The 56872-nt window shown below is 71.6% G+C and carries 50 protein-coding genes and 1 pseudogene (1 of these 51 running past the window's edge); 23 read left to right on the top strand and 28 right to left on the bottom strand.

Annotation, left to right across the window (positions count from 1 at the left end; all coding sequences use genetic code 11):
* The 3 genes from MKW14_RS20090 to MKW14_RS20080 form a co-directional block, all read right to left on the bottom strand.
* On the bottom strand, positions 1–1081 hold the 5' end (the start) of the coding sequence (locus MKW14_RS20090; protein WP_240864158.1) for a molybdopterin oxidoreductase family protein. 1157 nt of this gene lie to the left of the window's left edge; the window shows 1081 of its 2238 coding nt (coding positions 1–1081); its start codon is at positions 1079–1081; the stop codon falls past the left edge of the window.
* Positions 1082–1184: 103 nt separating this feature from the next.
* A complete protein-coding gene (locus tag MKW14_RS20085; RefSeq protein ID WP_240864156.1) occupies positions 1185–1802 on the bottom strand; it encodes a TetR/AcrR family transcriptional regulator in 618 nt (205 codons plus the stop codon).
* Positions 1799–2515, bottom strand: coding sequence for a hypothetical protein (locus tag MKW14_RS20080; RefSeq protein WP_240864155.1), 717 nt, complete (start codon positions 2513–2515; stop codon positions 1799–1801). The genes MKW14_RS20085 and MKW14_RS20080 overlap by 4 nt, the downstream gene beginning before the upstream one ends.
* Before the next feature lie 150 nt (positions 2516–2665).
* Between MKW14_RS20080 and hmgA the strand changes: the two genes are divergently transcribed.
* From hmgA to MKW14_RS20065, 3 genes are read left to right on the top strand one after another with little or no spacing between them, the layout of a single operon-like run.
* Positions 2666–3991, top strand: a complete 1326-nt coding sequence (gene hmgA / locus MKW14_RS20075) for a homogentisate 1,2-dioxygenase (protein WP_240864154.1) — start codon at positions 2666–2668, stop codon at positions 3989–3991.
* A 26-nt stretch (positions 3992–4017) separates the two neighbouring features.
* The gene (locus tag MKW14_RS20070) at positions 4018–4767 is read left to right on the top strand and encodes a GntR family transcriptional regulator (RefSeq protein WP_240864152.1); all 750 of its coding nucleotides are present in this window, start codon (positions 4018–4020) and stop codon (positions 4765–4767) included.
* 40 nt (positions 4768–4807) lie between these two features.
* The gene (locus MKW14_RS20065; RefSeq protein WP_240864151.1) at positions 4808–5968 is read left to right on the top strand and encodes a type ISP restriction/modification enzyme; all 1161 of its coding nucleotides are present in this window, start codon (positions 4808–4810) and stop codon (positions 5966–5968) included.
* Here MKW14_RS20065 and MKW14_RS20060 read toward each other — a convergent pair.
* A complete protein-coding gene (locus MKW14_RS20060) occupies positions 5965–6684 on the bottom strand; it encodes a TetR/AcrR family transcriptional regulator (RefSeq protein ID WP_240864149.1) in 720 nt (239 codons plus the stop codon). The two genes, MKW14_RS20065 and MKW14_RS20060, sit on opposite strands and share 4 nt — an antisense overlap.
* Before the next feature lie 63 nt (positions 6685–6747).
* Between MKW14_RS20060 and MKW14_RS20055 the strand changes: the two genes are divergently transcribed.
* Together MKW14_RS20055 and MKW14_RS20050 are read left to right on the top strand one after the other, a co-directional pair.
* The gene (locus tag MKW14_RS20055) at positions 6748–7716 is read left to right on the top strand and encodes an ATP-binding cassette domain-containing protein (RefSeq protein WP_240864147.1); all 969 of its coding nucleotides are present in this window, start codon (positions 6748–6750) and stop codon (positions 7714–7716) included.
* The gene (locus tag MKW14_RS20050; protein WP_240864146.1) at positions 7713–8495 is read left to right on the top strand and encodes an ABC transporter permease; all 783 of its coding nucleotides are present in this window, start codon (positions 7713–7715) and stop codon (positions 8493–8495) included. The genes MKW14_RS20055 and MKW14_RS20050 overlap by 4 nt, the downstream gene beginning before the upstream one ends.
* Before the next feature lie 210 nt (positions 8496–8705).
* Here MKW14_RS20050 and MKW14_RS20045 read toward each other — a convergent pair whose 3' ends face one another.
* The 3 genes from MKW14_RS20045 to MKW14_RS20035 all read right to left on the bottom strand — a co-directional run bounded on the left by MKW14_RS20045 (position 8706) and on the right by MKW14_RS20035 (position 10459).
* Positions 8706–8975, bottom strand: coding sequence for a hypothetical protein (locus tag MKW14_RS20045; protein ID WP_208780505.1), 270 nt, complete (start codon positions 8973–8975; stop codon positions 8706–8708).
* 126 nt (positions 8976–9101) lie between these two features.
* Complete coding sequence (locus MKW14_RS20040) at positions 9102–9920, bottom strand: anti-sigma factor (RefSeq protein WP_240864143.1); 819 nt, start codon at positions 9918–9920, stop codon at positions 9102–9104.
* Positions 9917–10459: a sigma-70 family RNA polymerase sigma factor gene (locus tag MKW14_RS20035; RefSeq protein ID WP_240864141.1), complete on the bottom strand. Its 543-nt coding sequence runs from the start codon at positions 10457–10459 to the stop codon at positions 9917–9919. The genes MKW14_RS20040 and MKW14_RS20035 overlap by 4 nt, the downstream gene beginning before the upstream one ends.
* 229 nt (positions 10460–10688) lie before the next feature.
* Here MKW14_RS20035 and MKW14_RS20030 point away from each other — a divergent pair, with 229 nt between their 5' ends.
* From MKW14_RS20030 to MKW14_RS20015, 4 genes are all read left to right on the top strand, one after another.
* Positions 10689–12221 (top strand): DUF4331 domain-containing protein, encoded by a 1533-nt coding sequence (locus MKW14_RS20030; protein WP_240864139.1) that lies wholly within the window; start codon positions 10689–10691, stop codon positions 12219–12221.
* 199 nt (positions 12222–12420) lie between these two features.
* Complete coding sequence (locus MKW14_RS20025) at positions 12421–14520, top strand: tetratricopeptide repeat protein (RefSeq protein ID WP_240864137.1); 2100 nt, start codon at positions 12421–12423, stop codon at positions 14518–14520.
* Positions 14517–16181, top strand: a complete 1665-nt coding sequence (locus tag MKW14_RS20020; protein WP_240864135.1) for a HoxN/HupN/NixA family nickel/cobalt transporter — start codon at positions 14517–14519, stop codon at positions 16179–16181. The genes MKW14_RS20025 and MKW14_RS20020 overlap by 4 nt, the downstream gene beginning before the upstream one ends.
* A gap of 44 nt (positions 16182–16225) precedes the next feature.
* Entirely contained in the window at positions 16226–17824 is a 1599-nt protein-coding gene (locus tag MKW14_RS20015; protein WP_240864133.1) for a serine/threonine-protein kinase, read from the top strand.
* Positions 17825–17827: 3 nt separating this feature from the next.
* Here the strand turns inward: MKW14_RS20015 and MKW14_RS20010 are convergent, their stop codons facing one another.
* Positions 17828–18634 carry an SGNH/GDSL hydrolase family protein gene (locus MKW14_RS20010; RefSeq protein ID WP_240864131.1) on the bottom strand — a complete coding sequence of 269 codons (807 nt, stop codon included), beginning with the start codon at positions 18632–18634 and terminating at the stop codon, positions 17828–17830.
* 343 nt (positions 18635–18977) lie between these two features.
* Here MKW14_RS20010 and MKW14_RS20005 point away from each other — a divergent pair, with 343 nt between their 5' ends.
* From MKW14_RS20005 to MKW14_RS19985, 5 genes are all read left to right on the top strand, one after another.
* Positions 18978–19274, top strand: a complete 297-nt coding sequence (locus MKW14_RS20005; RefSeq protein WP_308314611.1) for a hypothetical protein — start codon at positions 18978–18980, stop codon at positions 19272–19274.
* Positions 19275–19618: 344 nt separating this feature from the next.
* Positions 19619–20440 (top strand): glycosyltransferase family 2 protein, encoded by an 822-nt coding sequence (locus tag MKW14_RS20000; RefSeq protein WP_240864130.1) that lies wholly within the window; start codon positions 19619–19621, stop codon positions 20438–20440.
* Positions 20437–21426 carry a glycosyltransferase family 2 protein gene (locus tag MKW14_RS19995; protein WP_240864128.1) on the top strand — a complete coding sequence of 330 codons (990 nt, stop codon included), beginning with the start codon at positions 20437–20439 and terminating at the stop codon, positions 21424–21426. Before MKW14_RS20000 ends, MKW14_RS19995 begins: the two co-directional genes overlap by 4 nt.
* A complete protein-coding gene (locus MKW14_RS19990) occupies positions 21419–22219 on the top strand; it encodes a polysaccharide deacetylase family protein (protein ID WP_240864126.1) in 801 nt (266 codons plus the stop codon). The genes MKW14_RS19995 and MKW14_RS19990 overlap by 8 nt, the downstream gene beginning before the upstream one ends.
* The gene (locus tag MKW14_RS19985; protein ID WP_240864124.1) at positions 22212–26021 is read left to right on the top strand and encodes a lipopolysaccharide biosynthesis protein; all 3810 of its coding nucleotides are present in this window, start codon (positions 22212–22214) and stop codon (positions 26019–26021) included. Before MKW14_RS19990 ends, MKW14_RS19985 begins: the two co-directional genes overlap by 8 nt.
* A gap of 31 nt (positions 26022–26052) precedes the next feature.
* Here MKW14_RS19985 and MKW14_RS19980 read toward each other — a convergent pair whose 3' ends face one another.
* Entirely contained in the window at positions 26053–27471 is a 1419-nt protein-coding gene (locus MKW14_RS19980) for a GH39 family glycosyl hydrolase (protein ID WP_240864123.1), read from the bottom strand.
* A 168-nt stretch (positions 27472–27639) separates the two neighbouring features.
* Here MKW14_RS19980 and MKW14_RS19975 point away from each other — a divergent pair, with 168 nt between their 5' ends.
* Both MKW14_RS19975 and MKW14_RS19970 read left to right on the top strand, forming a co-directional pair.
* Positions 27640–28734 carry a DUF5925 domain-containing protein gene (locus MKW14_RS19975; RefSeq protein ID WP_240864120.1) on the top strand — a complete coding sequence of 365 codons (1095 nt, stop codon included), beginning with the start codon at positions 27640–27642 and terminating at the stop codon, positions 28732–28734.
* 16 nt (positions 28735–28750) lie between these two features.
* A complete protein-coding gene (locus MKW14_RS19970; protein ID WP_240864381.1) occupies positions 28751–29518 on the top strand; it encodes a DUF72 domain-containing protein in 768 nt (255 codons plus the stop codon).
* A 15-nt stretch (positions 29519–29533) separates the two neighbouring features.
* Here the strand turns inward: MKW14_RS19970 and MKW14_RS19965 are convergent, their stop codons facing one another.
* On the bottom strand, positions 29534–29905 hold the full coding sequence (locus tag MKW14_RS19965) for a GntR family transcriptional regulator (protein ID WP_240864118.1): 372 nt from the start codon (positions 29903–29905) through the stop codon (positions 29534–29536).
* Positions 29906–29976: 71 nt separating this feature from the next.
* Between MKW14_RS19965 and MKW14_RS19960 the strand changes: the two genes are divergently transcribed.
* Together MKW14_RS19960 and MKW14_RS19955 are read left to right on the top strand one after the other, a co-directional pair.
* Positions 29977–30903, top strand: a complete 927-nt coding sequence (locus tag MKW14_RS19960; RefSeq protein ID WP_240864117.1) for a GNAT family N-acetyltransferase — start codon at positions 29977–29979, stop codon at positions 30901–30903.
* Positions 30884–31384 (top strand): ribonuclease FAU-1 family protein, encoded by a 501-nt coding sequence (locus MKW14_RS19955; protein WP_240864115.1) that lies wholly within the window; start codon positions 30884–30886, stop codon positions 31382–31384. Before MKW14_RS19960 ends, MKW14_RS19955 begins: the two co-directional genes overlap by 20 nt.
* A gap of 31 nt (positions 31385–31415) precedes the next feature.
* Here MKW14_RS19955 and MKW14_RS19950 read toward each other — a convergent pair whose 3' ends face one another.
* A complete protein-coding gene (locus MKW14_RS19950) occupies positions 31416–32042 on the bottom strand; it encodes a class I SAM-dependent methyltransferase (protein WP_240864113.1) in 627 nt (208 codons plus the stop codon).
* Between the two features lie 139 nt (positions 32043–32181).
* On the opposite strand from MKW14_RS19950, the gene MKW14_RS40930 reads away from it, so the two are divergent.
* Positions 32182–32316, top strand: a complete 135-nt coding sequence (locus tag MKW14_RS40930) for a hypothetical protein (RefSeq protein WP_276621281.1) — start codon at positions 32182–32184, stop codon at positions 32314–32316.
* A 6-nt stretch (positions 32317–32322) separates the two neighbouring features.
* On the opposite strand, the gene MKW14_RS19945 is transcribed toward MKW14_RS40930, so the two are convergent.
* Positions 32323–32772, bottom strand: coding sequence for a GNAT family N-acetyltransferase (locus MKW14_RS19945; protein ID WP_240864111.1), 450 nt, complete (start codon positions 32770–32772; stop codon positions 32323–32325).
* A 161-nt stretch (positions 32773–32933) separates the two neighbouring features.
* On the opposite strand from MKW14_RS19945, the gene MKW14_RS19940 reads away from it, so the two are divergent.
* On the top strand, positions 32934–33884 hold the full coding sequence (locus MKW14_RS19940) for a lytic polysaccharide monooxygenase (RefSeq protein ID WP_240864110.1): 951 nt from the start codon (positions 32934–32936) through the stop codon (positions 33882–33884).
* Positions 33885–33942: 58 nt separating this feature from the next.
* On the opposite strand, the gene MKW14_RS19935 is transcribed toward MKW14_RS19940, so the two are convergent.
* The gene (locus tag MKW14_RS19935) at positions 33943–34803 is read right to left on the bottom strand and encodes an esterase/lipase family protein (RefSeq protein WP_240864106.1); all 861 of its coding nucleotides are present in this window, start codon (positions 34801–34803) and stop codon (positions 33943–33945) included.
* A 172-nt stretch (positions 34804–34975) separates the two neighbouring features.
* Positions 34976–35422 carry a MarR family winged helix-turn-helix transcriptional regulator gene (locus MKW14_RS19930; RefSeq protein WP_240864103.1) on the bottom strand — a complete coding sequence of 149 codons (447 nt, stop codon included), beginning with the start codon at positions 35420–35422 and terminating at the stop codon, positions 34976–34978.
* A gap of 110 nt (positions 35423–35532) precedes the next feature.
* Between MKW14_RS19930 and MKW14_RS19925 the strand changes: the two genes are divergently transcribed.
* The gene (locus MKW14_RS19925) at positions 35533–35907 is read left to right on the top strand and encodes a cupin domain-containing protein (RefSeq protein WP_240864101.1); all 375 of its coding nucleotides are present in this window, start codon (positions 35533–35535) and stop codon (positions 35905–35907) included.
* A 4-nt stretch (positions 35908–35911) separates the two neighbouring features.
* Here MKW14_RS19925 and MKW14_RS19920 read toward each other — a convergent pair whose 3' ends face one another.
* The 3 genes from MKW14_RS19920 to MKW14_RS19910 form a co-directional block, all read right to left on the bottom strand.
* Positions 35912–36886: a DNA polymerase Y family protein gene (locus MKW14_RS19920; protein ID WP_240864099.1), complete on the bottom strand. Its 975-nt coding sequence runs from the start codon at positions 36884–36886 to the stop codon at positions 35912–35914.
* The gene (locus MKW14_RS19915; RefSeq protein ID WP_240864098.1) at positions 36883–40305 is read right to left on the bottom strand and encodes a DNA polymerase III subunit alpha; all 3423 of its coding nucleotides are present in this window, start codon (positions 40303–40305) and stop codon (positions 36883–36885) included. Before MKW14_RS19915 ends, MKW14_RS19920 begins: the two co-directional genes overlap by 4 nt.
* 120 nt (positions 40306–40425) lie before the next feature.
* A complete protein-coding gene (locus MKW14_RS19910; protein WP_240864095.1) occupies positions 40426–41343 on the bottom strand; it encodes an alpha/beta hydrolase family protein in 918 nt (305 codons plus the stop codon).
* A gap of 134 nt (positions 41344–41477) precedes the next feature.
* On the opposite strand from MKW14_RS19910, the gene MKW14_RS19905 reads away from it, so the two are divergent.
* Positions 41478–42068, top strand: coding sequence for a TetR/AcrR family transcriptional regulator (locus MKW14_RS19905; protein WP_240864094.1), 591 nt, complete (start codon positions 41478–41480; stop codon positions 42066–42068).
* A 249-nt stretch (positions 42069–42317) separates the two neighbouring features.
* On the opposite strand, the gene MKW14_RS19900 is transcribed toward MKW14_RS19905, so the two are convergent.
* From MKW14_RS19900 to MKW14_RS19855, 10 genes and pseudogenes are all read right to left on the bottom strand, one after another.
* Complete coding sequence (locus MKW14_RS19900; protein WP_240864092.1) at positions 42318–43163, bottom strand: slipin family protein; 846 nt, start codon at positions 43161–43163, stop codon at positions 42318–42320.
* Positions 43164–43278: 115 nt separating this feature from the next.
* Positions 43279–44178 carry a S1 family peptidase gene (locus tag MKW14_RS19895; RefSeq protein WP_240864090.1) on the bottom strand — a complete coding sequence of 300 codons (900 nt, stop codon included), beginning with the start codon at positions 44176–44178 and terminating at the stop codon, positions 43279–43281.
* 394 nt (positions 44179–44572) lie between these two features.
* A pseudogene (locus tag MKW14_RS19890) lies at positions 44573–45916 on the bottom strand (NtaA/DmoA family FMN-dependent monooxygenase); the annotation flags it as partial.
* Positions 45913–46998: an LLM class flavin-dependent oxidoreductase gene (locus tag MKW14_RS19885; protein WP_240864087.1), complete on the bottom strand. Its 1086-nt coding sequence runs from the start codon at positions 46996–46998 to the stop codon at positions 45913–45915. The gene MKW14_RS19885 and the pseudogene MKW14_RS19890, both read right to left, overlap by 4 nt.
* 96 nt (positions 46999–47094) lie before the next feature.
* A complete protein-coding gene (locus MKW14_RS19880; protein ID WP_240864085.1) occupies positions 47095–48888 on the bottom strand; it encodes an FAD/NAD(P)-binding protein in 1794 nt (597 codons plus the stop codon).
* A gap of 417 nt (positions 48889–49305) precedes the next feature.
* Positions 49306–49902 carry a GTP-binding protein gene (locus MKW14_RS19875; RefSeq protein ID WP_240864083.1) on the bottom strand — a complete coding sequence of 199 codons (597 nt, stop codon included), beginning with the start codon at positions 49900–49902 and terminating at the stop codon, positions 49306–49308.
* The gene (locus MKW14_RS19870; protein WP_240864081.1) at positions 49886–50224 is read right to left on the bottom strand and encodes a DUF742 domain-containing protein; all 339 of its coding nucleotides are present in this window, start codon (positions 50222–50224) and stop codon (positions 49886–49888) included. Before MKW14_RS19870 ends, MKW14_RS19875 begins: the two co-directional genes overlap by 17 nt.
* 14 nt (positions 50225–50238) lie before the next feature.
* Positions 50239–50667, bottom strand: a complete 429-nt coding sequence (locus tag MKW14_RS19865; protein ID WP_208785709.1) for a roadblock/LC7 domain-containing protein — start codon at positions 50665–50667, stop codon at positions 50239–50241.
* A complete protein-coding gene (locus tag MKW14_RS19860) occupies positions 50664–52994 on the bottom strand; it encodes a sensor histidine kinase (protein ID WP_240864079.1) in 2331 nt (776 codons plus the stop codon). The genes MKW14_RS19865 and MKW14_RS19860 overlap by 4 nt, the downstream gene beginning before the upstream one ends.
* 189 nt (positions 52995–53183) lie before the next feature.
* The gene (locus tag MKW14_RS19855; protein WP_240864076.1) at positions 53184–54362 is read right to left on the bottom strand and encodes a DUF5685 family protein; all 1179 of its coding nucleotides are present in this window, start codon (positions 54360–54362) and stop codon (positions 53184–53186) included.
* Between the two features lie 309 nt (positions 54363–54671).
* Between MKW14_RS19855 and MKW14_RS19850 the strand changes: the two genes are divergently transcribed.
* Positions 54672–55112 (top strand): cell division protein SepF, encoded by a 441-nt coding sequence (locus tag MKW14_RS19850; protein WP_240864075.1) that lies wholly within the window; start codon positions 54672–54674, stop codon positions 55110–55112.
* A gap of 149 nt (positions 55113–55261) precedes the next feature.
* On the opposite strand, the gene MKW14_RS19845 is transcribed toward MKW14_RS19850, so the two are convergent.
* Entirely contained in the window at positions 55262–56866 is a 1605-nt protein-coding gene (locus MKW14_RS19845) for an MFS transporter (protein WP_240864073.1), read from the bottom strand.
* Positions 56867–56872 lie beyond the last annotated feature (6 nt).

The following is a 56872-nucleotide window of genomic DNA, read 5'->3' as shown; positions in this document are numbered from 1 at the left end:
GCTTGCTCACCCGTGAGTGCCAGCGGCCGAGGGCGAACCCGTGGCCGGGTCCGGCGGGTCGGGGGGTCCGGTCCGTGGCCGCCTGCGGGAAGAGGGCCCCGCCGGGCCGGTCGAGGTTGCCGGTGAGGACGTTGAGCACGTCGACGAGCCAGCTGCCGAGGGTGCCGTACGGGACGGTGCAGCTGCCGATGCGTCCGTACACGGCGGCGGTCGGGGCGGCGGCGAGTTCGCGGGCGAGGGCGCGGACGGTGCCGGCGTCGACGTCGCAGGCGTCGGCGACGGCCTCGGGCGTGAAGTCCCCCACGGCGGCCCGGAGTTCCTCGACGCCTTCGACGTGCGGCGCCAACTCGCCGAGTTCCACGAGGCCTTCCGCGAACAGGACGTGTGCCATCGCCGCGAGGAGCAGGGCGTCGGTGCCGGGGCGGATCGCGATGTGCCGGTCGGCGAGCTTCGCGGTGCGGGTGCGGCGGGGGTCGATGACGGTGAGGGTGCCGCCGCGGGCCTTGAGGGCCTTGAGCTTGCCGGGGAAGTCGGGGGCGGTGCACAGACTGCCGTTGGACTCCAGCGGGTTGGCGCCGATCAGCAGCAGATGGCCGGTGTGGTCGAGGTCGGGCACGGGGATCGCGTTGGCGTCGCCGAAGAGCAGTCCGCTGGAGACGTGCTTGGGCATCTGGTCGACGGTGGAGGCGGTGAAGACGCTGCGGGTGCCGAGTCCGGCGAGCAGGACCGGCGGATAGAGGGCGCCGGCCATGGTGTGCACGTTGGGGTTGCCGAGGACGACCCCGACGGAGTTCGGCCCGTACCGCTCGACGACGGGACGGATGCCCGCGGCGACCGCGTCGAAGGCCTCCTCCCAGGTGGCCTCGCGCAGCTCCCCGTCCCTGCGCACCAGCGGTGCGCGCAGCCGGTCCGGGTCGCCGTCGACGGCGCCGAACAAGGCGCCCTTGGGACAGATGAACCCCTTGCTGAAGACGTCGTCCCGGTCACCGCGGGCGCCGGTGACCCTGGTTCCCTCGATGGTCAGCGTCAGCCCACAGGTGGCCTCGCACAGGGGGCAGATTCGCAGGGCGGTGCGGGACACGGGTCCTCCCGGGGCAGCGGTGCCAGTTCCAGGGGAGCATACCGACCGGTATGCACGGAGGGGAGTCCTCTTGGGGGACGAGGTCGCAAACCCGCGACCCCGGCTAGTCCAGAACCCGCGCCAGATAGGCCCGCAGCATCTCCCGGGCCTCCTCGATGATCTTCTCGTCGCCGTCCGGGGCCACCCGGAAGGCCAGGTGGACCAGGGTGTCCGCGGTCTCCACGGCGATCAGGAAGGTGCGGCGCAGATCGTCGTCCGGTTCGCGGTCCAGATAGCCGGAGAGCAGGTCGGTGAGGCGGTCGGCGACACGGTGGTTGGGTTCGGCGTGGCGGGAGCCCACCGGGATCTGGTTGCCGAAGTCGACGAGGGAGAAGCCGGGGGCGGTGCGCTTCATGGCCAGGTACTCGTCGAGCACGGCGTCCATGGCGGTGCGCCAGCCTCCCTCGGTGGACTCCTTCAGCCGCTCGGTGACGCGTTCGGTGAAGCGCTCGAGGTTGCGCTGGGCGAGGGCGTCGGCCATCTGCCGCTTGTTGCCGAAGAAGCGGTAGACCGAGCCGATGGGGACGCCCGCGCGCAGTGCCACGGCACGGGTGCTCAGGTCGTCGTAGCCGACCTCGTCGAGGAGGTCGGCGCAGGCGTCGAGGATCCTGGTCAGCCGTTCGGCACTGCGCCGCTGCACGGGCGCACGGCGTAGCGATGTCGCGTGGGGCACGGGTTTCATGATGCCTTTCCGACGCGGTCCGGTGAACCTCGCCCCTCGGTACGGAGATCGATGCCGGACGCGCTCGTCGCGGCCTTGTCCGGTGTGGCGCGGGGTCCGGCGGAGCCGGCCGATGTCCTGCCCGACGGGGAGGGCGCCTTCGGAGTCGCGCTCGGAGTGCCCGAGGCGCCCGGTGTCCCGCCCGGTGTCCCGCCCGGCGTGGTGTCCGGCCCCGACACCGTGATGTCGGCCGTGCTCTGCACGGGCTTGCCCTTCACGGCCCACGCCGTGCCGTCGTCGGCGTACAGCCGGGCGGTGACGTGGTGGGTGCCGTGGGTGACCAGGCGGGCCGGGAGGCGGTAGGCGGTGCCGCGCAGCCGGGTGACGGGCCGGTCGTCGACGAGCAGGGAGGCGAAGCCGCGTCCGGCCACGGGCGTCGCCCTGGTGCCGCCGGGCGAGAAGCGGAAGTGGTGGACGGTCAGCCGTACGTCCCAGGTGTTGTGGGCGTCCGGCAGCACCTCGATGCCGACGTCGGGAGCGTCCTTCTTGTCCACCTGGCGCAGCCGCCTGCCCTGCGGGTCGGTGTCGTCGAGGAGCTTGCCCACCGGCGACGTCGACGTCTCACCCTTCCCGTCCGTCCTCCGGTGCGCGTCGCCGGCCCCGCAGCCCGCGGATCCGGCCAGCAGCAGGACACAGGCCGCGAGCACGGCAAGGAGTCCCCGCGTCCACGACATGCTCGGGAGCGTAGAACACCGGTACGACAGGCGAATCCACCTGGAGTCTTGTTCTGGTTCCTCCCTGATGAGGAGGGCCGGAGTCCCCTTGCGCCGGCCAGGACGCAATCCTATGGTGATGCATAGGAATCACGTCGCGAGGGAGCGGCCATGAGCGGGGACGCGCGCAAGACGGCGGAGGGGCTCGCCTACCTCTCCGGTTTCGGCAACGAGCACAGCTCGGAGGCGGTACCCGGCGCGCTGCCCGAGGGCCGCAACAGCCCGCAGCGCGCCCCCCTCGGCCTCTACGCGGAGCAGCTCAGCGGCACGGCGTTCACCGAGCCGCGCGCCCACAACCGCCGCTCCTGGCTCTACCGCATCCGCCCCTCGGCCGCCCATCCGGCGTTCACGGAGACGCACAACGGCTGGATCCGCACGGCTCCCTTCACGGAGTCGGTGCCGGATCCCAACCGGCTGCGCTGGGACCCCCTGCCGGAGCCCACGGCGGGCACCGACTTCCTGGCCGGACTGTGGACCCTCGGCGGCAACGGCGAGGTCACCCAGCGCACCGGCATGGCCGTGCACCTCTACCACGCCACCGACTCCATGGACCGCGTCTTCAGCGACGCAGACGGCGAGCTGCTGATCGTCCCGGAGCGCGGCGGACTGTTGCTGCGCACGGAGTTCGGGCTGCTGCACGCGGAGCCGGGCCATGTGGCGCTGATCCCCCGTGGGGTGCGCTTCCGCGTGGAGCTGCTGGACGCTTCAGCCCGCGGATATGTGTGCGAGAACTACGGCGCCCCCTTCCGCCTCCCCGATCTCGGCCCGATCGGCGCCAACGGTCTCGCGGGCGCCCGCGACTTCCGCGCGCCTGTCGCCGCCTACGAGGACGTCGAGGGCCCGGTGGAGGTGGTCAACAAGTTCTGCGGCAACCTCTGGACGGCCACCTACGACCACTCCCCGCTCGACGTGGTCGCCTGGCACGGCAACCACGTCCCGTACGTCTACGACCTGCGCCGCTTCAACGTCATCGGCAGCATCTCCTACGACCACCCGGACCCGTCGATCTTCACGGTGCTGACCTCCCCGTCGGACACCCCCGGACTGGCCGGCGTCGACTTCGTGGTCTTCGCACCGCGCTGGCTGGTGGGCGAGGACACCTTCCGGCCGCCGTACTTCCACCGGAACGTGATGAGCGAGTACATGGGGCTGATCGAGGGCGCCTACGACGCGAAGACGGCCGGAGCGGGGGGTTTCGTGCCGGGCGGCGGCTCGCTGCACAACATGATGTCGGCGCACGGCCCGGACCGGGAGACGTTCGACCGGGCGAGCGCGGCGGAGCTGCGGCCGCAGAAGATCGACGACGGGCTTGCGTTCATGTTCGAGACGCGCTGGCCGGTCCTGCTCACCGCGCACGCGGCCCGGGCGGACCATCTGCAGCCGCACTACGACGACGTGTGGCGGGGACTGGAGCGCCACTTCCGTCCGTTGCACTGATCGCCCCCGACCGGTACGGATAGCCCGTGACCTCCTTCGCCCCGGACTCGATCGTCCTGAACCGCAAGCTGCCGCTCTGGTACCAGGTCTCGCAGTCCCTGCGCGCCTCGATACTCGGCCGCTCGCCCCAGGACCCCCTGCGGCTGCCCACCGAGGAGCAGTTGGCGGGGCACTACGGGGTCAGCGTGCTGACCATGCGGCAGGCGCTGAAGGAGCTGGAGGACGAGGGCCTGATCACCCGGCACCGGCGTCGCGGCACCTTCATCGAGCCCGGCGCCCGCCGGGCCGCCCCGGTGCGGCTGCTGGGCTCGGTCGACGCGATCGTGGCCCAGCAGTCCGGCATGACGACCGAGCTGCTGGACCACGGCAGCGCCCCCGTGCCGCCCGAACTCGCCGAGTTCTTCCCGGAGATCGACGAGGTGGCCACGTACCACCGGCTGCGCGGCGACGAGAAGACGGGCGAGCCGACCAACCACGCCCGCAACTACGTCCGCACCGAGCTGGCCGCCCGTATCGACCCGTCCGACCTGGTGCGCTGGCCGATGACCAAGGTGCTGCGTGATGTGGCGCTGGCGGACATCGGCCGGATCACCGACACCGTGGAGGCCCGGCTGGCGGACCCGGAGACGGCCCGCCTGCTCCACGTCCCGCTGCTCAGCCCGATCCTGCACTACACCGGCGTGGTGTACGACACCGACGGCCGGGTGCTGGACGTGACCGTGATCCACTACCGCGGTGACCGCTTCTCCTTCTCGGTCACCCTGGACGCCACGTGACCTCACCGGCCCCCCGTCCCTGTCGGCGGAAGGTCGTACGATGCCCAGCGTGACGCACGACGACGCTCCGCCGCTGGCGGACCTCATGCCGTGGTCCGTCGCACCGCCGCGGCTCGGCCGGGGGTGGCCGACGGGCCCCGACGCGGCATCCCTGAAGGCCCGCTGGGACGCCCTGCTGAAGGCCGACGGCCCGGACCGGGAGGCCCTGTTCGAGCCGACGCGCTCCCGCACACCGCACACGCCGGTGGGGCAGCTGCCGGGGCAGTCGAGCGGCACGGAGAAGCTGATCCGCGCCTCCGGTCCCTGCCCCGAGCCGGTACGGGTCCTGCACGCGCCCTTCGACGAGCAGTGGCTGATCCCCGACCACCGCCTGATCGACACCGCCCGCCCGGAACTGTGGCGGGTGGCGGACGAGCAGCAGATCTTCGTGGTGGAGACCCCCTCGGAGACGGACGGTCCGCATCTGCTCGCCACCTCCCACCTCCCCCTGCTCCGCCCCGGCCGCGTCCGCCCCCTCTACCGGCGCCCGGGCGGCACGGAACCCAACCTGGCGCCGGGCCTGACGGAACATCTGGGCGCCCGGCTGGGAACAGCCGTGCGGGCGCCGGACGTGCTGGCCTGGATCATGGCCGCGGTCCGCCGGGACCTCACCGTGCCCCTCCCGGAGGATGTCGAACTCTGGGCCCGGGGCGTGGAGTTGGGCCACCGACTGCTGTGGCTGATGCGGCGCGACGGGGACCGGCCCAAACTCCCCGGCGGCCGCCGCCCCTACGTCCGCGCCCCGCTCCCCTCGCGTCCCCTCACCCTCGGCTACGACCGCGACGAGGAGACCCTGCTGCTCGACGAGGGCCGCATCTCCCCCGTGCCGCCGGAGGCCTGGGACTTCGAGGCGGCCGGAGTCGGGGTCCTGGAGCAGTGGTTCGGCGCGCGGACGGCGGAGGCCGAGCCGGGCACCCTGTCGGCGATCCGCCCGGCGACCTGGCCGCAGGCGTGGACGTCGGAACTGCTGGAGCTGATCACGGTTCTGGCACTGCTCGCGGAACTACGGCCGCGGCAGCGGGAGTTGACGGTCACCGCGTCGATCACGGCGACCGAACTCGGCACGGCGGGCGTCCTGCCGGTGCCGGAGAGCTCCCGCAGACCGGCCTCGGTCTTCGACCACCACGAGGAAGGCCCGGAAGGCCAGTTCGCGTTGATCTAGCTTCTGGCGGGATCGAACGCGTCCAGCACCCGCGCCAACGCCAACGCGAAGACCGCGTCCATGTCGATCGGTCCCGGATCCTCCGTGAACGCCGCCGCCATCCGCGGGTACGCCCCGCTCGCGATCTGGCTCCCGAGATACGCGATCCGCACCTCGTTCTCCTGCTCCTCGGACCACGGCAGGTTCCGCGTCCGCTCCGCCGCGTCCAGCTCGGCCGTCACGTACATCGTCACCACGCCGTTGAGCAGCCCGATCAGCTGCATCTTCATGCCGTACGTCATGTCCTCGAGCGGATCCAGGCAGGCCAGGCAGTGTTCGAGGTAGCGCAGGGCGTTCGGGCTGAAGCCGTAGACCGGTGACATCAGCCGCGGGAGCCAGGGGTGGCGGTGCATGAGCGTCCGCGTCTGCTGTGCGACCCGTGTCATGTCGGCCCGCCAGTCCCCGCTCGGCTCCCACGGCTCGTGCTCCCCGCTGACCGCGTCCACCATCAGCTCGTACAGGTCCTCCTTGCGGGGGACGTAGTTGTAGAGCGACATGGTCCCGCAGCCCAGCTCGGCCGCGACATGCCGCATCGACACCGCGTCCAGGCCGCCCGCGTCGGCGAGTCTCACCGCCGCCGCCGCGATGTCGGCGCGGGTGTACGCCGGTCTCGGCCCCCGCCCCGTCCGCTCGGGCCGGGCCCAGATCACTTCGGGTACCGCCGCTCGGCCCGCCATCGATCATCACCTCGGCCACCATCGTAGTTACGTACACCGTACGTAGTGCGCTATGGTCGACCTATGACTTCTACGTACGCTGTACTTAGTGAAGGTCTGGAGAAGCGCTTCGGCGACGTGCGTGCCGTGCGCGGGCTCGATCTCGCGGTCGCCGAGGGCACGGTCTGCGGGATCCTCGGGCCGAACGGGGCGGGCAAGACGACGGCCGTACGGCTGCTGACGACGCTCCTGCGGCCGGACGCCGGGTCGGCCCGGGTGGCGGGGCACGACCTCGTCCGGGAACCCGCGGCCGTACGCCGGCACATCGGCGTCACCGGCCAGTACGCGTCGGTCGACGGCGACCTCACCGGCCGGCAGAACCTGCGGCTGTTCGCCCGGCTGCACCGGGTGCGGGACGCGGCCGCCCGCGCCGACGAACTGCTGGAGCGCTTCGGGCTCATGGAGGCGGCGGACCGGACCGCCGCCACCTACTCCGGCGGGATGCGCCGCCGGCTCGACCTCGCCGCGAGCCTCATCCGCCGGCCCGCCGTCCTGTTCCTGGACGAGCCCACCACCGGGCTCGACCCGGCCAGCCGCAACCGGATCCGGGACGCCGTGCGCGAGCTCAAGCGGGAGGGCACGACCGTGCTGCTGACCACGCAGTATCTGGAGGAGGCGGACCAACTCGCCGACGACATCGCCCTGGTGGCCCGCGGGCGGGTCGCGCACACCGGGTCGCCCGCCCAGCTCAAGGCCCTGATCGGGTCGTACGCGGAAGCCGTCGTCGGCCACGAGGACGCGCTCACCGGGGCGGCGGCCGTCCTGGACCGGCTCACCGGCGCCGAGCCGACGTTCGACCGGGAGCGCAACGCGGTGGGCGCCGTCACCACCGACCCCACCCTCACCCTCCCGCGCCTGGTGCGCGAACTGGACGCGGCGGGCGTGCCGTTGATCGACGCGAGCCTGCGTCCGCCGACCCTCGACGACGTCTTCCTCCGGCTCACGGACGAGAGCCCGGACGACTCCCCGGACCACAAGGAGCTTGCGGCATGAGCGCGTTGACGTACGACGGCCTGGCGATGGTCGGCCGGCAGCTGCGGCGGGTCCGCAACAGTCCGGGCCTGGCCGTCCTCACCCAGGTCATGCCGATCAACATGCTGCTGTTCTTCGGCTACGTCTTCGGCAGCGCCCTCGCGATGCCCGGCCGCGAGTACCGGTCCTTCCTGGTGCCGGGACTGCTGGTGGCGACGGCCGCGGGCGGGATCATGACCGGGATGTTCCAGGCGGCGGCCGACTCGCACCGGGGTGTGATGGACCGGTTCCGCACCATGCCGGTGAGCCGGACGGCCGTACCGCTCGGACAGGCGCTGGCCGATCTCGTGATCACGGCGATCGGGACGGTGCCGCTGCTGCTGGTCGGGCTCGCGGCGGGCTGGCGGATCGAGGGGTCGCCGGCCGGGACCGTGGGCGCGGTGGGGCTGCTGCTGCTCTTCCGGTTCGCCTGCACGTCCCTGGGGATCTGGCTGGGGCTGCTCACCCGCAGCGAGGACGCGGCCGGGCAGCTCGGCGCCTCGACCTTCGTCCTGCCGCTGCTGTCCAACGCCTACATCCCGACGGACGGCCTGCCGGGCTGGCTGCGCGTCCTCGCCGAGTGGAACCCGATCAGCGCGGTCACCACGGCCCTGCGCGACCTGTTCGGGAACGCGCCGGTGCCGTCGGGTGCCGCCTGGCCGGTGGCGCATCCGGTCGCCGGGTCACTGCTGTGGTGCGCGGCGCTGATCGCCGTGTTCCTGCCGCTGGCCGTGCGGAGGTACGCGCGCGGGGAGCGCTGACCTCCACGGCCGCCGACGCGGGCGGGGTCGGACCGGGGTACGGAGCGGGTGGGTCGTACCGGAGGTGACGGATCAGGGACGTGGCCGCGCCCGGGCGTGAGCCCGGGCGTCGCCGCATGCCGTGGGGATGACGGACGACGAGATCGCAGCGCTGTGCCGGACGGCGCGACGACCCGGGCGCGGCCCTTGCCAGGCGGACGCCGGTGTCGCTCAGCGACCGCCGAACAGCGAACGCGTGAGCCGGCGCAGTGGCGCGAACAGCGAGACGCGGCGGACCCGCGCACCCCGGTCGCTGCGCGTCTGCGTGGTGTCACGAGCGGTCAGTTCGAGCATCAGCGAGGTCGCCTCGGCCGTCTTCTGCTGCGGCACGGCGGGACCCGCCAGCACCGAGAGATGACGGTCCAGCCGCGAACTGCTCGCGCTGCTCCCGTAGGTGATCGCAGGGACCCTGGCCCTGCTGCGCACTGTTATCTGTTCCATGTCACTCCCCACCCGTACGAGTCCACCCGGCCCGGGCAGGGTAACCCTATCGCCCCGACCGGGCACTCGTGTATCGCGGTCACAGGATTCACCTTCCCCGTAAGGGTGTTGACGACGCCTCTGCCGTCACTCTCCGAATCCAACCGATTTCAGGGCGAGTTGGACAATCGGCTGGCTGGTGGGCTGCGGCGAGCCCCCGTCGGGCTCGACGGTCACTGCGAGTGATGTAGCAGACTTGTTGAGACCGGTCGCGACCAAGGGCGTGTCGCCGCCGCCGAAGAGCCCCAGGGAGCGTGGTTGCGCGCCGGGGCGCATGAGCCACAGCTGGTGCACCCGTCCGCCGGGCGGGACGGCGTATCCGCTCAGCGTGACGATCGCCTGTCCCTCGGACGCGGAGGCGACCACCGCGAGACCTCGCCCCTGGGCGTCCGTGCCGGTACTCGCGCGGGCGTCCGGAGCTGCGAGAACGTGGGCGATCTCACGTGACTGCGCCCGCTCCGCGTCCAGCCGGTCCTGGGTCCGGTTGGCCTGGACGGCGAAGAGCGAGGCGACCACGAGGGCCGCGGCGGCCGTCGCGGTGGCGAGCGGCGCGAACAGGGAGCGGCGCCCGCGGGGCGCACGGGAGCGTACCGGCGGTGGCTGCGTGCCCCAGACGTGGGGCGGCAGCTGGGGCGTGTGCTCCCGGGCCGGCCCCTGGTCCTGCGGAGTGGCGCGTACGGCGGCCAGCACCCGGTCGCGCATCGCGGGCGGCGGCTGGGCGGCGGTGGACCAGGCGAGACGGACCGTGTCCTCGGACAGCGCCCGCACCTCGGCGGCGCAGGAGGGGCACGACTTCAGGTGCCGCTCGAAGCGCACCCGCTCGGCGGGCTCCAGGGCGTCGAGCGCGTAGGGGGCGGCGAGCGAGTGCAGATCCTCGCGGCCCAGCATCCGGTCGAGGAGACTCATGCGACACCTCCCAGGCACTTGCGCAGCTGGGTGAGTCCATCGCGCATACGGGTCTTGACGGTGCCCAGCGGCAGCGAGAGCCGCTCGGCCACTTCACGGTACGTGTAGCCGTCGTAGTAGGCGAGCGTGACGGACTGGCGCTGCAGCGTCGTGAGGCGGTCCAGGCAGCGGCGCACCAACTCGCGCTCCAGGCCCGCCTCGACCTCCTCGGTCACCTGGTCGAAGGCGGTGCTGTGGGCCCGGCGGGCCTCGCGCTGCTCGCGTTCGCCGGCCGCGCGGGCGCTGCGCACCCGGTCGACGGCGCGGCGGTGGGCGAGGGTGAGGATCCAGGACAGCGCGCTGCCCCGGTCGGGGTCGAAGCGGGCGGCGGAGCGCCAGAGTTCGAGCAGGACCTCCTGCGCCACCTCCTCCGACTGCGCGGGATCGCGTACGACACGGCGCACCAGCCCGAACACCGGCCCGGACACGAGTCCGTACAGCGCTTCGAAGGCCTTCTGGTCGCCGTCGGCCACGAGTACCAGAAGCTCGTCCGCCTCCACTCGGTTCCCCTCTCCACGGCCGCATGAGCCCCGTCCTGTCACACCAGGCATTCGCAACGAACGCACCTCCGGATGGGGTTACGGATGAGCGGGCCCGAAAACGCGGGTGTGCGTCCGCTGAAACAAGATCTCAAGTTCCGCGTAAGAACGTTTGGGATTCGACCAATCCACCCTGCCGACCGCTCCGAATCAGCGTTCGTCAGGCAAGTTGGGACTGAGGACGGACGGCATGACAACTGACTCCAGGAGCGGCGCGGGACGCAGGAGCATCGCGACCCTGATAGCCGGCGCACTGGCCGCGGGAGGGCTAGCGGCGGCCGGCGTGGCAACGCTGGAACCGGGGGCGGCATCCGCCTCCAGCCACCGGGAGGCCCCGCTGATCTCGGGGCAGCCGCAGTACGACAACACGGACCTGTACGCGTTCGTCAGCCCGGACAAGCCGGACACGACGACGCTCATCGCCAACTTCATCCCGTTCGAGGAGCCGGCGGGCGGCCCGAACTTCTACCAGTTCGCCGACGACGCCCAGTACGACCTCCACATCGACAACAACGGGGACGCGCAGGACGATCTGCTGCTGCGCTACACGTTCAAGACGCAGACGAAGAACAAGAAGTCGTTCCTGTACAACACGGGCGTCGTCAGCAATCTGGCCGACCCCGACCTGAACATCACGCAGACGTACGACATCGAACTGGTCAAGCTGAAGCACGGCAAGGCCGTGTACCGGTCGAAGCTCGCCGACGACGTTCCGGTGGCGCCGTCGGACGTGGGCAAGGCGTCGATGCCGGACTACGGCAAGCTGCACGACCAGGCGATCTACAAGCTTCCCAACGGCGCGCAGACCTTCGCCGGACAGGCGGACGACCCGTTCTTCGCGGACCTGCGCGTCTTCGACCTGCTGTACGGCGGGAACCTCTCCGAGGTCGGGCGGGACACTCTCAAGGGCTACAACGTCAACTCCATCGCCCTGCAGGTACCGACCGACATGATCACCGAGTCGAAGAAGCAGCCGGTCGTCGGCATCTGGTCGACCGTGCAGCGCAGGAACGCGCAGGGCTACTACGAGCAGGTCTCCCGCCTGGGCAACCCGCTGGTCAACGAGGTCGTCAACCCGATCAAGGACAAGGACAGGTTCAACGCGTCCTCGCCCGCGTACGACGCGCAGTTCCTGAGGAACGTGACCAACCCGGAGCTGCCGAAGCTCATCGAGGCGATCTACAAGATCAAGGCGCCGTCGGAGCCGCGCAACGACCTCGTCGACGTGTTCCTCAAGGGCGTCAAGGGCCTCAACCAGCCGCCGTACGTGAAGCCGGCCGAGGAGCTGCGCCTCAACACCTCCATCAAGCCCACCGCCTCCCCGAAGCGGCTCGGTGTCCTCGACGGCGACAACGCGGGCTTCCCGAACGGGCGTCGCCTCACGGACGACGTGATCGACGAGGCGCTGCAGGTGATGGAGGGCGAGCTGGTCGGTTCCAAGAACGACCTGGGTGACGCGGTCGACAAGAACGACAAGGGCTTCGGCCACTCCTTCCCCTACCTGGCCAACCCGACCTCCGGCTCGCGCGGTGCCACCGCCAAGGGTGTCAGCGGCGGCAACGACGTCAAGAACCAGCTCGGTGACGCGCTGCAGCCGGCGAGCGCGGGCGGCATGGACAACACCACCCTGATCGCCGCCTCCGCGGGCGGCGGCGCGGCCGGCATCGCCCTGATCGGCGCCGGGCTGATGTGGTGGCGCCGGATGCGGAGCCGGGTGTACTAGGCCGGCCCCGAACGGAGGTCGGCGAGCCGCACGCCGCGGCACCCCGGCCCCGACGACGGAGGACCGGGCGGTTCTTCGGAGCGGCCCCGCCCGGTCCTCGGCCACCCACCGACTGGCGTGGCCCGCACACCACGTCCCCCACGGTGCGGGCCGCGCCGCCCACAACGTCCGTACACCGCAAGCCGATTGAGGAGAGGGCATGGCCCCGCGCACGAACGACACCGAGCCGGAGCGGGAGAACGGCCCCGCGCCGGTCACTCCCCCCGAATCCGCGGTCGCCCCGCCGGTCGAGAACCACCGGCACGCCACGATCCCCTCGACCCCGCAGCCCGACGCGAACTCCTCACTCACGGAAACGACCAGGAACGCGGAGGCGGCAGCCACGACGCCGGGCCATGAGACGGACACGGAGCCGCACGCGGCCAGGGACACCATGGTTTCCCGGGACTTGGAAAGCGACGGACAGCCACTCGCCACGAAGGGCGCGGTGATGTCCCAGGCCCCGCAGACCGACCCGCAGCCCCCCGTCACGCCACTCCCGGCTGCGAAGACCCCCACGGAGCCGCCCGCGCCAAGGAAGGCCGCGCTGCCTATGCCGGTGGCGAACGAGGGGGAAGCGTCGGACGCGGAGGGCGTCGCGGCTTTCCCGGGCCCGCGGACAGATGCGCAGCCCTCCGCCACGAGGAAGGCCGCTCTGCCCACGCCGGCGGCGAACGAGGCCGAGCCATCGGACACACAGCACGCCACGCCTTCCCCGGGCCCGCGGACCGATACGCAGCCACCCGCCACGAGGAAGGCCGCGCTGCCCACGCCGGTAGCGAACGGGGTCGAGTCGTCGGACGCGGAGGGCGTCTCGGCTTCGCCGGTCGCTGCGAGCGGTGCGGGGGAACCGGCGGGCGAGACGGTTGTGGGTGACGGTGACGAGCGAGTCGCCGCCGTGCGGCGGGTGGCTGCTGCCGGGCGGCGGTTGCGGGTCGTGCAACTCGGCGGCACCGCCGTGCTGTTGGCCGTCGCGCTCACCGCCGGTTCGATCGCCTACGGGGCCATGCGGGACAAGGCCGCGAGCACCCCGGTCGCGGCGGCCCCCAGCGCCATCTCCCCGGCGCTGCTCTCCAGCGGCAGCATCGACGCGAGCATCGCCGCCCTGCAGGCCCAACTGCGGACCCAGCCAAGGGACTACGGCAGCTGGGCCTCCCTCGGATTGGCCTACGTCGAGCAGGCCCGCACCAAGGGCGACCCCTCGCGCTACCCGCAGGCCGAGAAGGCACTGAAGCGCTCCCTCCAGGTGAAGCCCGGCAACGAACAGGCCCTCACCGGACAGGCGGCCCTGGCGGCGGCCCGCCACGACTTCAAGGACGCCCTGGCCTACGCGGACCGGGTCCTGAAGGAGAACCCCTACAGCCAGAACGCCCTCTCCTCCCGCATCGACGCCCTCGTCGAACTCGGCCGCTACGCCGACGCGTCGAAGGCCGCCGACACCGCCGACTCCCGCCGCCCGGGCGTCCCGGTCTTCACCCGCTACGCGTACGTCCACGAACTGCGCGGCGACGTGAAGACGGCACGGCGGGTCCTGGAACAGGCCCTGGCCACCTCCACCACCCCCGGCGACATCTCCTACGTCGCCGCCCAACTCGGCCTGCTCGCCTGGAACCAGGGCGACTACCAAACAGCCCTCACCGACTACGCCCGCGCCCTCGCCGCCGACGAGAACTACCTCCCGGCGCTCGAGGGCCGCGCCCGCGCCCAGTGGGCGACCGGCGACAAGGAGGCCGCGATCAAGGGCATGGAACTGGTCGTCGCCCGCTATCCGCTGCCCCAACCCCTCGTCGAACTCGGCGAGATGTACCAGGACCGCGCCGCCAGGGGTGACGAGACCAAGGCCCGAGAGCAGTACGCCCTGGTCGACGCCTGGATCGCCCTCGCCCGCGCGAACGGCGTCAACGCCGACCTCGACACCGCCCTCGCCGCCGCCGACCACGGCGACAGGGCCGCCGCCCTGCGCGCCGCCCGCGCCGAATGGGCCCGCCGCCACACCGTGCACACAGCGGACGCCCTCGCCTGGGCCCTGCACGTCAACGGCAAGGACGCCGAGGCCCTGCCCTACGCCCGGCAGGCCACGGCCACCGGCTACCGCAACGCCTCGTTCATCTACCACCGCGGCATGATCGAACGCGCCACCGGCCACACGAAGGACGCCCGCGCCTCCCTGGAGGCCGCGCTGAAGCTGAACCCCGGCTTCTCGCCGCTGGGCGCCCGTGAGGCCCGTAAGGCACTCAAGGACCTGGAGGCGGCAAAGTGAGCTGTCGTCGTCTGCTCGCCTCCACAGCCGCCGTCCTCACGGCGGCCTGCGCGCTCGCGCTGGCTCCTTCCACCAGCGCGAGCGCGCATCCCCTCGGCAACTTCACCGTCAACCGGTACGACGGCCTGGTGGCCGCCCCCGGCACCCTGCGGGTGGACCACGTCGAGGACCTCGCCGAGATCCCGGCGACCCAGGCCAAGCCGGACCTCGAACGGCTCGGCATGTCCGAGTGGGCGAAGGAGCGGTGCGCGAAGGCGGCCGAGGCCAGCAAGGTCACCGTGGACGGCCGCGCCGCCGCGCTGACCGTCGACAGCAGCACGGCACGTCTGCGCCCCGGCCAGGCCGGTCTGCACACCCTGCGTGTGGAGTGCCGGCTGACGACACCGCTGCCCAAGGACGAGAGCGTCCGGCTCGGCTTCCACAGTGCCGGGCTGACCACGGGACCCGGCTGGCGCGAGATCACCGCGCGCGGCGACCGGATGACGCTCACCGCGACGGACGTACCGAAGACGTCCGTCTCCCATGAACTCACCAGTTACCCCAAGGCGTTGCTCTCCTCCCCCGCCGACACCTCCTCCGCGACCCTGCGCGTGCGGCCCGGCGGCCCCGCACTGGCCCCGGAGAAGACGGAAGCGCCCGGCGCGTCCATCCTCCCCCGCGGCGCCGACCGCTGGACGCAGGACCTCAACAACCTGGTCGCCCGTAACCACCTCACTGTCGGCTTCGCCGCGCTCGCCCTGCTCATCGCGATCGTCCTGGGCGCGATGCACGCCCTCGCCCCGGGCCACGGCAAGACGCTGATGGCGGCCACGGCGGCGGCGCGCGGCGGCCGGGCCCGCCTCAGGGACGTCCTCCCGCTGGCCGCCTCGGTGACGGTCACCCACACCCTCGGCGTCGTGGCCCTGGGCATCCTGGTCACGGCCGGCTCCGCGGCGACCCCCTCGGTGATCGCCTGGCTGGGCCTGGCGAGCGGGGTCCTGGTCCTGCTGGCCGGTGCCAATCTCGTACGCCGGGCCTGGCGCAACCGCGCGCCCGCGCATCACGCCCATCACATCCACCACGATCATCACGATCATCACGATCATCACGAGAAGGCTCCCGCACCGGAGTTGGAGCTGGTGGGCGCCCACGGCGCGACAACGGCGACGGAACACCCCCACCACCATCACCACGAGCACGACCACCAGCACGAGCACCACCATCACCATGACCACGGCCACACTCACGACCACGACCACGGCCATCACAGCCACACCCACGACGACGCCACCGTCGAGCACACCCACGGCGGCTTCACCCACACCCACTCCACCGCCCCCACCCTGCGCGGCACGATCCTCCTCGGCTTCGCCGGCGGCATGGTGCCCAGCCCCTCCGCCGTGGTCGTGCTGGTCGGTGCGGCGGCGCTCGGGCAGGCCTGGTTCGGGCTGCTGCTCGTGGTGGCCTACGGCATCGGGCTCGCCCTCACTCTCACCGCGGCCGGGTTCGCCGTGGTGAAGCTGGGTACGGGAATGAACCGGGTGCTGGACAGGCGCCCCCGCTGGACCACGCACCCCATGGCGGCCCTGCTGCGCAGGACCGCACCGCTGGGATCCGCCCTGGTCGTCGTGGCCCTGGGGGCGGGGCTGGTCCTCAAGGGGGCGGCATCCGCACTCGGATGAGCTACTTTGTGAATGAATCAGGTCAGATGCCGTGGGGGGCGTCGGTGTCCGGAGAACCTGGCAGGGAACGTGTGATCGCGGGCCGCTACCGCCTCCTGTCCCCCCTCGGTGAGGGTGGCATGGGGACGGTGTGGCGGGCCCGCGACGAGGTGCTGCACCGCGAGGTCGCCGTCAAGGAGGTGCGCGCTCCCGCCGGTCTGCCGACCGGGGACGTGGAGCGGCTGTACGCCCGGCTGGAGCGCGAGGCGTGGGCGGCGGCCCGGGTCGCCAACCGCAATGTCGTCACGGTCTACGACGTGGCCACGCAGGACGGCCGGCCCTGGATCGTCATGGAGTTGGTCCGCGGTATCTCGCTGGCGGAACTGCTCGACGCGGAGGGCCCGCTGGACCCGCGGCGGACGGCGCACATCGGCGCCGAGGTGCTGGCCGCGCTGCGGGCCGCGCACGCCGCCGGGGTGCTGCACCGGGACGTCAAGCCGGCCAACGTGCTGCTGTCCAACGACGACCGGGTGGTCCTCACCGACTTCGGCATCGCGCAGGTCGAGGGCAGCTCGGCGCTCACCATGACGGGCGAGGTGATCGGTTCGCCCGAGTTCCTGGCGCCGGAGCGGGCGCTGGGCCGTACGCCGGGGCCGGAGTCCGATCTGTGGTCGCTCGGCGTGCTGCTGTACGCGGCCGTCGAGGGCAACTCCCCCTTCCGGCAGAACACTCCGCTGAGCACGCTGCGGGCGATCGTCGACGAGGAGCTTCCGCCGCCGCACCGGGCCGGGCCGCTGGCCCCGGTGATCGAGGGGCTGCTGCGCAAGGACCCGGCGCAGCGGATGTCGGCCGAGCGGGCCGAGCAGGATCTGCGGCTCGTCGCGGCCGGGGGCACGCCCGGCGCGGACTGGGCGCAGGCGTCGTCGTACGCCCCGACCGTCGCGGCCTTCCCGTCCCCCTCGCCGACCCCGCCGATGCCCTACCCGACGGCGCGGACCCGGCCGACGCCCTCCTCCGGCACCACGGTGGCCCCGGCCCCGCCGGAGCGCGGTCGCCGGGCCGGTGTCGTCCTGGTGACCGGCGTGGTCGTGCTGGCGCTGGCCATCGCCGGGCTGACGTACGCCCTGCTCAACCGGGACAACGGCGGGGGCCAGGGGAACAACGCGGGCAGGACCCGCACCGAGAGCGGGACTTCGCCGACCGCCACCGGCACCGCGCGGGGAGGCGGGGCGCCGAGTTCCTCGCCGAGTGCGAGCAGTGGCCGTACGACGGTTCCGCAGTCCGTGAGCGTCACGCTGGCGGGGGCGAACACCGACTACTCGGGGACGTGTCCGCCGTCGAGGTCCCAGGCCCCCACGTTCACCGCCACGTTCACGGTCGGGCGTGTTCCGGCGACGGTGACCTACCGCTGGGTGACGAAGAACGACTCGCTGGCCGGCGGGTGGAAGACGCTGTCGTTCCCGGCGGGCGGGGGAAAGACCCGGCAGGACCGGCAGTTCATCACCACGCGGGACAGCGAGGGGACCTTCCAGGACGTGATCAGCGTGGAGGTGCGCGATCCGGTGGGCGCGACGTCCAACTCGGTTCCGTTCTCGCTGAACTGTGTGGCGGAGACCCCGACGGGCGGGGCCTCCCCCAGTACGTCCGCCTCACCGACCTCGTGAGGGTCAGACCGCTGCGGTCAGTACGGGCAGATAGCCGCCCGACTGGCCGGCGGCGGTCGGGTGGTACGACTCGCCGATGCTCAGCAGGTTGAGGCTGTGCAGCCAGGAGCCGCCGGAGCAGATCTCGTGGCCGGTGAAGGTGGTGCGGACGTCGCCGAAGGCGAAGCCGTGGTCGGCCGCGGCCTTGTTGATGGCGGTGTCCAGGTAGTCCGCCGCGTCGTTGATCGCCTTCCGCTTGGTGTCGGAGAGGCCGACGCAGGTCGTGCCGAGCCGGTAGAAGCGGGGGTAGCCGAGAGCGACCACGCGGGCGTTCGGGGCTTTCGCGCTGATCGCCGAGTAGACCTGGTCGAGCCGGCCCGGCAGCGTGGAGTCGACGTACGCCTTCGCGGTGTTGATCCGGGAGAGGCAGGAGCTGTCGGACTGCAGGACGCAGGTGGTCATGACGTCGGAGAAGCCGGCGTCGTTGCCTCCGATGGTGATGGAGACCAGGCCGGTGGCGGTGCTGAGCGGCCCGAGTTGGTTCGCCAGAACATCACCCGTACGGGCGCCGGAACAAGCGGTGAAGTCGAACGTCGAGGGTGAATGGGCCGCGGCCCAGAGGTAGGGGTACGCCTTGGTGCTGCGGTCGCAGTCGCCGCTGGAGCCGATGTAGCTGCCCGCGCCGACTCCCGAGGAGTAGGAGTCGCCGAGGGCCACATAGCCCGTGGCGGCGGCCTGCGGGGACGCCTGCGCCGCCGTGACCCCGGTGAGGGCCGTGCCGGCGGCGAGGAGGATCGAGCTCACGAAGACGGCAAATCGGGAACGTCTCATGGAACCTCCCTTTAGCAGGATCTCTGCCATAACCGTCGTACCAACTACGCGTGTTGAGGGGAAGTGTCCATGTCAAGCTTTTCGGTGCAGCGGGAAACGAACCGGACGCCCGGGAGACAAACGGGAGGCACAGGGAACAGGCATGTGCCTTGTTCGCGCCTTGACGCCCCCAGTTCGCCTGCGCGACATTGAAGTCCGGCATCCGGCGCGCTGGGGGGCAAAGTCGCCAATGCAGACCATCCGTATCAAGAGACCGTCGGACGACAGCGGCACAGAGCGGGCGGGACCCGGTCCGGGGAGGGACCTGAGGCCTCTGCTCGCGGGGGCCGCGACGGCCGTGGGGGTGTTCGGCGCCCTGCTCGCGCTGTTCGACTCCGGCTCCGCGCTGCGCGGTCCGCTCACCCTGTTCTTCCTGCTCGCGGCGCCGGCGACCGCCATCGCGGCCGCGCTGCGCGGGCTGGAACCCTTCGGCCGCACGCTCGCCGCCGTCGCGGGCGCGGTCGTCATCAACATGCTCGTGGCTCAGGGCATGTTGGCCGTCCACCGCTGGTCGGTACATGGCGGGATCATTGCCGTGACCGTCATCAGTTGTGCACTTCTACTTCTAAGTTGTGTAACGGTCAAACCAACAAAAAGGTGAGGCTTGACTCCAGGCCTTGCCATACGGGTTCAATCGTCAATACCGTCGTACATCTCACCCGCATCGGACCATCACACAGCGGCTCCAGGGGAGGGCTCAGGACCGCGGTGGCTTCCGGGGCGGGGCGCGGTAGGGGGGTGCCGTGCTCGGTGACCGCACTTGTGACCGAGTCGTGCCGCGCGGTCGGCTGCCGTCATTACGGCAGACGGCCAGTTCTGCCAGCTCGCTTCGGCGTGCACGGAGTTCCTTTTCGTCATGCTCAGGCGTGAACCCCCCTTTCGAACCGGACACAAAACCGGGCCGCCCAGGGGCGGGCGGTCCACCGGACGAGAGGGACCAGACTCATGAGTTCCGTACTGCGGCCGGCCGCCACGGGCGAGGGCCCGTCAGCCGCCGCCCAATACCGGCCGATCTCCTCGCATCTGGCCATCGCACCACCGGTGAGCGTGGTGATTCCCGCGATGAACGAGGCGGAGAATCTCCCCTACGTCTTCAAGACACTGCCGGACTGGATACACGAAGTGGTCCTGGTGGACGGCAACTCCACGGACGACACCGTGGAAGTGGCCCGTGAACTGTGGCCGAAGGTCAAGGTCGTCGAGCAGCGGGGCAAGGGCAAGGGGGACGCCCTGATCACCGGGTTCGAGGCCTGCACCGGCGACATCATCGTGATGGTCGACGCGGACGGCTCGGCCGACGGCGGTGAGATCGTCTCGTACGTCTCCGCCCTGGTCTCCGGCGCCGACTTCGCCAAGGGCTCACGCTTCGCCAACGGCGGCGGCACCGACGACATGACCTTCGTCCGCAAGCTCGGCAACTGGGCGCTGTGCACGATCGTCAACCGCAAGTTCGGCGCCCGCTACACCGATCTCTGCTACGGCTACAACGCCTTCTGGCGGCACTGCCTGGACAAGATCTCCCTCGACTGCACCGGCTTCGAGATCGAGACCCTCATCAACATCCGGGTGGTCAAGGCCGGGTTGAAGGTGCAGGAGATCCCCAGCTACGAGTACCTGCGCATCCACGGCGCCAGCAATCTGCGCGCCGTGCGGGACGGGTTCCGGGTGCTGAAGGTCATCCTCAAGGAGCGCTCCAACCGGCGGGAGCTGCGCCGGCAGGAACGCCATTCGCCGATGCTGGACTCGGTGCGGGGAGAGGTGTCTTGAGCGATCTCGACGTCTCCGTCGTGATCTGCGTCTACACCGAGGACCGCTGGGAGGACATCCTCGCCGCGGTCGCCTCGGTGCGCGCGCAGTCACGGCCCGCTCTGGAGACCCTGCTGGTCGTCGACCACAACCCGACCCTGCTGGAACGACTCACCAGGGAGTACAAGGAGACCGCGGACGTACGGGTGCTCGCCAACGCGGGCCCGCGTGGCCTGTCCGCCGGCCGCAACACCGGCATCGCGGCCTCCCGCGGCGAGGTGCTCGCCTTCCTCGACGACGACGCCGTGGCCGAGCGCGACTGGCTGCGCCGCTTCACCGAGGCCTACACCGATCCCCGGGTGATGGCGGTCGGCGGCCGCACGATGCCCGTCTGGGCGTCCGGCCGCCGTCCGGCCTGGTTCCCGGAGGAGTTCGACTGGGTGGTGGGCTGCACCTACCGGGGGCTGCCGCCGGGCCGGGTGCGGGTGCGCAACGTCCTCGGCGGAAACGCTTCCTTCCGTCGTACGGCGTTCGACGCCGCGGGCGGTTTCGCGACCGGCATCGGACGCGACGGCGACAAGCGGCCGCTGGGCTGCGAGGAGACGGAGCTGTGCATCCGGCTCAGCCGGTGCAGGCCCGAGGCCGTCCTGCTCATCGACGACCGGGCGGTGATCCACCACCGGGTGCCCGCGGCGCGCGAGCACTTCCGGTACTTCCGCACCCGCGCCTACGCCGAGGGACTGTCCAAGGCGCTGGTGGCCCGCAGTGTGGGCGCGGACAAGGGGCTCGAGTCCGAACGCCGGTACACCACCCGGGTGTTGCCGGCCGGGGTGGCGCGCGGGCTGCGGGACGCCGTACTGGCCCGGCCGGGCGGAGCGGGGCGGGCCGGGGCCATCGTCGCCGGGGTGCTGACGGCGGCGGGCGGATACGTCGTGGGGAGCGTGCGGGCCCGCCGGGGCGGGGCCACGTTCTCGGTGGCCGGGATCGAGGGGGGATCCGATGACTGAAACGCCGGTGCCGATCCTGATGTACCACTCGGTGGCGACCGCGCCGAACGACGCCACGCGTGCGCTGTCGGTCGCGCCCGAGGCGTTCTGCGAGCAGATGGCGATGATCGGCGACCTCGGGCTCACCCCCGTCGGCACCGCCGCTCTCGCGGCCGGTTGGCGCACGGGGCGCCCGCTGCCGCCGCGTCCCGTCCTGATCACCTTCGACGACGGCTACGAGGGCGTGCACCGGCACGCCCTGCCCGTGCTCGCCAAGCACGGCTTCGCCTCGACCCTGTTCGTCTCCACGGGCTGGATCAAGGGCGCGTACGACACCGGGGGCGGCCTCGACACGATGCTCGACTGGGACCAGGTGCGCGAACTGGCCGCGGTGGACGTCGAGATCGGCGGCCACAGCCACACCCACCCGCAGCTCGACCAGCTCGCCGACGACAGGCTGCGCTACGAGCTGAGCCGGTGCCGCGAGATCGTCGCCGACGAACTGGGCACCGCCCCGGCCTCCTTCGCCTATCCCTACGGCTACTCCAGCCGCCGGGTGCGCGAGGCCGTCCGGGAGAGCGGGTACGCCCAGGCGCTCGCCGTCGGCAACGCGCTCGCTCGCCGCCGCCAGGGCCCGTACGCGCTGCGGCGGGTCACCGTGCGCCGCAGCACCGGGATCGAGGAGTTCGGACGCCTTCTCGAAGGCCGTTCGATCGCCCGCACCTTCGCCGGGGACCGTGCCCTCACCAAGGGGTACGCCCTGGTCCGCAGAGCACGTCAGGTCCGCCGGAAGGCCATCCGTTCCCGTGTCTGACACGACGACCACGACAACCGAGGCCCAGCCCCCGACCGAGGCGCCCGAGCAGCCGGGGCGCCGTCTTCGGCTGCCCGGGCTTCGCCGGTCCCAAAGCGGCAGCCCGCTGTTCCGCAACGCATACGCCCTGATGCTCAACACCGGTATCTCCGCGGTGCTGGGCCTCGGGTACTGGCTGGTGGCCGCCCGCTACTACTCCGACACGGCGGTGGGCCAGGGCTCGGCCGCGATCGCCGCGATGAAGCTGCTGGCGGGCCTGACCGCGGTGACCCTGACGGGCGCCCTGGCCCGCTTCATCCCGGTCGCCGGCCGCAGCACCGGGCGCTTCATCTTCCGTACGTACGCGGCCAGTTGCGTCGTGGTGTCGTTCGCGGCGGGCGTCTTCCTGCTGACGCTGGACACCTGGGGGCCGTCGTACGCCTTTCTCCACGGGGCGGTCAAGGGCCTCGGCTTCATCATGGCGGTCGCCGCCTGGAACCTGCTCACCCTGCAGGACGGGGTGCTGACCGGGCTGCGCAGCGCGCCCTGGGTGCCCGTCGGCAACACCGTCTTCTCCGCGGTGAAGCTGGCGCTGCTGATCGGGCTCGCCGCCTCGATGCCGACGACCGGTGTCTTCCTGTCCTGGGTCCTGGCGATCGCCACCTCCGTGGTGCCGCTCGGCATCCTGGTCTTCCGCAGACTGGCGCCCCGGCATGTCAAGGCGACCGAGGACCACGCGAAGCCGCCGACGGTCAAGGAGATCGGCAGGTTCCTCGCCGGCGACTACACGGGCTCGCTGTTCTCGCTCGCCGTGGTCTACCTCGTGCCGGTCATCATCGCCTCGCAGGTCAGCTCCGAGGACAACGCGTACTTCTACATCACCACCACCATCGGCGGCACCATCAACCTGCTCGCCATCAACATGGGCGCCTCGCTGACCGTCGAGGGCTCGCACGACCCGGCCCGGCTCGCCGCCAACACCCGGGCCGCGCTGCGGCGGATGGCCCGGATCATGCTGCCGATCTGCGGGCTGCTGTTCCTCGGGGCGCCGTACATCCTCGGCGTCTTCGGCTCGGGCTACGCGGATGCGGCGACCCCGCTGCTGCGCTGGTTCGCGGTCGGCGCGCTGCTGAGGGTCGTGATGGAGACGTACTTCGCGGTGCTGCGCGCCCAGAGCCGCACCGCCGGACTGGCCTGGCTGCAGGGCCTGTTGTGCGTGCTGGTGCTCGGGCTGACCCTGCTGCTGCTGCCCCGGATGGGGCTGACCGGCGCCGGTGTCGCCGAGATCTCCTCGCTCGCCGTGATCGTCACCATCGCCGCGCCCAAGCTGTACCGCACGGTGAAGGCCGCCCCGGCCGAACTGCCCGCGGACGCGGCGCCCGACGGGGACCTCGCCGACCTGGGTGCGCGGGACGTACCCGCGAGCGAGAACCCGCGCCGGCGCGGACCGGCCTGGGCGCTGGACACCGACACCCTCGCGCTCGGCATCCATGTCGACTTCGACCACCAGGAACGGCGCCCCGACGTGCGCCCGGGACCGGGCACCCCGCCCACCGGCACGCCCGTCGTCCGCCCGGACCACCGGCCGACCTGGGCGAAGCAACCGCAGGTCGGGCTGCCGGTGGAGGAGCGGGAACCCGGTTCGGAGGCCTCGCTGGGGCCGGCCGAGCTGGAGATCGACGCGCCCTTCGAGGCCGGACTCGCCGAAAAGGGCGTACAGGAGCCGTCGCCCGCGCAGGCGGAGACACCCGTACAAGAGGAAGAGGTGCGCGAGCCCGAGCCGCCCGCCCTGTCCTGGCGTCAGCGGCTGCGGCCCACCCGGCTCGGGCTGGTCCTGGGCTGTCTGCTGGTCGCCGCGCTGCTGCTGTACTGGGTGCCCGCGCTGCGGCTCGGCGAGAGCGACCTGGACCGCATGGGCGGGCTCGGGCTGATCTCGGTCCTGCCGCTGCCGACGCTGGTCGGGGCCGCGCTGCTGGTCGCGGTGTTCGGCTCGCTGCTGTGGCTGGGCCGCGAGCACAAGGCGCTGCTGTTCGTCACGCTGCTGGCGACCGTGGTGTCACTGCACGCTCTGCCCGCGGTGATCGAGACCGAGCCGCGCTTCCCGACGGCCTGGCAGCACCTGGGCTTCCTCGACTACATCGACCGGACCGGGTCGGCCGTGCCCGACCTGGACGCGCGCTGGAGCTGGCCGGGCTTCTTCGCGGTCGCCGCGTTCGTGACCAAGGCCTGCGGGGTCACCGACCTCACCGACCTGATCCGCTGGTGGCCGCTGACCATCCAACTCCTGTATCTGGCACCGATGTTCCTCCTCGTCCGCTCGATGCGGGCGAGCTGGCGCGCGAAGTGGACCGGCATCTGGATCTTCGTCCTCAGCGGCTGGGTCGGCCAGGACTACTTCTCCCCGCAGGGCTTCACCTACCTGCTCTACCTGGCGTTCGTGGCGATCCTGCTGGTCTGGTTCCGCGAACCGCGGGTGATCTGGACCAAGCGGCGGCCCGGCGAGGCGGAGGTCGAACCGGCGAACCGGCGTCAGAAGGCCGTCCTGCTGGCCGTGTTGATCGGCCTGTTCATGGCGAGCGTTCCCGCCCACCAACTCACCCCGTTCGTGATGCTGGGCGTGCTCGCGGCGCTCGTCCTGGTCCGCCGCTCCGAACTGCGCGGTCTGCCCGTCCTGTTCGCCGTGGTGGTCGCGGTGTGGATCGGCTTCATGGCCGAGCCGTACTGGTCCGGCCACTTCGACGAGCTGTTCGGCGGGGTCGGCGGGGTCGGCAGCAACGTCTCCACCTCCGTCTCCGGCCGTATCCAGGGCGGCAGTTCGACCCACAGGCTCGTCCTGTACGCGCGTGTGCTGCTGGCCGGCGCTGTGATGCTGTTCGCCTGCTGGGGCTGGTGGCGCCGGCGTGACCACAAGTACCGCGAGCGGTCGCTGCTGGTCCTCACCTTCGTCCCGTTCCTCGGCTTCGGCATGCAGTCCTACGGCGGCGAGATGGCGCTGCGCGTCTTCATGTTCGCCCTGCCCGGCGCGGCCCTGCTGGCCGGTCTCGCCCTGTTCCCGCGCACCGGCGTCACCGCCGAGGAGCGGGACAAGGACCGGGTGAGCCTGGCCCCGCTGGCGGCCCTGCTGGCCGGGCTGCTGCTGATGGGCGGCTTCCTGGTGGCCCGCTGGGGCAACGAGCCCTTCGAACGGGTCCGGCCCGGTGAGGTCGCCGCCATGAACTACGTCTACGCCCACGACAAACCGACGGTCCGTCTGCTGTGGCTGAGCAACGACACCGTCAACGACGTGACCCCGGCGATGCCGTGGGGCGCGAAGGACATGGAGCGGGTCGACTACGTGCCGACGCTCGCGCCGGCCGACCCGGTCCTGGTCTCCAGCCTGGTCAAGGCCCTCAAGGACGCGGGGCCGAACTCGTACCTGATGATCAACGCGGGCCAGGTGACCTACCTCCAGATGGACGTGGGCTACTCGGCCACCTGGGAACCCCGGCTGATCCAGAACCTGGACCGGCGGCCCGAGGTGAAGAAGGTGTACGACAACGCGGACGCGACGATCTACGCCCTCAGGAAACAGCCCGAGGGCAAGGTGCCCAAGCCGGACCCGGGTCCGATCGGCCCGCAGATCACCTGGACGCCGTGGTCGGTCGTCGGCGCCCTCGCCGCCCTCGCGCTGATCCTGATGCTGACGGCACGCGAGGTCCTCCGGGTCGCGATGCGCCCCAGCGTGCGCCAACTGCGCCTGCTGCAGAGCAGTTTCTGGTTCTCACTGCCGCTCCTGGCGGTGCTGCTGGCCTCACTGGTGCAACGGTTCCTGAGCCTGAAGTGAGATCGCGTACGGGGTGAAGCGGCCTACGGCCCTACCGCTTGAGCCACTTCACCTCGTACGCCTGCATCGCGAACCGCTTGCCGTCGACCTGGGCGCTGATCGAGCGGTCGAGGGTGTTGACCACCAGGACGGTTCTGTCGCTCGCCAGCACCCGGACGTTGGGCACGTCGTCCGGTGCGACGGACACGGTCGCGTACCTCGTGCCGGGCCGGAACGCCTGGTTGAAGCGGGAGACCAGGTCGAACATGGGCAGCTTCTGTCCGCCGCCCGAGCCGTCCGTCGGCGTCCACAGGCAGCCCGCGCAGGTGTCGCCCTTCTCGTCCTCCGGGTTCCAGTAGAAGCCCGAGGACGCACCGCCCTTGGCCATCGCGATCATCCCGGCGGCCTGGACGGCGACCCGGTGCGTCTCGGACCAGCCCTTGCGGTCGTCGTTGCCGTCGGCGGGCTCGACGTAGTACTCGGCCCACCACAGCGGCAGGTCGTGCGTCTGCCGCCGCACCCACTCGCCCACGGCGGTGAGCTTGTCGGTGGCCCCGAACTCGTCCGGCTTCATCTCGTCGTCGTTGGTGTAACTGGAGCCGTCGACGACGACGAAGTCGGCGCCCGCCTTGTGCTCGTTCCAGTAGTCGAAGGCGTCCAGGACCCGCTGGTCCATGGCGCCCCAGGGCCCCTTGAAGGTCGCGGAGGCCTCGTCGTCGCGCGGGTCGACGCTGTCCATCACCAGGTACGGCCCGCCGACCATGATGTCCTTGTCGACCTTCTTCAGCGCCCGGTAGACGAGGTTGTAGAGCCGGGTGTACCCCTCGTAGTCCCAGCGGCCCTTGGCGTTGTTCCAGAAACCCTTGAACTCGTTCCAGACGATGAAGTGCCGTACGTCCGGATAGCGTTTCGCGACGGTCGCGGCGAGCGCGGCGAAGTCGGCGTAGTGCTGCGGCTGCGGGGCGGTCTCCAGCGCGGACTGGCTCCAGTCGGTGTTGTCGACACCGGCCTTGCCGCCCTTCATCCAGTCCGGGGCGCAGCACAGGGTGACGACCGGGGTGCCGCCCGACCTGCGGATGAAGTCGATCCGGCGGTCCATCGCGCCGAAGTCGTAACGGCCCTTCACCGGCTCGGGGTTGTCCGCGCCCCAGCCCATGAGCGCCTGGTCCTGCGGCACGCCCCCGGCGTCCTGGATCAGCTTCTCGACCCGGTCGGTCGCGGTGGAGCTGCCCTCGTCGGCGCTGTACTGGGTGTGGGTGAAGCCCCAGCCGACCTCGGGCCTGTCCTGGTCCGGCGGGGTCACCGGGGTGCCGTGCACCGTGGCGCCGTTCTTCGAGGTGCCCTTGGTGCCGCCGCTGTCCGGAAGCGTGTTGAGGAGGGTCACGACCAGCGCGAGTGCGGCGACGCCCACACCGAGCAGCGCGGTGAGCCGCCACCGCCGAGCCCCCGAAGTCCACCCATGACGTCCCATCGAGGCCAACAGTAACGGGAGGAATGCCCGCCAGGGCAGGTGTTGCACCCACACAGCTCTGTAACAGGACGGAGGGGATACAACAGGACCAGCCGGTCACGGCCGACACACCCGGCGCACCACGGAAACCGGGTGCACGCGGGGCGCCCGTGCCGGATCATGGACGCCATGTCTGCGAACCCACACGACGCGTTGCCGATCCGGCTCAACGTCGACGACAGCGACTCGCCGTCCGACGTCGTCGACGCGCTGTTCCTCGGCCGCTTCGCGACGGGCGAGCAGCCGTACTCGCACGCGGCGAACATCGACCGGGTGCGCTCCGGGGCGACGCTGCTGCCGGCCGGCGCCCGGGTGCTGCGCGTGGCCCGCGACGACGACCGCAGCGCGACGCTGGCCGAGGGCGAGGGCTGGACGGTGCTGATCTCCCGCTGGAACCGGGGCGCGGACGTCACGGTCACGGCGACCAGCGCGGAGCTCGCGAAGAAGATCCTCGACCAGGCCACGGACGGCGCGGCCGACGAGCCCGAACCCCAGCCGGAGAACGTGACGATGGGCTTCTGGTACGTCTCCCCGAGGCGCGGCCCGCACCGCACCACCCGGCAGATCTCCGCGGGCACCTGGGACGAGGTGCGGGAGAACTACACGGCGCCGGTGGCCGAGGCGATGGACCGCCTGATGAAGACGACACCGGAGGACATCGCCGGCCGCCTGCTGCTGCTCCACGGCCCGCCGGGCACGGGCAAGACCTCGGCGCTGCGCACCCTCGCCCGCTCCTGGCGGGACTGGTGCCAGGTCGACTGCGTCCTGGACCCCGAGCGCCTGTTCAGCGACGTCGGCTATCTGATGGACATCGCGATCGGCGAGGACGACTCGACGGGCAAGGGCCGTTGGCGGCTGCTCCTGCTGGAGGACTGCGACGAACTGATCCGCGGCGAGGCCAAGCACACGGCGGGCCAGGCGCTGTCCCGGCTGCTGAACCTCACCGACGGACTGCTGGGGCAGGGCCGTAACGTCCTGGTGGGCGTCACGACCAACGAGGACCTGGAGCGTCTGCACCCGGCCGTGGTCCGCCCCGGCCGCTGTCTGGCCCGTATCGAGGTGGGCAGGCTGACCCACCGCGAGGCGGTCGGCTGGCTCGGCACGGAGGAGGGCGTCGGCCGCGAGGGCGCGACCCTGGCCGAGCTGTACGCGCTGCGCCGGGGCACCTCACCGACCTCGGTGCCCGACCCCCGGGACGGGGCGGACGCGGGGCTGTACCTGTAGTGCTTTCATGGACGGTATGACCCTGTTCGTCGGGACGTCGGGGTGGCAGTACAAGGACTGGCGGGGCGTGCTCTACCCCGACGGGTGCCCCACGCGGCTGTGGCTCGAGGAGTACACGGCGCACTTCGCGACGGTGGAGATCAACAACGCGTTCTACCGGCTGCCGACGCGGGAGACCTTCGAGACGTGGCGGGAGCGGGTGCCGGGTGACTTCGTGGTCGCGGTGAAGGCGAGCCGGTACCTCACCCACATCAAGCGGCTGCGGGAGCCCGAGGAGCCGGTCGACCGTCTGATGACCCACGCGGCGGGTCTCGGGGACCGGCTGGGCCCGGTCCTCCTCCAGCTCCCGCCCACCCTGAAGGCCGACCCGGGCCTGCTGGACACCTGCCTCGGCTGCTTCCCGCCGGGCACCCGGGTCGCGGTCGAGCCGCGGCACGAGTCATGGTGGACACCGCAGGTGCGCAAGGTCCTTCAGACCCGGGGCGCGGCCCTGTGCTGGGCGGACGTCCTCTCCCGCCCGGTGACCCCGCTGTGGCGCACCACGGACTGGGGCTACGTCCGCTTCCACCAGGGCCGCGCCCAGCCATGGCCGCACTACGGCCGCCGGGCGCTGGAGACATGGGTGACCCGGATCATGAGCACCTGGGGGACGAACGAGGACGTCCACGCGTACTTCAACAACGACCCGACGGCAGCGGCGGTACAGGACGCGACGACGTTCGCGAAGGCGGCCCGAACAGCGGGCCTCCGGGTCACCCGCACCCCGTCGCTCTCGCCCCGCTGACGTGCCGGATCCCGCTCAGCCCTCCCCGTACCCCGCCCGCAACGCATCCCGCACCGCGGCCAGCGCGTCGGCCTCCGCCAGCCCCAGCCGCCGCGCCCGCTCCACGTACGCCTGAGCCGCCGCCGCGAGCTCCCGTTCCGCCGCGGAGCCCGCCGCCGCCACGTACGTCCCGTTGCGGCCCCGCGTCTCGATCACCCCGTCGCTCTCCAGCGCCCGGTACGCCTTCGCCACCGTGTTCGCCGCCAGCCCGAGCGACTCGGCGAGCCCCCGCACGGTCGGCAGCCGGTACCCCACCGGCAGCACACCGGTCCGCGCCTGCTCGGAAATCTGCGCCCGCACCTGCTCGTACGGCGCGGCGCTGTCGTCGATGTGGATCTTCAAGGTCACGGCCCGATTGTCCCGTACCCGCCCGAAAATGGGAGGCACCCTGGCTCGACCTCCCCGTAGCGTGCGCCTTCATGACAGCAACCGTGCGCGACCTACGGCCCGACGACCGGAAAGACCTCGAGGACTTCGCCCTCATCCGCCATCTCGGCCTCCCGTACGTCATGTGGACCGCCGACGCCATCCGTCACCGCCTCCTCCACACCCACCCGGACGCGAAGGCCCGGGCGCTGGTGGCGGAGGAGGACGGCGAGATGATCGGCACGGCCCAGATCGGCCTCGTCCACGACAGCCCGCAGCCGGGCCAGGGGTACCTCAACATCTACGTGCACCCGGACCGGCTCCACCGCGGCGCCGGCCGGCTCCTGGTCCAGGCGTCCGAGGAGTACCTGATCGCGCACGGTGCGACGAAGCTGTTCGCGTGGGTCCTCGACGAGCCGGCCAACCGCGCCTTCGCCGAGCACCACGGCTACCGCGCCAGCCGCTCGGCCGGCTTCCTCCGGCTGGACCTGGCGAACGTCACGCTGCCGCCCCTGCAGGACCCCCCTCCCGGCACCGAACTGCGCACGGCCGCCGACTTCGCGGACGACCCGCGCCCGCTGTTCGAGCTGGACGCCGAGACGACGGCGGACGAACCGAGCGATGTCGACACCGAGTTCACGGACTACGAGGTCTGGATCGAGGAGAGCTGGAAGCACCCGAACATCAACCTCGACCTGACCACGGTGGCGGTCGTCGACGGCCGCCCCGCCGCCTTCACCGTGGCCTACACCGACGGCACCCGTTACTTCACCGCCATGACCGGCACCGCACGCGCCTTCCGCGGCCGGGGTCTGGCCAAGCTCGCCAAGAACCACTCCCTGCACCGCGCCCGCGCCGCCGGCTTCACCGAGGCCCACACGGGCAACGACGCCGGAAACGGCCCGATGCTCGCGATCAACAAGTGGCTGGGGTACGAGATCTCCGCGTCGGAGGTGCGCTTTGTCCGCGAACTCGGCTGAACCCGCCCGGCGGTTGAACGTCGTCCTCGTCAAGGCGGGCCGCACGAAGATCGGTTACGAGGCCGACCTCATCCACCCCGACGGCGACCGGATCGCCGTACGCGCCCTCTGGGCGGGCGAGGGGGTCCGTGACTTCGGGTTCGTGCGCTTCGAGAAGGGCGACGTCTTCACCGAGTACTACTGGCGGGACCGCTGGTACGCGGTGAAGGAGGTCCGTGACGCCGAGGGCGGGCTGAAGGGCTGGTACTGCGACGTCACCCGGCCCGCGGTCCGCTTCGGCTCGGAACTGATCGTCGAGGACCTCGACCTGGACCTGTGGCGCTCGGCCGACGGCAGGGACGTACGCCGGCTGGACGAGGACGAGTTCGCGGCCAGTGGCCTCGCGGACAGGGACCCGGAGGCGGCGGCAGCGGCGGGCGCGGCCCTGGACACCCTGGAGCGGCTGGCCCGCGAGGGCGGCTTCGACGCGCTGTTGGCCTGAGGCGCCACCGCCTCACACCAGCGACGCAGCCTCACACCAGCGCCACCACCGCGTACCGCTCGTCCTCGACCGGCCCGCCCCACAGCGCCGCGTCCTGCGACAGCGGCTCCACGCGCACCACCTCGGCCAGCGGCTCGACGAGCCCGGCAAGCGTGCCGGCCGGGATGCCGGCCGGCGTGACGGTCCCCCACACGCCCTCGATCAGCACGAGCCGCCCGCCCGGCCGCAGCAGCCCCCTCCAGTGCCGCAGCGCGCGGCCGGGATCGGGCAGGGCCCACAGCACATGCCGTACGAGCACCACGTCGAAGCGCTGCTCCCCCACCGGCGGTGCCGCCGCGTCGCCGAGGAGGAACGCGGCGTCACGTCCGGCCAGTTTGGCCCGCGCCAGCTCGACCATGGCCGGCGAGCCGTCCACGCCCGTGACGCGGTGTCCCTGCTCGGCCGCGAGGAGCGACAGACTGCCCGTGCCGCAGCCGAGGTCGAGGACGTCCGAGGACCTCGCCGGCAGCCAGTCACCCAGCCGGCCCGCCCAGGCCCGCCGCACCTCCGGATCGCGCAGTCCGTGGTCCGGCTCGTCGTCGAAGGAGGCGGCCTCGGCGTCCCAGTCCAGGCCGGAAGCCGCGCCCGCCCCGGTCAGAGCTTCACTGTCGTTCGTCATGTCCCCCAGAGTGACACCCGCCACTGACAGTCGAATCGTGACAGCCGCCACTGACAGACCCGCACCGATGAGTCACTCTCCCGAAAAGGGTCTACCTCCGTGAGAACGCGGAACCCGGTAGGCACTGAAGGAGGCAGCCATGCGCCGGACCACTGTGCAGAAGCCCCTGAAGAAGACGGACTCGCGCAGGGTCCGCGAGGAAGCCGACGAGCGTTCCGCCGGACGCCCGGAGGTGCGCAAGGACATCGCGAGAACGTGGTGGCCCGACGGCTGAGAGCGGTCAGTCGAGCCGCTTGCGGAAGTGGACACGGTCGTAGGGGCCGTCCACCCGCCGCTCCACGGCCTCGTAGCCGAACTTCGGGTAGATCTTCTGGTTCTCCCACATCATCGCGTTGGTGTAGAGCCTGACCTCGGGCAGCCCGAGCGCACGCGCGCGTGCCTCGACGAAGTCCAGCAGCCGTCGCCCCACGCCCGTGCCGTGTGCGTCGGGGTGGACGGCGATGCTGTCGAGGAACAGATGGTCGTCGCGCTCCTCCAGCACGACGAGCCCGATGACGGGATCGCCCGTCACGAACACCTTCCCCGCGGCCACGTTCGCCGCGTGGTCCGCCTCCATGGGCACCGGCACCACCCCGATCCGTTCGATGTAGGGGTGGTACGCGGCGTCGGTCACGGCTTTCACGGCCGCCACGTCGGCGGCCCCGGCCGCCCGGATCCCGTCGTCCGCCATGCCGGCCACGCTCCCTACCTGATCCCAGTCTCAGCACTCCCTTAACGCGAGCATAAGGATCTCCCTCGCCCGTCCCCAGCAGGCGATTTCACGGTTTCTCCGGGCTAGCTTCTGATCACACCCCACGGGATTCGCCCAGGACCGTTCCGAGGAGATTCCGCATGCCCGCACGCCTCCGCCAGGCCGTCACGATCGCCGCCCTCGGCGCGAGTCCGCTCGCCCTGACCGTCCTCTGCGCCGTCCCCGCGTCGGCGCACGGGACGATGGGCGACCCGGTCAGCCGGGTCGCGCAGTGCTACGCGGAGAACCCGGAGAGCCCGACGTCGGACGCGTGCAGGGCCGCGGTCGCCGCCGGCGGCACCCAGGCGCTCTACGACTGGAACGGCATCCGCGTCGGCGACGCGAACGGCCGCCACCAGGAGCTGATCCCGGACGGCAGGCTGTGCGGCGCGGGCAACGAGGAGTTCAAGGGCCTCGACCTGCCCCGCGCGGACTGGCCGGCGACGGGGGTGCGCGACGGCTCGTACACCTTCAGGTACCGCGTGACCGCCCCGCACAAGGGCACGTTCACGGTGTACATCACCAAGCCGGGCTACGACCCCGCGAAGCCGTTGGCCTGGAAGGACCTGGACCTGTCGGCCCCGGTGGCGCAGGCCACCGACCCGGTTGCCGCGAACGGTTTCTACACGTTCTCCGGCACCCTCCCCCAACGCTCGGGGCGGCAGCTCCTGTACGCGGTCTGGCAGCGCTCGGACAGCCCGGAGGCCTTCTACTCCTGCTCGGACGTCACCTTCGGGGGCGGCGGCGCCACGGCCACCGACTCGACACCGGCTCCGACCGCCTCCGCGCCCTCCGACCGGCAGATCGCGGCCGGTGCCGACAAGTCGACGGTCGAGCACCACGGTCACGGCGACCAGGACGCCGCCACGTCGGCCGAGCCGGCCGCCGCCGACACGCCGAAGGCGGCCGGTGCCGCGGAGAACCTCGCCGCGACGGGGGGCGGTGGCAGCACCCCGTACCTCGCGATGGGCGGTGCGGCGGTGCTCGCGCTGGGGTCGGCGGCGCTGTTCGCCTCGGTCCGCCGGCGCGCGACGACCTCGGGCCGTCGGTAGACCCCACGGGGGGCGGGGCCTGTCCGGCGGCTCAGGTCGGACAGGCCCCGTTCGTGCGTCAGCTCAGCACGGACGCGCAGGTGGTCCGGGTGGCGTGCGCCGGGTCGAGCGCGTTGGCCACCTCGTGGAAGGCGAGCCGGTCGCTGAGACCCATCAGGACGTGCTCGGAGAGGTCGAGCGAACACAGGTTCTGGATGAGGACGTTGTGCACGTCGGAACCGCTCAGGAACTGACTCGTGTACGGCGTGACGACCTCGTCGTACTTGCTGGCGATGACGGTGTAGTGGACGCCGGGGACGGTGTCGCCGCCGGCGTTGAGCTTGGTGAGGAAGGCGGACCCGACGATCTGGTCGGCGAGGCCCGGAACGGACGAGGACAGCAGGTCCGACGCTCCCGGGAAGTACGGCAACAGGTTGGTGAGGCCGTCGAGGTCGGTTCCGTGGTTGTCGGGTGCGATGCCGACCAGCGCGTTCACCTTGGCGGCTCCGCCGAGGAACCTCAGGTAGTAGCGGGGCATCATGCCGCCCTGCGAGTGGCCGACGACGTCGGCCTTGGCGGCTCCGGTGGCGGCGAGCACCTTGTCGACGAAGGCCGAGAGCTGCTCGGCCGACTTGTCGATGGGGCCGAGGCCGTAGAAGACGGGGACGCCGGAGAGCTGGCCGTAGTCGAGGGAGAAGACGCAGTAGCCGCGGCTCTCCAGGTAGGGGGCGAGGCCCAGCCAGTTGTCGACCGAGTTGCCGAGGGTGCCGTGGACCAGGACGACGGGGCGGGGGTGGGCGGCGGAGGACTTGCAAGAGTAGTCGTTCCACCCGCTCGTGGGAGCGGCCGAGGCGTGGGCGGCGGTGGCGGGGACGAGGGCGACCGCGGCGGTCAGCAGCGCCGCGGCCAGGGGTCTGAGCACTCGGTTCCAGGGCAGCATCGTGTGATCTCCTTGCGGCTCAAGGGAGTTGCGATGGCCTTACGCCCTGTGATCCGGATCACGAAGGATGCTGTTCACTCGTCAAGTTACGAGCGAGTAGTGCAAGTGTGAAGTTACGCGTCAGTAAAAACTTCCAGTGATAACTGACTCGGCAGTTGCGCCTGTTGAACCGTCACCAGGCGGGCCTGACAGGACCATAGGGCGCGATCCGCCACAACTGCTCCCACAACGCCCGCACTTCACTCTCCCCGAGTACGTCCGCCCACCCCCGCACCACCTCGGCGGCCGCCTCCTCGGCGGCCCGGGTGCACGCCCACCCCCGCTCGGTCAGCACGACCAGCCGCGCCCGGGCGTCACCGGGGTGCGGCCGCCGCTCGGCGAACCCCCTGCGCACGATCTCGTCGACGAGCTGACTGGCGGCCTGCTTCGTCACCCCGAGATGTGCGGCGAGCTCGGTCGCCGTCGCACCGTCCGGGGCGAGCCGCGCGAAGGCGAACCCGTGAGCGGGCCTGAGCCCGTCGAAGCCCCGGGCGACGACGCCCTCGTTGATGCGCTGGGTCAGCTCGCCGGCGACGGCGAGCAGGCTTGCGGACAGGGCCATGGCCTCGGAGTTCTGCACGCAGGCATTGAAACACCCTTGACGAGATGGTCAATCGGCTTGACCATAGAGGCGAGCAATATGGTCAAGCCGCTTGACCATATGATCGGCACCCGACCGGAGAGGCACCCATGCCCGTCATCCGCACGTCCGAAGCCGTCACCCACGAGATCCACGGCGCCCGCTTCGTCTCGTACGCGAGCCCCCTCACCGGGAGCAAGGAGCTGTGCGCCTGGCGCGGCGAGATCCCCCCGGGCACCAGGGCCCCCGTCCACGCCGTGACCCGCGAGGAGATCTTCCATCTCCTCGTCGGCGAACTCCTGATCACCCTCGACGGCCGCACCGACCGCGTATCCGCGGGCGACACCGTGATCATCAACCCCGGCGCGACCCTGGGCGTCGAGAACCCCACCGATCAGACCGCGATCTCCTGGGTCACCACGTCCATCGGCCTGGAGGCGGAACTGGCCGACGGCACCCGCATCACCCCGCCGTGGGCGAACTGAACGGTCATGCCACCAGCGCGCCCGGGATCACCGCCCCCGGGCCGAACTTCGCCCTGATCCGGTCCGCGGTCTGCTCGATGCGGCGGACCTTCTCGTCGACCGGGTCGAAGGTGAGCTGGTAGGAGGCCTGGTCGGCGGGGGTGAGGGACTCGGCGCGCAGGGCGAGGGCGCGGACCCGGGCGCGTTGCAGGCCGAGGGCCTCGTACATGCCGTACGCCGTCCTGGTCAGGGCGGCCGAGTGCGCGGTGGGTTCCTTCAGAGTCCGGGTGCGGGTCGTCGAGGAACGGTCGGCGTAGCGGACCGTGAGGGTGAGGGTGCGGCAGACCTTGTCCAGGGCGCGGAGGCGGGCGCCCAGTTCCTCGGCGGCCGACAGGAGGGCGCGGCGGTGCCGGTCCGGGTCCAGTTCGTCTCGCTCGAAGGGACGTTCGGTGGCGAGAGAGCGGGAGACGCCGTTCGGGACGACCCGGCCGCGGTCGACGCCGTTCGCCTTCTCGTGCAGTTCACGGCCCGTCCGCGCGCCGACCAGCCGCTGGAGCGTGGACAGCGGCGCGGCGGCGACCCGCCCCAGGGTGTCGAGGCCGTACTCGGACAGGGTGCGGGCGGTCGCCGTGCCCACGCCGGGAAGCGCGCCCACCGGCAGGTCCGCGAGGAACTCCGCGATGCCCTCCGGATCACCGGGAACCTCGCAGGTCACCCCGGGCCGGGCGGCCCCCAGCGCCACCCGGGCCAGCATCGGCCCCGGCCCGGCGCCGATCACACAGTCGACCCCGTACAGCGCGAGGGCACGTACCCGGATCACCGACGCCAGTTCGACCGCCCCGCGCCCGAAGTACCGCTCGGCGCCCCGCAGATCGGCCAGCGCCGCATCCGGCGGCAGCGCCTCCACGACCGGGGTGAACTCCTCCAGCAGCCCGAGCAGCCCGGGCAGGGCCGTCTCGGCCTGAGGCGGCAGCTGGAAACGTACGCACACGATGGTCATCCCGCACTCCCCGGACTCTGGTGCCACAACTTCCGTACCTGCGAAGGCTCCTGACCCGCCGGGCGCAGATCGGCCCACGGGTTGAGTTCGTATCCGGTGGGCAGCTGGATGCGCCGGCCCCGCGCCGGATCGCCGCCCGCCCCTTCCGGCGCCGGCTCCGCCAGCCGCTTCGCCACCTCGTCGAGGCCGCCCTCGGCACGCAGTTCGACCAGTTCGGCGAGGTTCCAGGCGGCGGAACCCACCACGCTCAGACTGCGCGGCCCACGCCGCTGCACGACCCCGCGCACCAGCAGCAGCCAGGAGTGGAAGACGGTGTGGGCGCACGCGTCGTGGGAGTCGTCGAAGAAGGCGAGATCGACCAGGCCCGTCCCGTCGTCCAGCGTGGAGAAGATGACCCGCTTGCCGGACCGGATCGGCGGTGTCTGGGTCGCCGCCTTGGCCCCCGCGACCAGCACGGTCTCCCCGTGCCGCGCCTCCCGCAGCCGCCGCGCCGACACCACGCCCAGCTCGTCCAGGAAGACCCGGTGATCGTCCATCAGGTTGCGCGAGGCGTCCATCGACAGCACCCCCAGCTCGGCGCTGAGCTTCTCCGCCTCCGACAGATCCGGCAGCCCGGCGGGCGCGGTCTTCCGCCCGCCGGCCAGGGGCAGTTGGCCGCCGCCCGCGCCCCGTGCCCCGCGCTGCAGCTCGGTCAGGTGCAGCTGCAGATCACGCCGGTTGGCGCCGAACGCGTCCAGGGCCCCGACCTGGGCGAGCCGTCCCGCGAGCGGCCGGCTGGGCCGCGCCCGCTCCCAGAAGTCCAGCAGCGAGGCGTACGGCTGCCCTTCCTCGATCCGCGCGGCCTCGGCCTCGCTGATGCCGTACACATCGCAGAGCGCCAGCCGCAGTCCCCACACCCCATCAGATTCAGACACCAGTTCGATCCGGTGTGCGACCGCCGACTTGTTCACATCCAACGGCAGTACCGGCACCCCCCGCCGTCGCGCGTCCGCCAGCAACAGCCGCTTCGGGTACATCCCGGGATCGTGCGTGAGCAGCCCCGCATAGAAGGCGGCCGGATGATGGGCCTTCAGCCAGGCCGACTGGTACGTCGGGACGGCGAAGGCCACCGCGTGCGCCTTGCAGAAGCCGTAGCTACCGAACGCCTCGACGATCTCCCAGGTCCGCCGAATCGTTTCTCCGTCATACCCGTTGGCCGCCGCGCACTGGGCGAACCACACCTTGATCCGCCCCTGCGACTCCGGGTCGGACAGCCCGCGCCGCACCCGGTCCGCCTCCCCGCGCCCACAGCCCGCCATGATCGCGACGATGTCGATGATCTGCTCGTGAAAGACGACCACCCCGTAGGTGCCCCGCAGCGGCTCCTCCAGATCCGGATGCGGATACCGGACGGGCGCCCGTCCGTGCCGGGCCTCGATGAACGGCCGCACCATGTCGGCGGCGACGGGCCCGGGCCGGAACAGCGAGATGTCCACCACCAGATCGTGAAACGTACTCGGCTGCAGCCGCCCCACCAGATCCCGCTGCCCCGGCGACTCGATCTGGAAGCACCCCAGCGTCTCGGCGGACCGGATGAGCCGGTACGTGGCCGGGTCACCCCCCGCCAGCCCGTCCAGGTCGATCCGCTCCCCCGTCGCCCGCTCCACCTCGGCGACCGCGTGCGCCATGGCCGACTGCATCCGCACACCCAGCACGTCCAGCTTGAGCAGCCCGAGATCCTCCACGTCGTCCTTGTCGAACTGCGCCATGGGAAACCCCTCGCCGCTGGTGGGCATGACCGGCGTACGGCTCAGCAAGGACGCGTCCGACAGCAGCACCCCGCACGGATGCATGGCCACCCCGCGCGGAAGGGCGTCAAGAGCCTCGACCAGCTCCCAGAGCCGCCCGTGCCTCTCCTTCTCCCCCGCCAGCGCCTTGAGCTCGGGCAGTTCCTCCAGCGCCGCCCGGGCGTCGCGCGCCCGGATGTGCGGGAAGGACTTGGCGATCCGGTCGATCTCGTCCGGATCCATGGACAGGGCGGCGCCCACGTCCCGGATCGCGTGCCGCACCCGGTAGGTCTCCGGCATCGCGACCGTGGCGACCCGCTCCTCGCCGAACCGGCCGATGATCGCCCGGTAGACCTCCAGCCGCCGCGCGGACTCCACATCGATGTCGATGTCGGGCAGCACGACCCGCTCCTTGGACAGGAAGCGCTCCATCAGCAGCCCGTGCTCGATCGGATCGGCGTTCGCGATACCCAGCAGATGGTTCACCAACGACCCGGCCCCGGACCCGCGAGCGGCAACACGAACCCCCATCTCCCTTACGTCGTCCACGACCTGAGCAACCGTCAGAAAATAGGACGCGAAGCCGTGATGACCGATGATGTCCAGCTCATGGTGCATCCGCTCCCAGTAGTCACGCCGGTCCGCGTAACCGCGCAGCACCATGCCCGCCGCCGCCCGGGAGGCCAGCGCCCGCTGAGCGGTACGGCGTCCCGCGCCGACGAGGTGCGCCTCGGGGAAGTGGACCGTCCCCATGCCCAGGTCGTCCTCGGGATCCACCAGGCACTCGGCGGCCACGGACTGCGTCTGCTCCAGCAGCCGGTGGGCGGTCTCCCGCCGGTACCCCGCCGCCTCGACGATCCGCTCCGCCCCGCGCAACATCTCGTCCGCGCCCTTGAGCCAGGCCTCCCCCGAGTCCAGCCCCTTCCTGGGGTCGATCGGGACGAGCCGCCGAGCCGCGTCCAGGACGTCGGCGACCGGCCCGAGCCCGCGGTCGGCATAACGGACGGCGTTGCCGAGCACCGGCCGGACCCGCTGCTCGGCGGCGAAGCCCAGGGTGCGGGCGGCCAGCCGCAGCGACCCGGCCCCGGTGCCCTCACGCCCGTGCCAGACGACCTCGAGGCGCAGGGCGTCCCCGTAGACCTCCCGCCAGGGCGCGAGCAGCCGGGCCGCACGGTCGGGCCGCCCGGCGGCAAGGGCCCGTCCGACGTCGGAGGCGGGACCGAGCAGGACGGTCACCCCGTCGGCGTGGTTGTCCGCCCAGGCCAGCAGGGGCTGACCTGCCCCCGCATGCGCCGCCGTGACCAGCCGGCACAGATCCGCCCAGCCCCGAGCCCCCTCGCGCGCCAGATAGACGACCCGAGGCATCGACTCATCGACAAAGGACCCGCCACGCACAGGATTGCGGCGCCGCCCCCCTCCCCCTGGCTCGGGCTCCGCTCCCCCCACCGCCAGTTCCACCCCGAACAGCGGCCGCACCCCCGCCCCCGCACAGGCCTTGGCGAACCGGACAGCACCGGCGAGGGTGTCGCGATCGGTGAGGGCGAGGGCGTCCATCCCCCGCTCGGAGGCGCGCTCGGCCAGCCGCTCCGGGTGCGAGGCGCCGTACCGCAGGGAGAACCCGGAGGCGGTGTGCAGATGAGTGAAGCCCGGCACCCGCACCTCCCGCTATCGAACATCAGTTCCCGACCGTCCCACCTCCACCATAGACCAAAATCAGAACGCTTGTGCGATTACCGTTCGAGCCCCCGCCACCTGCGAAAACGCCGACGAGCGTCACTTGCTCTGCAGCGCGCCCAGCGCTTCGGGATCCTCCGCCAGCGCGGCGACCGCCGCCTTCCAGCCGTTGTCCCCGGGATGGAGGGCACTGCGCAGATAGGCCGAACCGAGCCGCTGAATCAGAGCGACGCGCGCAGGATTCTCGTCCGTCGTCTCGGCGACCCCGTACCCGGAGATGCCGCCGAGCGAGTGCTCGCCCCCGAACAGCGTGAGCAGACTCTTGTCGCCCGGGCTGTAGGTATAAGGATCAACGAACCAGTCCGGCCCGCGCGTGGAGAGCAGGGACTGATCCCTGTCCCCGGCGACGATCAGGGCCGGAGTGGTCATGGTGTCGAAGGACGGCCTCATGAAGGGGAAGTGCTCGGCGGCGAACGGGGTCAGGGTGTCACCCAGGCCGGTCAGCGCGAGCAGCACACCCGCCTTCACCCGGGGGTCGGACATGTCCTCGCCGGGCTTGCCGTCGGCGCCGAGGACGCGCGCACCCAGCAGCGCGCTCGCCGTCTGGGCACCCCAGGAGTGCCCGGCCACGGCGACACGGTCCCGGTCGAGACGCCCGGCGAGGCCCGGCACGGCGGCTTCGATGACGTCGAGCCCGTCCAGCACGCGCGTGAGGTCCTCGACACGGATGCGCCAGATCCGCGGCGTACGGGGGTCCTCGGGGGGAAGACCGAGCGTCCTGGAGTCCAGATGGGTGGGCTGGACGACCACGAAGCCCTGCGCGGCCCAGTAGTGCGCCAACGGGAGGTACCCGTCCATGGACCAGCCGAAGCCGTGCGAGAAGACGATGACGGGCAGATCACCACCGCCGGCGGGGGCGGACACACGGACCTGGAGATCCTCACCGCGCCCCGGGGCGGACAGAACAACCGGCCGCACGGACACCACGGTGGTGGGCGCGGTCTTGGATTCGGACATGGAGGTGCCTTTCAACGGGCAGCGGTTGGCCGCAGGCCAGCCGTTCTGCCATCATGAATGAAACGGAACGTTGTTCCACAACGATACGGAACTCCGTTCCGTTTTACAAGATCGGTCGTCGAAGGAGTGCTGCGGTGAACGACGAGGGCAAGAGCCCGGGAAGCTCAGCCAGGTCGAATCGCAAGGACGCCCGGCGCAACCAGCAGGCACTGCTGGACGCGGCCGCCGCGGTCTTCGTGGCCTCGGGCGTGGACGCGCCGGTGCGCGACATCGCGGCCAAGGCCGGCGTCGGGGTGGCCACCATCTACCGCCACTTCCCCACCCGGGCGGACCTCGTGGTCGCCGTCTACCGCCACCAGATCGACGCCTGCGCCGAAGCCGGCCCCACCCTCCTGGCGGCCGGCCCCACCCCCTATGCCGCCCTGGGGAAGTGGGCCGACCTCTTCGTCGACTTCCTCGTCACCAAACACGGCCTCGCAGCCGCGATGCAGGGCGACAGCACCGGCTTCGAGACGCTCCACGCCCTCTTCCTCGACCGGCTCCTGCCGGTGTGCGCCCACCTCGTCGAAGCCGCCGACGCCTCAGGCGAGATCCGCTCCGGCATCGACGCCTACCACCTCATGCGCGGCATCGGAAACCTCTGCGTCGGCGCCGAGACCGACCCCCGCTACGACGCACGCCACATGGTCGCACTGCTCATCGCGGGCCTACGCCACCCGACCTGACCAGCCGCCCACAGGTGCCGCCGTACGCCCACGGTGCCGCGAACCCCACACGCCGACGGCGGGAAGGGGACGGGGCGGGGGGTGTCCGCCCGCAGCGTCGGGCGTCAACAAACAGCACCGCATAGCCACCAGCACCGCCCGACCGAAGACGGACACCCCCCGCCCCAGCCCCGACCCACACCAGACCGTAGGCGCTACGCAAGCCCCCACCGAACCCGCACAGGCGCCGCAGGCACCGGGCATCGAACCTCAGCCACCCCCCGCCCCGGACTCCCCGCCCGCCGGAGGCAACTGCTCCTGCACAGGCTGCGCCGCAACCTGCGGCGGCACCCCCTGCTGCTGCGCCTTCTCCAGGAACCGCAGCAACTCCACCGGGAACGGCAGCACCAGCGTCGAGTTCTTCTCGGCCGCCACCGCGGTCACCGTCTGCAGCAACCGCAACTGCAACGCGGCCGGCGTGTCCGCCATCTGCTGCGCCGCCTCGGCCAGCTTCTTCGACGCCTGCAACTCCGCGTCCGCGTTGATGACCCGGGCCCGCCGCTCCCGGTCCGCCTCGGCCTGCCGAGCCATCGACCGCTTCATGGTCTCCGGCAACGAGACGTCCTTGATCTCGACCCGGTCGATCGTCACCCCCCACTCGACCGCCGGACTGTCGATCATCAACTCCAGCCCCTGATTCAATTTCTCCCGACTGGACAGCAGATCGTCCAGCTCACTCTTGCCGATGATGCTCCGCAACGAGGTCTGAGCCATCTGCGCCACAGCGAACCGGTAGTCCTCGACCCGCACCACGGCCTCCGCGGGCCCGGTCACCTTGAAGTACACGACGGCGTCCACCCGCACGGTGACGTTGTCCCGGGTGATCCCCTCCTGCGCGGGCACCGGCATCGTCACGACCTGCATGTTGACCTTCTGCAGCCGGTCCACGAACGGCACGATCATCGTGAACCCCGGCCCGCGCACCTCGTCCCGCAGTCTGCCCAGCCGGAACACCACTCCGCGTTCGTACTGCTTGACGACCCGCGCCGCCGCCATCACGTACACCACTCCGGCTGACGCGAGGGTCACTCCCGCCGCCACCAGCGCCTCGAGCATGTCGGCCCCCAGGGGACTGAGCGCTACCTGTACTCCGAAGGTAACTCCGCCACCCGAACAAGAGGGAGCCCCCGCACACTGGTTGCATACGGGGGCCACCCGAAGGCGGATGACGTCAGCCGATGCTCACGCCGTAGTAGCTCAGCGCCTCGGTCACCGGCTGGAAGAAGGTCGTACCGCCGGAGCTGCAGTTGCCGCTGCCACCGGAGGTCAGCCCGTACGCCACGCTGCCGCCGTACAGCGGACCACCGCTGTCGCCGCCCTCGGCGCACACCGTGGTCTGGATCAGACCGTAGACGACGTCACCGCTGCCGTAGTTGACGGTGGCGTTCAGCGCGGTGACCCGCCCGCTGTGCGTACCGGTGGTCGATCCACGGCGGTACACGGTCGTGCCCACGCTCGGCGTGGCCGCGCTGGTGATGGTCTGGCTGCCGACCGTGCTCGGGTGCGAGACGGAGGAGTTGGTGTAGCGCACCAGCGCGAAGTCGTTGCCCGGGAAGCTGTAGCCCACGTTGGTGCCGAGCACCGTGGAGTGGCTGGAGTTGGAGTACCAGGTGGAGGCGACCTCACCGCAGTGGCCGGCGGTCAGGAAGTAGTAGGTGCTCCCGCTGTGCACGTTGAAGCCCAGGGAGCAGCGGTACTGTCCGCCGTAGATGGCGTCGCCGCCGGAGATCAGCGGCTTGAACTGCCCGGCCGAGCGCTTGATGGTGAGGGCCCCGGCGTTGGCGCCGGCCTCGCGCTTGATCTTGGCGATCTCGGCCTTGGAGACCGTGCTGTCGACGGTGACCAGGACACGGTTGGTCTTGCTGTCGACGGCCCAGGCGGTGCCGGGGACGTCGGCCTTGAGCACCGAGGCGTCCGCGTTCTTGAGCGCGCTCGCGCTGAAGGTGGGGGACTCGGACGCGTTCGCGCTGGGGACCGCGATCGCTGCGGCGGCCACGAGACCGGTGGTGACGGCGATCAGCCGGGTCCGTCTCGAAATGCCGCTGCGGGGGGTTGTGCGCTTGATCCTCACGTTCGTTCCTCCCAAGGGGAAGTCGGGGGGCCCGCGTGGGGTCGGGGCCCCGTGAGGCGCAGCCCGAGGCATGATCGTCCGGGTTCCGGACAAGCCGTGCCCCTGACAAGCGCTTGTCGGGGAGTATTCGGCCGAACGACCGGTAGCCGCAAGGGCGCCTTTCGGCCGTCAACCTGTGAACGAACCATGCGTTTTGGCCAGGCACGCCCTGGTTCGGCGCGGCCGTGGCCTCGCTGCCCAGGAGGCGGCGCGTTGCGGCACCGAGGTCGAAGTCCCGTGCTCCTCACGCCTCTTCGCGCCCCGACACGACCCGCCGCCGCTCACCGCACCGAGCGCCACGTCCACGTCTGTCGTCCGGATTCGACGGATGTCCGGAAGTCGACCGTCCGGATCGCCCTCGATCCTCTGGGCGTTCCAGCCCGAGATGGGAGCGGAGCGTCGAACCCCGGTACTCCGTGCGGAACACCCCGCGCTCCTGGAGCAGCGGCACCACCCGGTCCACGAACTCGTCCAGTCCGCCCGGGGTGAGATGCGGCAGGAGGATGAAGCCGTCGGCGGCATCCCGCCGCACGAACTCCTCCAGCTCGGCGGCGACCGCGTCCGGGGTCCCGATGAAGGACTGCCGGGCGCCCGCCTCGATCACGGTCTCCCGGATCGACAGTCCCTTCTCCTTGGAGAGGGCACGCCATTTCTCGGCGATCACGACCGTGTCGCCGCGCCGAGTCCGCCCCTGGGTGATCACCGAGTCGGCCACCGGGTCGATCTCGGGGAGTGGCCCGTCGGGGTCGTACGCCGACAGGTCGACGCCCCAGATCTGCTCCAGGGCGAGGATCGCGTTCTGCGGGGAGACCTGCTGCCGCCGGATCTCGGTGGCCCTCTCCTGCGCCTCGGCGGCGGTGTCGCCGAGGACGACACCGACGCCGGGCATGATCTTCAAGTCCCCCGGTTCCCGGCCGTACTTGGCCAGGCGGCGCTTCACATCGGCGTAGAAGGCACGCCCCGCCTCCAGCGAACCGTACCGAGTGCCGTGCCGTCCCGGGGGACAACCCCCGGACCCCCAGCCGGAAAAGACCACGTCGGCAGTGGCGGCGGCGAACTCCCGCCCCTCGCCCGAGTCCCCCGCCTGGATGACGACCGGATGCCCCTGCGGCGAGCGCGGCACGGTGAACTCGCCCGCGATGTCGAAGTGCCGCCCGCGGTGGGCGAACGGCCGGCTGACGCCGTCCGGCGTCCACGAGTCCCACAGCGTCCGGGCCACCTCGACGAACTCGGCGGCCCGCGTATACCGCTCGGCCCGGTCGAGGAAGCCGCCGCGGCGGAAGTTCTCGCCGGTGAAGGCGTCGGAGGAGGTCACCACGTTCCAGCCGGCCCGGCCGCCGCTGAGGTGGTCCAACGTGGCGAATCTGCGGGCGAGTTCGTAGGGCTCGTTGAAGGTGGCGTTGACGGTGGCGGCGAGCCCGAGGCGCTCGGTCACCCCCGCGAGGGCGCCCAGCACGGTGAGCGACTCGGGGCGTCCCACCACGTCCAGGTCGTGGATGCGGTCCTTGTGCTCGCGCGGTCTCAGTCCCTCGGCGAGGAAGAAGAAGTCGAACAGGCCGCGTTCGGCGGTGCGGGCGAGGTGCTCGAAGGACGAGAGGTCGATCTGCGACCGCGACCGCGGATCCGCCCGCACGGTGGTGTTGTCGACGCCGGGGAAGTGGGCCGCCAGATGGATCTCCTTGCGAGACCGTACGGTCATGACGCTGACGCTCCCCCTGTCACGGCGTACCGGTTGGCGGGCCTGGCCAGGCCCAGGTGCTCCCGGAGCGTGCTGCCCGGATAGAAGGTGCGGAACAGCCCGCGGTGCTGGAGCAGCGCCACCGTGCCGTTGACGAGCCGCTCCAGGTCACGGCGCGGTTCGACGGGCGTGAGGTGGAAGCCGTCGACGACACCGTCGGTGTGCCAGGCGGCGACCAGTTCGGCGAGGTCCACCGGACCGCCGCGGTACAGCGGGCCCTGCGCGGTCTGCCGAGGGCCGCCTCCGCCATGCCCCGGCTCGGCCGCGTGCTCCCCGTCCCCGAGGTCGACGAGCAGGCTCGCGAGGACGCGCAGGGTGTCGGGATCGCGCCCGGACTCGGCGGCCGCGGCGCGCAGTTGATCGCGTACGGCGGCGGCCTGCGCGGCGCTCGCGGCGCGTACGAGGACCACGTCGGCGTACCGGGCCGCGGTGCGCCGGGCCTGCCCTTCGGTCGCGTCGACCACACGGACGGGATGGCCCTGCGGGGGGCGCGGCACGATCGAGGGGCCCCTCACGGAGAAGCCGGCGCCCTCGAAGTCGATGTGGTGCAGCTTGTCGCGGTCGATGAAGCGGCCGGTGGCCACGTCCCGTATCTCGGCGTCGTCCTCCCAGCTGTCCCACAACCTGGCGGCCACGTCGGCCACTTCGCCGGCCTCGCGCCACAGCTCCTCGGCGGGAGCGGCGTGCCGGCGGCCGAAGAGACGGGCCTCGCCCTCGGTGGCCGACACGTCGATCCGCCAGCCGGCCCGGCCCCGGCTGACCCAGTCGAGGGTGGCGACGGCGGCCTGGACGTGGAAGGGCTCGGTGTGCGTGGTGGTGACGGTGGGGACCAGGCCGACGCGGCTGGTGGCGGGCGCGACCCGGGACAGGACGGCGAGCGCGTCGGGTCCGGGCCGGGCGAAGGTGTCGCCGAGCGTCACGAAGTCCAGCCCGCCCCGCTCGGCGAGCCGCGCCAGCTCGACGTACGGACCGGCGTCGAACACCGTCGGCTGATCGAGAGCGGCGGCCAGGTGCAACCGCCCCCGGCCGTGCGATGAGGTCATGTAAAGGAGCCTTTCGGAGAACCCTGAGAGGAGGGACCCACATGTGCGCGCAGGGATGACACCCGGGACGTCACGCCGCCGAGGAGGAGCCGGCCGTCACGCCGCCGCCCGGGAGCCCAGTTCGGCCAGGAAGCGCAGCGCCGCCCGGGCCGTCGCGTCGTTCTGGCGGAACGCGGGTCCGCCCGTGCGCGGGCGGGTGAAGGCGCCCGGGGTGCGGCCGTCGGTGTAGGGGCCGAGCGCGAAGCGCCGGGGGTGCGGTCGCCCGGCGCGGTCGAGGATCCGTCCGTCGCCGGGATCGACCCGCAGCAGCCCGTCCGCCGTCTCGGCGGCCCCGTCGGCCTGCAGCTCGCGCAGCAGCGTGTCCCGCGCCCGCCCGACGGTGGGCTCCGGCAGCCGCGCCTCGACCAGCGCCCGCGCCTCGACGACGGCGCCCGGCACGGTGGCACTGGCCGCCCGGAACACCCCGTCCTCCGCGGTGACGGTCATGTCGGCGCCCAGAAACTTCAGTACCCCGGCCCGGGAGAGCGCCAGCATCTGCCGCAGCCGGGGCCCGGGCGGACCGGAGGCCAGATAGCTGAAGAACCCGTGCCACCAGGGCCCGATGTCACCGAGCCGGATCAGCTGCCCGTAGACGGACAGCAGCGCCAGGAAGACGGACAGGTCGGGGCTGTACCGCGGGTCGTGACGTCTGCTCAGGTCCTGCTCGACATATCCGCGCAGCCCCTCCTGGAACTCCTCCAGCGACCCGTACCGCACCCCCTCCAGGGGCCGGTCGAGCGCGGCGAGGTCCAGCCGGTCGGCGGGATCGGGCACGGCGGCCGCGACCAGCGCCTGGATCTCCGCGCCGCTCCCGGCCGCGTACTTCTCCTCGAAGTCGGCCCAGGACATCGCGGCCCGCTCGGGATGCACGGTGAACAGCCGGTGGTAGTGGGCGAACCCCAACTCCTTCTCCACCAGCGGCCACACGTCCCGCCGAAAGTCGAACCCGCCCGGCCGCGCGAGCAGTTCGCCGACCTCGCCGGGCCCGAAGAACCGCGGCAGCGGCGGCCGTTCACCGCTCCAGTCGTAGCCGATCTTGGAGTGGTACGGCACCCCGCGCCGCGATCCGACGTACAGCAGCGGTTCCCGCCCGGACGGCACATAGGTGTCGCCCTCGTACCGCCCGCCCCGCCCCTCGGTGAGCAGCACCATCAGGTCGACGAAGGCCAGCCCGAACCCGCGGACCAGGACCGGTTCGCCGGGTTCGAGCGCGGAGAGATCGCTGTCGGCGGTGAAGTCGGGCGGCAGGTGCACCAGCCCGTGTTCCCGCGCGTAGTCGGCCAACTCGCGTTGCTGTTCGTCGAGTTCCGCGTCGAGATGGCCGATGGCCAGCACCACCAGGTCGGCCGGGAGGGGGCTGGAGAGGCCCTCCAGCCACACCTGCTGGCGTCCCTCGCGCGGACCGCCGATCCGCAGGGCTCGCCGCGGGTGGTGATGGACGGTCACGTCCGGGGGCAGCGCGGCGACGGCCTGTTCGTGCACCCAGCGCAGATAGGAGCCCTGCAGCTGCCGGTCCGCGAATACGGCGCCGTCGATGCCGGCCCACTCGTGCAGTGTGGGGCCCTCGCGCACCGGGCCCTCCATGGCCACCGTCTCGTCGGTGAACATGGTGACGTCCTCGGCGTGCGAGTTCATCCACAGCAGCGGCGACTGCGCGGCGCGCCAGATCCGTCCGGCGCCGGGCGGATGCGGGTCGACGAGATGGATGTCCAGGCCCGAACCGCCGTACAGTTCGGGGGCGTTGGCGGCGATCCGCTCGATCAGACCGGTCCCCCGCGGCCCGGCCCCCACGATCACCAGGGAGTGCCGCGCGGGCTCGGCGGGGAATGCGACAAGGGTGTCGGAGGACATGCGAAGGCTCCGCGACGTAGGTGGAACACGGTGGTGCCTTCACACGATGCGCGGCAGGGCGCAGTACGGCCGAGCCCCTCAGCAGGACCGTCCGTCGACTCTACGGGGCCGTTTCCCGTCACTGTCAAGGCCGTCCAGCATATGAGCCGCACGTCTCATCTCAGTTGACGCGGAACCGGATGCCTGTTCCACTTGCTCCATGCATCCACAGCAGTGGCTGGTCAAGCGCTCCCACATCGACTTCGGTCGCGTGTGGTCCTGTTCCTGTTGAGCCGACCGCCCTGCCCGGCGCCCCTCGTCTCCTCCCTCCGCCTTCACACGCACACCCCTCCCCTCGTGCTTTTCACGGTCGGCCGCTGACACGTTCGTGCTTCTCACGGCCGGCCGCCAACACCTCGTGTTCTTCGCGGCCGGCCGCTAACGCACCATCGTGGCCCGCCTCCTGGGCGTGGCCCGGACCCCGATCACCCGATCCATCAGAGCGCCCAGCACATCGCGCACGGAAGAACGCTCCCGTGCGTCGCACTCCAGCACCGGCACGTCACCGCCCAGCCCCAGTGCCTCGCGCACTTCCTCCAGTTCGAACCGCTCCGCCCCGTCGAAGCGGTTCACGGCCAGCACGAACGGCGCTCCCTGCGACTCGAAGTAGTCCACCGCCGGGAAACACTCCTCGATGCGCCGGGTGTCCGCGAGGACGACCGTCCCCAGGGCGCCCTCCACCAGGTCGTCCCAGAGGAACGAGAAGCGGTCCTGCCCGGGCGTCCCGAACAGGTACAGGGCGATCGTCGGGTCCAGGGTGATCCGTCCGAAGTCCAGGGCCACCGTGGTGGTCGTCTTCGACTCGACCCCGTCCAGCGAGTCGACGCCCACCGAGACCTGGGTGATCGCGGCCTCCGTGTCCAGCGGCTCGATCTCCGAGATCGCCCCGATGAACGTGGTCTTCCCGACCCCGAGTCCCCCGCTCACCACGATCTTCACGGCGAGGGGCACGGTCCTGTCAGAGCGCCCGGACATGGTCCCTGATCCTTTCCAGCGTCTGGAGCGGCAGCTCCGCGGGTTGCCGGCAGGTCAGCTGACCCGCGACGACGAGGTCGGACACGAGCACCTTGGCCACGCCGAGCGGCACGCCGACCCGTGACGCCACCTCCGCGACCGTCGTCGGCTGCTCGCACACCGCGACGATGTGCCGCCGTTCAAAGGTCAGCGTCTCGTCGGGCGCACCGACGGCCACGACCAGCGTCTCCAGCCGAAGGTCCGCCCGGAGCGGCTCGGCCCGGCCGCCGGTGATGATGAACGGCCGGACGAAGGTCGCGTCCTCAACCGGTTCTACGTCCATGGGGAGTTCGCCGTTCACCGCGGCAACGCCTGCCGCAGATCGGCGATGAGGGTGGGCGTGAGCAGATCACCCGCCCGCTCCGCGAGCACCGCCATCTCATAGCCGACCAGGCCCAGTTCACCGCTGCTGTCGGCGAGCACCCCGAGACAGCTGCCGTCCCGGATCGCGGAGACGAGCAGGAATCCGCGGCCCATCTCGATCATGATGAGCTTGACCCCGTCGAAGCCGTACCGCTTGGACGCGCTGCGCGCCAGGCTGCTCAGCCCCGACACGATCGCCGCGAGATGGTCGGCCTCGGTCCGCCCGAGCCCGTCGGACACGGCGATCAGCAGTCCGTCGGAGGAGACGGCGACCGCGTCCCGTACCCCGTCGGTGCTCCGGACGAAGTTGGCGAGCAGCCAGTTGAAGGTCTGCGAGTCGTTGTGGGCGTCCACGGTGGTCATTCGGCGTCACCCTCACCCTGTTCGGCGGACCGCTGCCGGTCCTGCTTCTTCTCCTTCTCCACGCTGATCCCGCCCCGCATATGGGCGCTGCGCAGGGTGGAGAGCATCCCGGAGATCTCCTCGGGGCTCCGGTCGGCGGCCGGCCCGGCGGGCGCCGGCCGCCGCGGCCGGTCCGTCTCGCTGACGGCGTCCGCGATCGCGCTGCGCCGGGGCCGCTTGACGAGCCCGTTGCGGGTACGGGCGGCGGAGGTGCCGCCCTTCACGCCGGCGCCGCGGCCCTCGTCCCGGTTCTCGTTCCTTTTCTGGTCCACGCTCTTCGGCTTCGCTTCCGCCGCCACGGTGACCGGCTCGGCGGCCGGCATCTCCGTCTCCTTGCGCGGTGCGGGCAGCACCGCCTTGTCCGGCGTCTTGTCCGCCCCCTTCTTGCGCGGGGCCTCCGTGAGCAGGGAGGTCGGGATCAGCACCCGGGCGACCACGCCGGCCGCCGGCGCCTCCCCGAGCCGTACCTCGATGCCGCACTTGCGGGCGAGGGCGCCGACCACGAAGTGACCGAGGAACCGGGTGGGTTCGGCCATGAAGCTCGCGGTGCCGGACAGCCGTACGTTGGCCTCGGCGAGCGCCTGGGCGTCCATGCCGAACCCGTGGTCGACGATCGCGACCAGGTATCCGGCGCTGGTGCGCCGGCCCTCGACCTCGACGTCGGAGTCGGGTGGCGAGAAGCTGAGCGCGTTCTCGACCAGCTCGGCGAGCAGATGGGCGACTTCGGCGACGACGGAGCCGGTGATGTGCGCGGGCTCGATCCGCCGCAGGGTGACCCGGCGGTACTCCTCGACCTCGGAGAGCGCGGCGCGCAGTACGTCGGTGAGGGCGAGCGGGGTGGCCCAGGGGCGGGGGCTGGACTCGCCGGCGAGCACCAACAGGCTCTCGGCGTTGCGGCGCATCCGGGTGGCGAGGTGGTCGAGTTCGAAGAGGTTGCCCAGGGTGGCCGGGTCGGCGTCCTCGTGCTCCAGCTTGTTGATGAAGCTGATCTGCCGGCGGACCAGGTTCTGGTTGCGGCGGCCCAGGCTGACCAGGGAGTCGGTGGCGTTGCGGCGCAGCACGGCCTGTTCGGTGGCGAGGTCGAAGGCGGCGCGCTGGACGCGGTCGAAGGCCTCGGCCACCTCGCGCACCTCGGCGCCCGCCCTGCCGGGGAGGGTCAGTGGGGCGGGTGGTTCGGGAGTGTCCCCGGATTCGGCGTTCTGTACGGCGGCGACGGCGCGCGGCAGTCGTTGGCCGGCCATCTCCCGGGCCTGCTGGGCGAGTTCGACGAGCGGCGCGGAGACGGACCGTACACAGTCGAGGGCGAGGGCGCCGAGGGCCGCGACGGTGCCGAGGGCGAGCAGCGCGAACAGCAGCAGGTCGCGCTGGGCGGCGCTCTCCAGCTCGGCGGCGCGGTTCTCGACGTCGGTGCCGAGCGAGACCTGCACCTGGCGCAGTCCGTTGATGGTGGAGGTCGTCGCGTCCCACCAGGCCATCGGCGGAATGGCGCGGGAGCCGAGCCGTCCGCCGCCGTGCACCGCGGTGCTCTCGTACGCCAGCATGCGCTCGGCGTCCGGGGTGGTCAGGGCCGCGTCCAGGCGCCGTTCCTGGTCGGCGGTGGCCGAGCGCGGGAACGCGGCGAGGGCGGCGAGCCGGCCGGCCCGGATCTGCAGGAATCGGCTGTAGTCCTCGCCGTGGAACGTCCCGCCGCGCACCGAGCCGAGCACGATGGCGCGCTCCTCGCCGGTGAACTCCTTGGCGTTGCCGAGGGTCTGCAGCGACTGGTAGGCGTCGCGCAGGGTGCCGTCATGGACCTCGTCGAGGCCGAGGTCGAGCCGGTCGAGGACGGTGATGGTGGTGGTGAAGTAGTCGAAGGTGTCCTTCACGACGCCGGTGTGGTCGTCCGCGTGCCCGCGGATGCCGGCGAATCCGTCGAGCCGTCCGAGCGACTCGCGCACGGAGTCGGCGGCGCGGTCGCCACGGCCCTTCAGCGCCTTGTCGAGCGCGGTGCGGGCGGTGTCGGTGGCCTCGCGCTGGGCGGGCAGCTTGGCCCTGAACTGCCAGACGCCGCCGACGTATCCGGTGGTGAGGCCGCGTTCCTTCTGCAGCTCGTGGACGAGGCCCTGGAGGGTGATCTCCAGGCGTGCGTTGTCCTCGGTGGCGGATGCGTTGCGGTAGGCGGAGATCTGCTCGGCGGCGGCGAGCCCGAGCAGCGCCAGCAGGACGGCCAGGGCGAGGATCAGGATCCTCAGCAGTCTGGTGCGGATGCTGGTGGTCGCTCGGGATGTGACGCTTGCTGTGACGTCCACGGAAATGCCTTATATGAGGGGCCGGTCGGGAGAGAGGAAGAAACTGTTCTGCCCCCGCCCAACGACCCTCACGAGGCGACGGTCACCGGATCATGTTTTTGTTTTACGTCCCGGAAACAGGATCTCCGGAAAACACCAGGTGGCCGCCGGATCCCGCGCAACCCGTATACGCCACGGTCGGTAGCCGGTTCAGCAACCGCAGTCACAGCCGCAGTCACAGCAGTCGCATCCGTCGCACTCCCCGCAGCACTGGCAGCAGTTGCAGCAGTCCGCGCAGTCCCCGCAGTCGGAGCACTCCGCGTCCCGGCACAGTCCGTCCCTGCGCTCACGGCTCCACGGGTCCTCGTACTCGCCGCAGCACACCTGGCAGGTGCAGGCGAGCCCCGCCCACACCGCGCACCCCGCGAGCAGTCCGCGCCGGTCGCGCCGGGGCGGCTCGGGCGGCGGCCCGCCGGGAGAGCCGGGCGGCGCGTACGGTCCCGCGAGCGTGGGCGTCGAGCGGTGCGCGCAGGACGCCGTACCGAAGGCGCGGTCGACGGAGGCGCGCAGTTCGTGCACGAGCAGCCGGTGCGCGAGCTTCCCGTCAGCGAACTCCACCTCCCGCAGCGCGAGCCGGATCCCGTGCAGCGCGTCCTCCGCGAGCCGTCGCGCCTCGGTGAGCGGGGTCCCGGTCGCGGTGAGCGGGTTCCAGGCACCCGACGCGGCGTCAGCTGCCCTGTCCTCCACGGCGTCCAGCAGATGCGCGAGCCGCCCGAACAGCCGCCCGGCCTCGGCGAGCGGCTCGGCGTTGCGGGGCCTGCCTGCGAGAACGGCCGTGTGGGCGAAGGCCGCGGCGGTCGCGGTCTCGGTCGGCTCGGTGACCGTGAGCACCGGAGTGCCCGGTCCGGCGAGCGCCTCGATGCCGAGCTGCCGGTCGACGGCGTCCACCAGCACGGCCGTGTCGAAGCCGACGTCGGCTCCCGTACGGGCCCCCGCCGCGCCCCAGCTCGCGGCGACCCGGCGGGCCGCGAGCGCCACCGGCCTTCGCGCCAGCAACCCGTCGCCGTCGGCGACATGGTCGCGCACCTTGGCCGAGGCGAGCACCAGGGAGACGGCGGCCGCGAGCCGCGCGCCCTCGCCCCGGGCGACGGAGGCGGTGCGCATCCCGCGCAAGGGGCACGGGCCCGCCGTACGCCGCCAGGCGCCCGCCTTTTCCGCCTGAGCCTCCGTCAGAACGGATATGAGGAGCCCGTCGTAGTTGGTGACGACCCGAGCGAACTGTCCGTGGTCCCCGCGCAGCGCGAGACACAGTCCGCACAAGTGCGCCATCCACTGGGACTTGAGATTCTCACCGAGCCGATGAGTGCAGGGTCTGACGATTCCGAACATGGTGATCCCCCGTGACGCGTGTGACTTCCCTGGCCGTTGGCGCGGCGCTGAGCTGCCGCATCGTATCGATCGCCCTTCACCCGGACGCACCGTCCATCACCCGTACGCCGCGAAGAATCATATTTCACTCACAGTCAGCAGCCGCATACATCAAGACCCTTGGGGCACCCGGGCTCTCGACGTATTCGCTGTGCACCAGTACCGTCACAAACCCCCCGCGCGGCGTCTATCCACTTGGCGCGACGTCCGCATCATGGATGACCATAGGGATGCGGAAAGCAAGAAAGACCGCTGTGAGAGGAGGCGTCCATGGGATCGGTACGCAAAGCGAGTGCCTGGCTCGGCCTCGTCGACGACAACGACGACGAGCGTTACTACGACGACGACTACTCAGAAGGGACCGAGCAGCCCGGGGATGCCTGGGTCACCGACCCGCGGGTCAAGGTGGCCTCGGACGTCGCCGAGGAGAAGGGCCGCCGCATCGGCACGGTGACCCCGGACAGCTTCCGGGACGCGCGCGCCATCGGCGAGCTGTTCCGTGAGGGCGTCCCGGTGATCGTGAACCTCACGGCCATGGAGGCAACCGACGCCAAGCGTGTCGTCGACTTCGCGGCCGGGCTGACCTTCGGCCTGCGCGGCACCATCGAGCGGGTCGCCAACCGGGTCTTCCTGCTGACCCCGGCGAACACCGAGATCGTCAGCGGCGAGCCGGCCGCGCGCCGCGAGAACGGTTTCTACAACCAGAGCTGAGGCAGGGCCGCTCACCGGCCCTGCCCCCGCGCGGGGTTCACCGGAAGGCGTCCAGCCCGGTGAGCGCCTTGCCCAGCACGAGCTGGTGCATCTCGACGGTGCCCTCGTACGCCAGCACCGACTCTCACTCACGTGAAGAAGCGGACGGCCTACGCGGAGACGCGGGACTGAGCGACCTCCCGGGGCGCCGGCAGCTCCACCGGTGCCGTGACCTCCGCGCACTGCATGACCCGCGGCAGCCGCAGCGCCATCACCGCGCCCAGCAGCAACAGGCCCGCGCTGACCAGCAGCGTCACATGCAGTCCGTGCACGAAGGAGTCCCGGGCCGCGCGGCGCAGGGCGACGCCGACCGGGCCGCCGAGACGACCGGCGACGTCGTACGCCTCGCCCAGCGAGTGCGCCGCGGAGGCCGACGCCGAGGCGGGGACACCGGGAACGGAGGACAGGCCGGGGGCGTACGCCGCGTTCATGACGCTGCCGAGCAGCGCGATCCCGATCCCCGCGCCCAGCTGGTACGAGGTCTCCCCGACGGCCGCCGCACCACCGGCCTGGGCCGGCGGGGCCTCGCTCAGCATCGACTCGTACGCCCCGAAGAGCGTCGTCTCCAGCCCGAAGCCGAGCAGGACGAAGCCGAACAGCAGCAGGCCCGGGTTGTCGGCGGCGCCCATCACCGTCAACAGCAGCACCGCCCCGGCCGTCACACAGAACCCGAAGCACACCATCCGGCGCGGCCCGAACCTGTGCAGCATCCGCGCCCCGGCGAGCCCCGCGGCCATCGCCGCGAAGGTCAGCGGCAGCAGCCGCAGCCCCGTCTGGAGCGGCGACAGCTCCAGCACCAGCTGCAGATACTGCGCCGCGATCAGCTCCAGGCCCACCAGCGCGAGCATCGCCAGCACGATGCAGCCCACCGACGTGCTGAACGCCGGACGGGCGAACATGCCGAGGTCGACCAGCGGATGCGCGCGCCGGCGTTGCCGCCGTACGAAGAACACCAGCAGCACCGCGCCCACCACCAGCGGGGCCAGGGTGAACGGGCTGGCCGCCGGCTCGCCGCCGCCGAGCCGCTTCACCCCGAACACGACCCCGAAGAGCCCGGCGGCGGCCATCAGCGCGCCCACCACGTCCCAGGGCCCGTCGCCCGAACCCCGCGACTCCGGCAGCAGCATCCGCCCCACCGGCAGGCTGACCAGCATCAGCGGGATGTTGACGAGGAAGACCGAGCCCCACCAGAAGTGCTCGAGGAGGAAGCCGCCGAGCAGCGGTCCGACCGCCGCGCCGACCGCGGCGACCGCGCTCCACACGCCGATCGCCAGCGCCCGTTCCCGCCGGTCGGGGAAGACCTGGCGCAGGATCGACAGCGTGGCCGGCATGATCATCGCGCCGCCGACGCCGAGCAGCGCCCGGGCGAGGATGAGGACCTGCGGGTCCCGGGCGAGCGCCGCCAGGCCGGAGGCGATGCCGAAGAGGCCGTAGCCGAGGAGCAGGATCCGTCTGCGGCCGACCCGGTCGCCCAGCGTGCCGAAGAGGATCAGCAGCGAGGCGCAGACGAGGGGGTAGACGTCGACGATCCAGAGCAGCTCTATCGCGCCGGGCCTGAGGTCCTCGGTGACCGCGGGGACCGCGACGTGCAGCACGGTCGCGTCCACGGCGACCAGCAGCAGGCTCACACAGAGCACGACGAGGACGACCCAGCGGTTGGCACCGGCCCCGGCCGCCCGACGGCGCAGCGCTGCGGCCGTGGTCGTCCCGGACATGTACGT

It is taken from the genome of Streptomyces gilvus (assembly GCF_022513565.1).
GTDB classification, from domain to species: Bacteria; Actinomycetota; Actinomycetes; order Streptomycetales; family Streptomycetaceae; genus Streptomyces; species Streptomyces gilvus.
This window is presented reverse-complemented; position numbering and strand designations above follow the sequence as displayed.

What these genes read in the sequence shown, in the direction of transcription:
- MKW14_RS20085 (WP_240864156.1), bottom strand. Translation starts at nt 1,802, where the DNA reads ATGAAACCCGTGCCCCACGCGACATCGCTACGCCGTGCGCCCGTGCAG.
- MKW14_RS20080 (WP_240864155.1), bottom strand. Translation starts at nt 2,515, where the DNA reads ATGTCGTGGACGCGGGGACTCCTTGCCGTGCTCGCGGCCTGTGTCCTG.
- hmgA (WP_240864154.1), top strand. Translation starts at nt 2,666, where the DNA reads ATGAGCGGGGACGCGCGCAAGACGGCGGAGGGGCTCGCCTACCTCTCC.
- MKW14_RS20065 (WP_240864151.1), top strand. Translation starts at nt 4,808, where the DNA reads ATGCCCAGCGTGACGCACGACGACGCTCCGCCGCTGGCGGACCTCATG.
- MKW14_RS20060 (WP_240864149.1), bottom strand. Translation starts at nt 6,684, where the DNA reads ATGGCGGGCCGAGCGGCGGTACCCGAAGTGATCTGGGCCCGGCCCGAG.
- MKW14_RS20055 (WP_240864147.1), top strand. Translation starts at nt 6,748, where the DNA reads ATGACTTCTACGTACGCTGTACTTAGTGAAGGTCTGGAGAAGCGCTTC.
- MKW14_RS20050 (WP_240864146.1), top strand. Translation starts at nt 7,713, where the DNA reads ATGAGCGCGTTGACGTACGACGGCCTGGCGATGGTCGGCCGGCAGCTG.
- MKW14_RS20045 (WP_208780505.1), bottom strand. Translation starts at nt 8,975, where the DNA reads ATGGAACAGATAACAGTGCGCAGCAGGGCCAGGGTCCCTGCGATCACC.
- MKW14_RS20040 (WP_240864143.1), bottom strand. Translation starts at nt 9,920, where the DNA reads ATGAGTCTCCTCGACCGGATGCTGGGCCGCGAGGATCTGCACTCGCTC.
- MKW14_RS20030 (WP_240864139.1), top strand. Translation starts at nt 10,689, where the DNA reads ATGACAACTGACTCCAGGAGCGGCGCGGGACGCAGGAGCATCGCGACC.
- MKW14_RS20025 (WP_240864137.1), top strand. Translation starts at nt 12,421, where the DNA reads ATGGCCCCGCGCACGAACGACACCGAGCCGGAGCGGGAGAACGGCCCC.
- MKW14_RS20010 (WP_240864131.1), bottom strand. Translation starts at nt 18,634, where the DNA reads ATGAGACGTTCCCGATTTGCCGTCTTCGTGAGCTCGATCCTCCTCGCC.
- MKW14_RS20000 (WP_240864130.1), top strand. Translation starts at nt 19,619, where the DNA reads ATGAGTTCCGTACTGCGGCCGGCCGCCACGGGCGAGGGCCCGTCAGCC.
- MKW14_RS19990 (WP_240864126.1), top strand. Translation starts at nt 21,419, where the DNA reads ATGACTGAAACGCCGGTGCCGATCCTGATGTACCACTCGGTGGCGACC.
- MKW14_RS19980 (WP_240864123.1), bottom strand. Translation starts at nt 27,471, where the DNA reads ATGGGACGTCATGGGTGGACTTCGGGGGCTCGGCGGTGGCGGCTCACC.
- MKW14_RS19975 (WP_240864120.1), top strand. Translation starts at nt 27,640, where the DNA reads ATGTCTGCGAACCCACACGACGCGTTGCCGATCCGGCTCAACGTCGAC.
- MKW14_RS19970 (WP_240864381.1), top strand. Translation starts at nt 28,751, where the DNA reads ATGACCCTGTTCGTCGGGACGTCGGGGTGGCAGTACAAGGACTGGCGG.
- MKW14_RS19960 (WP_240864117.1), top strand. Translation starts at nt 29,977, where the DNA reads ATGACAGCAACCGTGCGCGACCTACGGCCCGACGACCGGAAAGACCTC.
- MKW14_RS19950 (WP_240864113.1), bottom strand. Translation starts at nt 32,042, where the DNA reads ATGACGAACGACAGTGAAGCTCTGACCGGGGCGGGCGCGGCTTCCGGC.
- MKW14_RS40930 (WP_276621281.1), top strand. Translation starts at nt 32,182, where the DNA reads ATGCGCCGGACCACTGTGCAGAAGCCCCTGAAGAAGACGGACTCGCGC.
- MKW14_RS19945 (WP_240864111.1), bottom strand. Translation starts at nt 32,772, where the DNA reads ATGGCGGACGACGGGATCCGGGCGGCCGGGGCCGCCGACGTGGCGGCC.
- MKW14_RS19940 (WP_240864110.1), top strand. Translation starts at nt 32,934, where the DNA reads ATGCCCGCACGCCTCCGCCAGGCCGTCACGATCGCCGCCCTCGGCGCG.
- MKW14_RS19935 (WP_240864106.1), bottom strand. Translation starts at nt 34,803, where the DNA reads ATGCTGCCCTGGAACCGAGTGCTCAGACCCCTGGCCGCGGCGCTGCTG.
- MKW14_RS19925 (WP_240864101.1), top strand. Translation starts at nt 35,533, where the DNA reads ATGCCCGTCATCCGCACGTCCGAAGCCGTCACCCACGAGATCCACGGC.
- MKW14_RS19920 (WP_240864099.1), bottom strand. Translation starts at nt 36,886, where the DNA reads ATGACCATCGTGTGCGTACGTTTCCAGCTGCCGCCTCAGGCCGAGACG.
- MKW14_RS19910 (WP_240864095.1), bottom strand. Translation starts at nt 41,343, where the DNA reads ATGTCCGAATCCAAGACCGCGCCCACCACCGTGGTGTCCGTGCGGCCG.
- MKW14_RS19900 (WP_240864092.1), bottom strand. Translation starts at nt 43,163, where the DNA reads ATGCTCGAGGCGCTGGTGGCGGCGGGAGTGACCCTCGCGTCAGCCGGA.
- MKW14_RS19885 (WP_240864087.1), bottom strand. Translation starts at nt 46,998, where the DNA reads ATGACCTCATCGCACGGCCGGGGGCGGTTGCACCTGGCCGCCGCTCTC.
- MKW14_RS19880 (WP_240864085.1), bottom strand. Translation starts at nt 48,888, where the DNA reads ATGTCCTCCGACACCCTTGTCGCATTCCCCGCCGAGCCCGCGCGGCAC.
- MKW14_RS19875 (WP_240864083.1), bottom strand. Translation starts at nt 49,902, where the DNA reads ATGTCCGGGCGCTCTGACAGGACCGTGCCCCTCGCCGTGAAGATCGTG.
- MKW14_RS19870 (WP_240864081.1), bottom strand. Translation starts at nt 50,224, where the DNA reads ATGGACGTAGAACCGGTTGAGGACGCGACCTTCGTCCGGCCGTTCATC.
- MKW14_RS19865 (WP_208785709.1), bottom strand. Translation starts at nt 50,667, where the DNA reads ATGACCACCGTGGACGCCCACAACGACTCGCAGACCTTCAACTGGCTG.
- MKW14_RS19855 (WP_240864076.1), bottom strand. Translation starts at nt 54,362, where the DNA reads ATGTTCGGAATCGTCAGACCCTGCACTCATCGGCTCGGTGAGAATCTC.
- MKW14_RS19850 (WP_240864075.1), top strand. Translation starts at nt 54,672, where the DNA reads ATGGGATCGGTACGCAAAGCGAGTGCCTGGCTCGGCCTCGTCGACGAC.
- MKW14_RS19845 (WP_240864073.1), bottom strand. Translation starts at nt 56,866, where the DNA reads ATGTCCGGGACGACCACGGCCGCAGCGCTGCGCCGTCGGGCGGCCGGG.